The 57,671-nt window shown below is 46.6% G+C and carries 54 protein-coding genes, 2 pseudogenes and 1 CRISPR repeat array (2 of these 57 cut by a window edge); of the genes and pseudogenes, 38 read left to right on the top strand and 18 right to left on the bottom strand.

Annotated features, from left to right (window positions below):
• Positions 1 to 1,812, top strand: partial view of an NAD-dependent DNA ligase LigA gene (gene ligA / locus skT53_RS10840; RefSeq protein ID WP_200756811.1) — the 3' portion only. The gene continues 210 nt to the left of window position 1, outside the view; the window shows 1,812 of its 2,022 coding nt (coding positions 211-2,022); its start codon lies off the left edge, out of view; the stop codon is at positions 1,810 to 1,812.
• Between the two features lie 69 nt (positions 1,813 to 1,881).
• Here the strand turns inward: ligA and skT53_RS10835 are convergent, their stop codons facing one another.
• Entirely contained in the window at positions 1,882 to 2,355 is a 474-nt protein-coding gene (locus tag skT53_RS10835; protein ID WP_200756809.1) for a hypothetical protein, read from the bottom strand.
• A gap of 501 nt (positions 2,356 to 2,856) precedes the next feature.
• Here skT53_RS10835 and skT53_RS10830 point away from each other — a divergent pair.
• Positions 2,857 to 3,891 carry a M42 family metallopeptidase gene (locus tag skT53_RS10830; RefSeq protein ID WP_200756806.1) on the top strand — a complete coding sequence of 345 codons (1,035 nt, stop codon included), beginning with the start codon at positions 2,857 to 2,859 and terminating at the stop codon, positions 3,889 to 3,891.
• Here the strand turns inward: skT53_RS10830 and skT53_RS10825 are convergent.
• Positions 3,867 to 4,532 (bottom strand): HAD hydrolase-like protein, encoded by a 666-nt coding sequence (locus skT53_RS10825; protein WP_200756804.1) that lies wholly within the window; start codon positions 4,530 to 4,532, stop codon positions 3,867 to 3,869. The genes skT53_RS10830 and skT53_RS10825 overlap by 25 nt on opposite strands.
• Before the next feature lie 15 nt (positions 4,533 to 4,547).
• Positions 4,548 to 6,401, bottom strand: a complete 1,854-nt coding sequence (locus tag skT53_RS10820) for a sigma-54-dependent Fis family transcriptional regulator (RefSeq protein ID WP_200756802.1) — start codon at positions 6,399 to 6,401, stop codon at positions 4,548 to 4,550.
• A gap of 192 nt (positions 6,402 to 6,593) precedes the next feature.
• On the opposite strand from skT53_RS10820, the gene skT53_RS10815 reads away from it, so the two are divergent.
• Entirely contained in the window at positions 6,594 to 8,099 is a 1,506-nt protein-coding gene (locus skT53_RS10815) for an aldehyde dehydrogenase family protein (protein ID WP_200756800.1), read from the top strand.
• A gap of 81 nt (positions 8,100 to 8,180) precedes the next feature.
• Here skT53_RS10815 and skT53_RS10810 read toward each other — a convergent pair whose 3' ends face one another.
• The 6 genes from skT53_RS10810 to skT53_RS10785 all read right to left on the bottom strand — a co-directional run bounded on the left by skT53_RS10810 (position 8,181) and on the right by skT53_RS10785 (position 13,324).
• Entirely contained in the window at positions 8,181 to 8,693 is a 513-nt protein-coding gene (locus tag skT53_RS10810; RefSeq protein ID WP_200756798.1) for a hypothetical protein, read from the bottom strand.
• 14 nt (positions 8,694 to 8,707) lie between these two features.
• A complete protein-coding gene (locus skT53_RS10805) occupies positions 8,708 to 9,466 on the bottom strand; it encodes an ABC transporter ATP-binding protein (RefSeq protein ID WP_200756796.1) in 759 nt (252 codons plus the stop codon).
• Complete coding sequence (locus skT53_RS10800; RefSeq protein ID WP_200756794.1) at positions 9,444 to 10,169, bottom strand: ABC transporter permease; 726 nt, start codon at positions 10,167 to 10,169, stop codon at positions 9,444 to 9,446. Before skT53_RS10800 ends, skT53_RS10805 begins: the two co-directional genes overlap by 23 nt.
• A gap of 18 nt (positions 10,170 to 10,187) precedes the next feature.
• Positions 10,188 to 11,093: an ABC transporter substrate-binding protein gene (locus skT53_RS10795; RefSeq protein ID WP_226375188.1), complete on the bottom strand. Its 906-nt coding sequence runs from the start codon at positions 11,091 to 11,093 to the stop codon at positions 10,188 to 10,190.
• Complete coding sequence (locus tag skT53_RS10790) at positions 11,090 to 12,061, bottom strand: helix-turn-helix transcriptional regulator (protein ID WP_200756792.1); 972 nt, start codon at positions 12,059 to 12,061, stop codon at positions 11,090 to 11,092. Before skT53_RS10790 ends, skT53_RS10795 begins: the two co-directional genes overlap by 4 nt.
• Before the next feature lie 129 nt (positions 12,062 to 12,190).
• Positions 12,191 to 13,324 (bottom strand): mannosyltransferase family protein, encoded by a 1,134-nt coding sequence (locus skT53_RS10785; RefSeq protein WP_200756790.1) that lies wholly within the window; start codon positions 13,322 to 13,324, stop codon positions 12,191 to 12,193.
• Between the two features lie 90 nt (positions 13,325 to 13,414).
• Here skT53_RS10785 and skT53_RS10780 point away from each other — a divergent pair, with 90 nt between their 5' ends.
• Complete coding sequence (locus skT53_RS10780; RefSeq protein WP_200756788.1) at positions 13,415 to 14,521, top strand: glycosyltransferase; 1,107 nt, start codon at positions 13,415 to 13,417, stop codon at positions 14,519 to 14,521.
• A gap of 2 nt (positions 14,522 to 14,523) precedes the next feature.
• The gene (locus tag skT53_RS10775) at positions 14,524 to 15,603 is read left to right on the top strand and encodes a mannose-1-phosphate guanylyltransferase (RefSeq protein WP_200756786.1); all 1,080 of its coding nucleotides are present in this window, start codon (positions 14,524 to 14,526) and stop codon (positions 15,601 to 15,603) included.
• 53 nt (positions 15,604 to 15,656) lie between these two features.
• On the opposite strand, the gene skT53_RS10770 is transcribed toward skT53_RS10775, so the two are convergent.
• Positions 15,657 to 15,794 carry a hypothetical protein gene (locus tag skT53_RS10770; RefSeq protein WP_200756784.1) on the bottom strand — a complete coding sequence of 46 codons (138 nt, stop codon included), beginning with the start codon at positions 15,792 to 15,794 and terminating at the stop codon, positions 15,657 to 15,659.
• Positions 15,795 to 15,990: 196 nt separating this feature from the next.
• Here skT53_RS10770 and skT53_RS10765 point away from each other — a divergent pair, with 196 nt between their 5' ends.
• Complete coding sequence (locus skT53_RS10765; protein WP_200756782.1) at positions 15,991 to 16,941, top strand: MraY family glycosyltransferase; 951 nt, start codon at positions 15,991 to 15,993, stop codon at positions 16,939 to 16,941.
• A gap of 162 nt (positions 16,942 to 17,103) precedes the next feature.
• On the opposite strand, the gene skT53_RS10760 is transcribed toward skT53_RS10765, so the two are convergent.
• The gene (locus skT53_RS10760; protein WP_200756780.1) at positions 17,104 to 17,601 is read right to left on the bottom strand and encodes a PCYCGC motif-containing (lipo)protein; all 498 of its coding nucleotides are present in this window, start codon (positions 17,599 to 17,601) and stop codon (positions 17,104 to 17,106) included.
• A 309-nt stretch (positions 17,602 to 17,910) separates the two neighbouring features.
• On the opposite strand from skT53_RS10760, the gene skT53_RS10755 reads away from it, so the two are divergent.
• Positions 17,911 to 18,156: a rhodanese-like domain-containing protein gene (locus skT53_RS10755; protein WP_226375187.1), complete on the top strand. Its 246-nt coding sequence runs from the start codon at positions 17,911 to 17,913 to the stop codon at positions 18,154 to 18,156.
• A 63-nt stretch (positions 18,157 to 18,219) separates the two neighbouring features.
• Here the strand turns inward: skT53_RS10755 and skT53_RS10750 are convergent, their stop codons facing one another.
• The gene (locus skT53_RS10750) at positions 18,220 to 19,092 is read right to left on the bottom strand and encodes an SDR family oxidoreductase (RefSeq protein ID WP_200756778.1); all 873 of its coding nucleotides are present in this window, start codon (positions 19,090 to 19,092) and stop codon (positions 18,220 to 18,222) included.
• Between the two features lie 277 nt (positions 19,093 to 19,369).
• Between skT53_RS10750 and skT53_RS10745 the strand changes: the two genes are divergently transcribed.
• The 10 genes from skT53_RS10745 to skT53_RS10700 all read left to right on the top strand — a co-directional run bounded on the left by skT53_RS10745 (position 19,370) and on the right by skT53_RS10700 (position 27,864).
• Positions 19,370 to 20,290, top strand: a complete 921-nt coding sequence (locus tag skT53_RS10745; protein ID WP_200756776.1) for a ketopantoate reductase family protein — start codon at positions 19,370 to 19,372, stop codon at positions 20,288 to 20,290.
• Positions 20,291 to 20,596: 306 nt separating this feature from the next.
• Positions 20,597 to 20,887 carry an Asp-tRNA(Asn)/Glu-tRNA(Gln) amidotransferase subunit GatC gene (gene gatC, locus skT53_RS10740; protein ID WP_318978445.1) on the top strand — a complete coding sequence of 97 codons (291 nt, stop codon included), beginning with the start codon at positions 20,597 to 20,599 and terminating at the stop codon, positions 20,885 to 20,887.
• Between the two features lies 1 nt (position 20,888).
• A complete protein-coding gene (gatA, locus tag skT53_RS10735) occupies positions 20,889 to 22,352 on the top strand; it encodes an Asp-tRNA(Asn)/Glu-tRNA(Gln) amidotransferase subunit GatA (RefSeq protein ID WP_200756774.1) in 1,464 nt (487 codons plus the stop codon).
• Entirely contained in the window at positions 22,349 to 23,794 is a 1,446-nt protein-coding gene (gene gatB / locus skT53_RS10730) for an Asp-tRNA(Asn)/Glu-tRNA(Gln) amidotransferase subunit GatB (RefSeq protein WP_200756773.1), read from the top strand. The genes gatA and gatB overlap by 4 nt, the downstream gene beginning before the upstream one ends.
• Before the next feature lie 105 nt (positions 23,795 to 23,899).
• A complete protein-coding gene (locus skT53_RS10725; protein ID WP_200756771.1) occupies positions 23,900 to 24,784 on the top strand; it encodes a diacylglycerol kinase in 885 nt (294 codons plus the stop codon).
• 42 nt (positions 24,785 to 24,826) lie between these two features.
• Positions 24,827 to 25,297 (top strand): LytS/YhcK type 5TM receptor domain-containing protein, encoded by a 471-nt coding sequence (locus skT53_RS19200; RefSeq protein WP_200756769.1) that lies wholly within the window; start codon positions 24,827 to 24,829, stop codon positions 25,295 to 25,297.
• Positions 25,180 to 25,488 (top strand): ATP-binding protein, encoded by a 309-nt coding sequence (locus tag skT53_RS19195; RefSeq protein WP_404828964.1) that lies wholly within the window; start codon positions 25,180 to 25,182, stop codon positions 25,486 to 25,488. Before skT53_RS19200 ends, skT53_RS19195 begins: the two co-directional genes overlap by 118 nt.
• A 62-nt stretch (positions 25,489 to 25,550) precedes the next feature.
• Positions 25,551 to 26,978 carry a PIG-L deacetylase family protein gene (locus skT53_RS10710; RefSeq protein WP_226375185.1) on the top strand — a complete coding sequence of 476 codons (1,428 nt, stop codon included), beginning with the start codon at positions 25,551 to 25,553 and terminating at the stop codon, positions 26,976 to 26,978.
• A gap of 125 nt (positions 26,979 to 27,103) precedes the next feature.
• Positions 27,104 to 27,568: a hypothetical protein gene (locus tag skT53_RS10705; protein WP_200756765.1), complete on the top strand. Its 465-nt coding sequence runs from the start codon at positions 27,104 to 27,106 to the stop codon at positions 27,566 to 27,568.
• A complete protein-coding gene (locus tag skT53_RS10700) occupies positions 27,565 to 27,864 on the top strand; it encodes a DUF2653 family protein (RefSeq protein WP_200756763.1) in 300 nt (99 codons plus the stop codon). The genes skT53_RS10705 and skT53_RS10700 overlap by 4 nt, the downstream gene beginning before the upstream one ends.
• Before the next feature lie 182 nt (positions 27,865 to 28,046).
• On the opposite strand, the gene skT53_RS19190 is transcribed toward skT53_RS10700, so the two are convergent.
• Complete coding sequence (locus tag skT53_RS19190) at positions 28,047 to 28,361, bottom strand: copper amine oxidase N-terminal domain-containing protein (protein WP_226375441.1); 315 nt, start codon at positions 28,359 to 28,361, stop codon at positions 28,047 to 28,049.
• Positions 28,362 to 28,563: 202 nt separating this feature from the next.
• Between skT53_RS19190 and skT53_RS10690 the strand changes: the two genes are divergently transcribed.
• The 11 genes from skT53_RS10690 (at position 28,564) to skT53_RS10640 (ending at position 45,271) form a co-directional block, all read left to right on the top strand.
• Complete coding sequence (locus skT53_RS10690; protein WP_200756759.1) at positions 28,564 to 29,325, top strand: hypothetical protein; 762 nt, start codon at positions 28,564 to 28,566, stop codon at positions 29,323 to 29,325.
• Complete coding sequence (gene rlmD, locus skT53_RS10685; RefSeq protein WP_200756757.1) at positions 29,326 to 30,750, top strand: 23S rRNA (uracil(1939)-C(5))-methyltransferase RlmD; 1,425 nt, start codon at positions 29,326 to 29,328, stop codon at positions 30,748 to 30,750.
• A gap of 1,182 nt (positions 30,751 to 31,932) precedes the next feature.
• Positions 31,933 to 34,362, top strand: a complete 2,430-nt coding sequence (gene cas3 / locus skT53_RS10680) for a CRISPR-associated helicase Cas3' (RefSeq protein ID WP_200756755.1) — start codon at positions 31,933 to 31,935, stop codon at positions 34,360 to 34,362.
• A 209-nt stretch (positions 34,363 to 34,571) separates the two neighbouring features.
• Positions 34,572 to 35,291, top strand: a complete 720-nt coding sequence (gene cas5c / locus skT53_RS10675) for a type I-C CRISPR-associated protein Cas5c (protein ID WP_200756752.1) — start codon at positions 34,572 to 34,574, stop codon at positions 35,289 to 35,291.
• Positions 35,288 to 37,177, top strand: a complete 1,890-nt coding sequence (gene cas8c / locus skT53_RS10670) for a type I-C CRISPR-associated protein Cas8c/Csd1 (protein ID WP_200756750.1) — start codon at positions 35,288 to 35,290, stop codon at positions 37,175 to 37,177. The genes cas5c and cas8c overlap by 4 nt, the downstream gene beginning before the upstream one ends.
• 16 nt (positions 37,178 to 37,193) lie before the next feature.
• Positions 37,194 to 38,054, top strand: coding sequence for a type I-C CRISPR-associated protein Cas7/Csd2 (cas7c, locus tag skT53_RS10665; RefSeq protein ID WP_200756748.1), 861 nt, complete (start codon positions 37,194 to 37,196; stop codon positions 38,052 to 38,054).
• Positions 38,044 to 38,703 (top strand): CRISPR-associated protein Cas4, encoded by a 660-nt coding sequence (gene cas4 / locus skT53_RS10660; RefSeq protein ID WP_200756746.1) that lies wholly within the window; start codon positions 38,044 to 38,046, stop codon positions 38,701 to 38,703. The genes cas7c and cas4 overlap by 11 nt, the downstream gene beginning before the upstream one ends.
• Positions 38,700 to 39,731, top strand: coding sequence for a type I-C CRISPR-associated endonuclease Cas1c (gene cas1c, locus skT53_RS10655; RefSeq protein WP_200756744.1), 1,032 nt, complete (start codon positions 38,700 to 38,702; stop codon positions 39,729 to 39,731). Before cas4 ends, cas1c begins: the two co-directional genes overlap by 4 nt.
• A 9-nt stretch (positions 39,732 to 39,740) precedes the next feature.
• Complete coding sequence (gene cas2 / locus skT53_RS10650) at positions 39,741 to 40,031, top strand: CRISPR-associated endonuclease Cas2 (protein WP_200760949.1); 291 nt, start codon at positions 39,741 to 39,743, stop codon at positions 40,029 to 40,031.
• A 177-nt stretch (positions 40,032 to 40,208) separates the two neighbouring features.
• Positions 40,209 to 42,699: a CRISPR direct-repeat array (repeat unit 32 nt; unit sequence GTCGCATCCCTCGCGGATGCGTGGATTGAAAT).
• A 382-nt stretch (positions 42,700 to 43,081) separates the two neighbouring features.
• Entirely contained in the window at positions 43,082 to 43,354 is a 273-nt protein-coding gene (locus tag skT53_RS10645) for a hypothetical protein (RefSeq protein WP_226375184.1), read from the top strand.
• A 708-nt stretch (positions 43,355 to 44,062) separates the two neighbouring features.
• The gene (locus skT53_RS10640; RefSeq protein WP_200756740.1) at positions 44,063 to 45,271 is read left to right on the top strand and encodes an SEC-C metal-binding domain-containing protein; all 1,209 of its coding nucleotides are present in this window, start codon (positions 44,063 to 44,065) and stop codon (positions 45,269 to 45,271) included.
• A 361-nt stretch (positions 45,272 to 45,632) separates the two neighbouring features.
• On the opposite strand, the gene skT53_RS10635 is transcribed toward skT53_RS10640, so the two are convergent.
• Positions 45,633 to 46,076, bottom strand: a complete 444-nt coding sequence (locus skT53_RS10635) for an Hsp20/alpha crystallin family protein (RefSeq protein WP_200756738.1) — start codon at positions 46,074 to 46,076, stop codon at positions 45,633 to 45,635.
• 325 nt (positions 46,077 to 46,401) lie between these two features.
• Between skT53_RS10635 and skT53_RS10630 the strand changes: the two genes are divergently transcribed.
• The 3 genes from skT53_RS10630 to skT53_RS10620 all read left to right on the top strand — a co-directional run bounded on the left by skT53_RS10630 (position 46,402) and on the right by skT53_RS10620 (position 48,959).
• Positions 46,402 to 46,719 carry a hypothetical protein gene (locus skT53_RS10630; protein ID WP_200756737.1) on the top strand — a complete coding sequence of 106 codons (318 nt, stop codon included), beginning with the start codon at positions 46,402 to 46,404 and terminating at the stop codon, positions 46,717 to 46,719.
• A complete protein-coding gene (locus skT53_RS10625; protein WP_200756735.1) occupies positions 46,643 to 47,698 on the top strand; it encodes an MFS transporter in 1,056 nt (351 codons plus the stop codon). The genes skT53_RS10630 and skT53_RS10625 overlap by 77 nt, the downstream gene beginning before the upstream one ends.
• Positions 47,699 to 47,825: 127 nt before the next feature.
• Positions 47,826 to 48,959 carry a VIT1/CCC1 transporter family protein gene (locus tag skT53_RS10620; RefSeq protein WP_226375183.1) on the top strand — a complete coding sequence of 378 codons (1,134 nt, stop codon included), beginning with the start codon at positions 47,826 to 47,828 and terminating at the stop codon, positions 48,957 to 48,959.
• A 65-nt stretch (positions 48,960 to 49,024) separates the two neighbouring features.
• On the opposite strand, the gene skT53_RS10615 is transcribed toward skT53_RS10620, so the two are convergent.
• Positions 49,025 to 49,780 carry a maleate cis-trans isomerase family protein gene (locus skT53_RS10615; RefSeq protein ID WP_200756733.1) on the bottom strand — a complete coding sequence of 252 codons (756 nt, stop codon included), beginning with the start codon at positions 49,778 to 49,780 and terminating at the stop codon, positions 49,025 to 49,027.
• 137 nt (positions 49,781 to 49,917) lie between these two features.
• On the opposite strand from skT53_RS10615, the gene skT53_RS10610 reads away from it, so the two are divergent.
• Complete coding sequence (locus skT53_RS10610) at positions 49,918 to 50,553, top strand: GntR family transcriptional regulator (protein WP_200756731.1); 636 nt, start codon at positions 49,918 to 49,920, stop codon at positions 50,551 to 50,553.
• Between the two features lie 146 nt (positions 50,554 to 50,699).
• On the opposite strand, the pseudogene skT53_RS10605 reads toward skT53_RS10610, so the two are convergent.
• Positions 50,700 to 51,753: pseudogene (locus tag skT53_RS10605) on the bottom strand (RNA-guided endonuclease InsQ/TnpB family protein).
• Between the two features lie 4 nt (positions 51,754 to 51,757).
• Positions 51,758 to 52,104, bottom strand: a pseudogene (locus skT53_RS10600) (transposase).
• Between the two features lie 343 nt (positions 52,105 to 52,447).
• Here skT53_RS10600 and skT53_RS10595 point away from each other — a divergent pair.
• The 6 genes from skT53_RS10595 (at position 52,448) to skT53_RS10570 (ending at position 57,467) form a co-directional block, all read left to right on the top strand.
• Positions 52,448 to 53,101: a M14 family metallopeptidase gene (locus skT53_RS10595; RefSeq protein WP_226375439.1), complete on the top strand. Its 654-nt coding sequence runs from the start codon at positions 52,448 to 52,450 to the stop codon at positions 53,099 to 53,101.
• A gap of 115 nt (positions 53,102 to 53,216) precedes the next feature.
• Positions 53,217 to 53,432, top strand: a complete 216-nt coding sequence (locus skT53_RS10590; RefSeq protein ID WP_200756727.1) for a response regulator — start codon at positions 53,217 to 53,219, stop codon at positions 53,430 to 53,432.
• A 99-nt stretch (positions 53,433 to 53,531) separates the two neighbouring features.
• The gene (locus skT53_RS10585; RefSeq protein WP_200756725.1) at positions 53,532 to 53,810 is read left to right on the top strand and encodes a hypothetical protein; all 279 of its coding nucleotides are present in this window, start codon (positions 53,532 to 53,534) and stop codon (positions 53,808 to 53,810) included.
• Between the two features lie 109 nt (positions 53,811 to 53,919).
• Positions 53,920 to 54,210 carry a sensor histidine kinase gene (locus tag skT53_RS10580; RefSeq protein ID WP_200756723.1) on the top strand — a complete coding sequence of 97 codons (291 nt, stop codon included), beginning with the start codon at positions 53,920 to 53,922 and terminating at the stop codon, positions 54,208 to 54,210.
• A gap of 256 nt (positions 54,211 to 54,466) precedes the next feature.
• Positions 54,467 to 55,429, top strand: coding sequence for a tyrosine-type recombinase/integrase (locus skT53_RS10575; RefSeq protein ID WP_200756721.1), 963 nt, complete (start codon positions 54,467 to 54,469; stop codon positions 55,427 to 55,429).
• A 349-nt stretch (positions 55,430 to 55,778) separates the two neighbouring features.
• Positions 55,779 to 57,467, top strand: a complete 1,689-nt coding sequence (locus skT53_RS10570) for a methyl-accepting chemotaxis protein (protein ID WP_200756719.1) — start codon at positions 55,779 to 55,781, stop codon at positions 57,465 to 57,467.
• Positions 57,468 to 57,585: 118 nt separating this feature from the next.
• On the opposite strand, the gene skT53_RS10565 is transcribed toward skT53_RS10570, so the two are convergent.
• Positions 57,586 to 57,671, bottom strand: the 3' end of a protein-coding gene (locus skT53_RS10565) for an MFS transporter (RefSeq protein WP_200756717.1). It continues 1,147 nt past the right edge of the window; 86 of the gene's 1,233 nt are visible here — the last part of the coding sequence; its start codon lies beyond the right edge, outside the window; it ends in the stop codon at positions 57,586 to 57,588.

Below are 57,671 nucleotides of genomic sequence, written 5' to 3'. Positions count from 1 at the left end.
GGTTTTGAAAAAGTGGCGCATCGTGTTCCGATGTTGTCGCTTGCAAACGCGTTTCAGGCGGAAGACCTAAGGGATTTTGACCGGCGGATAAAATCGATTGTACCGAACGAGTCGGTCGATTATGTGGCGGAGTTGAAAATAGACGGATTGGCGGTCTCGCTGGTTTACGAAAACGGCGTCTTTGTTCGCGGGGCCACGCGAGGCGACGGCGAAATCGGAGAAGATATCACAAGCAACCTGAAAACTATAAAATCGTTGCCGCTTACATTGCCGCAGCCGATTTCCATCGAAGTACGGGGCGAAGCCTATCTTCCGAAAAAAGAGTTTGAGCGAATTAATCGGGAGCGGGAGGCGGCAGCGGAACCGTTGTTTGCCAATCCGAGAAACGCGGCAGCCGGCTCGCTGCGGCAGCTGGATCCGAAAATTGTGGCGAGGCGCAACCTGTCCATTTTCACATATGCGATCGGCTGGGTGGAAGGTGTTGACATACCTACACATGCGGCCGGACTGGAGCTGCTGTCTGAATTCGGTTTTAAAGTTAACAACGAAACGCGGGTTCTGCCCGATATCGAATCGGTCATTGAATTTGTGAACTCCTGGACGGGTGAAAGACGTGCGGCCCTTCCTTATGAAATCGACGGGATTGTGATCAAAGTCAACCAATCCAATCTGTACCCGCGCCTGGGAACGACGGCAAAGAGCCCCCGTTGGGCAATTGCCTACAAATTTGCGGCTGAACAGGCAGAGACTACATTGCGTGATATTATTGTCAGCGTGGGACGCACCGGAGCGGTTACGCCAACAGCGATTCTCGATCCGGTACGACTGGCGGGCACTACGGTATCCCGCGCCACCTTGCATAATGAAGATCGAATTCGCGAACTGGATGTGCAAATTGGAGATACGGTCGTCGTGCAAAAAGCGGGTGACATCATCCCCGAAATTGTCCGTGTGGTGACAGAAAAACGGGATGGTTCCGAACGGCCTTTTCAAATGCCGACTCACTGTCCGGAGTGCGATGCCGAACTGGTTCGTCTGCAAGGGGAAGTGGCGCTGCGCTGTATCAACCCACAGTGTCCGGCGCATAACCGGGAAAGCATCATTCATTTTGTTTCGCGCGATGCGATGAATATTGACGGCTTGGGTGAACAGATTGTGACGCAACTGTTTGAACAGGGATTGGTGCAGGATCCGTCCGACCTTTATTATTTGACGATGGATCAACTGCTACCCTTGGAACGGATGGGTCAAAAATCAGCCGAAAATCTTCTGGCGTCCATTGCACGTTCGAAAGAAAATTCGGTGGAACGGCTGATCTTTGGTTTGGGTATTCGGTTTGTCGGAGAAAAAGCGGCCAAGCTGCTGGCGGGCCATTTTGGTACGCTAGATCGTCTGATGCAGGCGGATATTGAGGAACTGGTGACCGTTCCCGAAATTGGAATAAAGATGGCGGACTCGATCAAACAGTTTTTCAATCAGGAGGATACCCTCGAAGTGATTGAAAAGTTGCGTCGTGCAGGGGTCAATTTTAACTACCACAGACCTGTCATAACCGCTTCCGATAATTCGCCGTTTGCCGGGAAGACGTTTGTATTAACCGGAACGCTGGAGGCGATGGACCGGAAAGAAGCGGGCCGTTTGATCGAACAGTTTGGCGGCAAGGTGACCGGCTCCGTTTCCAAAAATACGGATTTTGTGGTCGCTGGTGAAAAGGCCGGTTCCAAGTTGGATAAAGCCCGCGAGTTGGGGGTTCAGATTGCTGATGAGCAAACGCTGTTAGGATGGCTGCGAGAATCGGGGTATAACGGGTAACAAAAAGAAAAAACCACCCGATTTGAACTGAGGTAAGGTGGCAGTTCAGATGGTGGCGAAAATCCAGATTTATTTTTTCTTTGCGGCGACTGCTTTCTTGGCGGTTGTCTTTTTTGCGGCTGTTTTTCCAGCAGTTGATTTTTTGGCTGCTGGTTTGCTGGCCGGTTTAATCGCAGTTGTTTTCTTGGCGGTGCTGGTTTTTTTAGCAGTGGTTGTTTTCTTGGCGGGTGCAGTTTTCTTTGCGGTAGTGGATGTAGTGGTGGATTTCTTAGCGGGAGCTGCTTTCTTTACTGCTGTAGATTTTGCGGTTGCAGTTTTCTTGGCTGCGGTTTTGACTGTAGTTGCTTTCTTGGCTGTTGTTGTTTTTTTCGCTGTGGTAGATTTTACGGCAGTTGTTTTCTTTGCTGCAGTTTTCGTCGCTGTCGTTTTCTTGGCCGCCGTCTTCTTGCTCGTTGCCGGTTTTAATTTCACGACTGTCGTCGTTGATGTATTTTTCTTGGCAGTAACGGCTTTTTTGGCGGTTGATTTTTTTGCAATTGCCATGCAGGCAACACCTCCTACCACGAATATTCGTCGGTTGGAAGGTGATCACCTTTTTTTGGAATTAATTTAATCAAATTTGATAAAAAAAGTATTGCATCACTTTTTAAGTAACTATATTTTGCAACATTGTAGATATGTAAAAAGGCGCCTGTTTGGCGCTGATTGTCGTTTTGTCCGTGTGGTGTGGCGTGAACATAGAACAGTTTGAGCCGATTCCGGAACCAAAATCTAATACCGTTTTGTTGCCAAAATTAAGGTGAGGCTGGACTATGTTATGAATATAGATTCTTGTGAATAATTTTGGTCGGACAAACAAGCGATAGGTGCGGGGGGATAATTCCATTTGAGATTTGGTCTCACCCTTTCTTTTTGATCGGACACGTTTAAAGTATCCGAATTGGAGAGCTCTATTCATTCAGATTCGTATTACAAGTGATGCGTTTTTTAACTTCCTTTCATACGAATACAGTAAAAATGAATTCACTGATTGGGAGGCCGCCCGTGGAGGATTTGCTTCGGGATCTTGTTAACTTGTCGGGACCATCTGGATTTGAAAATACAATTGCGGAGTTTGTAAGTCGAAAAATCAAACCTCTTGTTGATGAAGTCAAACGGGATTCGTTAGGCAATTTGATAGCTGTAAAACGAGGAAAGCTTTCGAAACGCTCGTTGTTGCTCAATGCGCACCTGGATGAAATAGGTTTTATCGTGCAAAAAATTGAGGCTAACGGGTTCCTGCGATTTGAGAAATTGGGAGGAATAGACGACGAAATTTTACCTGCCCGACTGATTCGAATTACTGCCGAGAGAGGATTCCAGTTTGGGGTCATCGGTACTGTACCCGTCCATTTGGTTAGGCTGTTGAAAAAACGTCCCTCAATCGATTGTGCGGATCTGTATATCGATGTGGGAGCAAGTTCCGCAGAGGAAGTCAGGAATTTGGGGATCGACATAGGAAGTCACGGCGTGTTTCTGGGCGAATTACATTCGATGGGATTCCGGCGCGTCGTGGGAAAAAGCCTGGATAACCGCATGGGATGCGCGGTTTTGCTGGCTCTTCTTGAGCGGCTGCAAGGTGTATCTTTACATGGAGATCTGTATATCGCGTTCACGGTACAGGAGGAGGTTGGTTTGCGGGGGGCCACTGTAGCAGCGTATGATCTTCCGCCCGACGCAGTCGCCGTGTCGATTGACACTACTGTTGCTACGGATACTCCAGAAGACATGATGGACAACAGAATCCGGCTTGGGGCTGGACCGGTGATCCAGATTATGGATGCCGGGATACTGTCAGACTCCATGATTCGTACAACCATGATGGAAGTGGCCCAAAACCGGAGAATCCCTTTTCAGGTGGGCGTTACTCGAGCGGGACGAACCGATGCCGCAGCCATTCAAAGAACGAAACGGGGAATCCGCACTGGAGTGGTTTCCGTCCCCTGTCGATACACACATTCGCCTGTAGAAACGATTGATTTGGGTGATCTGGAGTACGCGCAAGAGCTTCTCTATCAGTTCATTTTAATATGGTTGTAGTCCTGTAAATTCAACAATAAAAGATCCGGTTTTTCAGAGGCCAACTGTTCATAAGAAGTGGGCCCGGTTGCAACTGCAATTACCGATGCGTTGATTTTTCGTGCTGCGCGAATGTCTTCCACCGTGTCGCCGATTACGGTTACTTGGCCAGTCGTGAAATTCGTTTGATAATAGTTTTCTGCGTTTCGAATCCCATCCAGCAGCACTTCATAGCGTTCTCCTGCGGATCGGCAAAAACCGCCGACAGGGAAATACCGATTCAGATTGAATACTTCTAATTTCATACGTGCGGACCTCTCCATATTTCCGGTCGCAATCGAATTAAAGCAAAAATCAGTTTGTTCAATTTTATCCAACAGTTCGATTACGCCCGGCATCAGCGTAACCGTCATGTTGTTTAACTCCTGCTGCAAATTTCCATAATACGCTTCGAAAAAAGGGGCTATCTGGTCGAGCGGAATCTGATGGTTGGCAAAAGCCGCCTGGACAAAATTCATATCCAAACCGCCCGTCATCTGGATGTTGTCAAATGCGTCGGGTATATGAAACAACTCCCAAAAAGAACGATTCATGGCCCGTTTGCCGCTGCCCTTTGCAAGCAGAATCGTGCCGTCTATGTCCCATAAAAACAATCTGTGCATGGTATCCAGCTTATTTCACTCCTTCGGTTGTTTGGAACGGAGCCGACGGTAAAGAGTATTGCGTCCGATCCCTAACAATTTTGCCGCCTGAGAAATATTTCCGTTTGTTTTTTCCAACGCATTAACGATTGCGCTGTACTCGATCTTATCTAACGATAGTGTATCATCACCCATAGAGAAAGAGGAGGGAACAGTTGGCTTGTCAGATTGAATGTAGGCAGGGAAATGTTCGGGTAAAATGGTTTCCCCTGCAGCGAGAAAACTGGCATGTCGAAGAGCCGCCGCCAATTCCCGTGTATTTCCGGGCCATGTGTATTGTGTAATAATTTTTTGCGACTCGGGATGCAATAACAAGGGAGAGCTGTACAATTCGCACTCGATTTGTTTGAGCAAATAAAGTGCAAACGGCAGCCGATCCGTTCTTTCACGCAACGGGGGTATCTCAAGATGAATCCCTTGTAAACGGTAAAACAGATCGGCACGAAAACGGCCTTCCTGTACCTCGTTCCACAAGTTTTTGTGAGTGGCCGCGATGATTCGAACATCGATCGGTATCAAACGGGTACCGCCGATTCGCATGACTGTCCGTTCCTGCAGTACCCGCAGCAGAACGACCTGCATTTCAAGCGGCATTTCAGCTACTTCATCCAAAAACAGAGTACCGCCCTCCGCCAATTCGAATTTTCCGATCTGGCCCGATTGTTTTGCGCCAGTAAAAGCTCCGGATTCATACCCGAAAAGTTCGCTTTCTAACAGATGCTTTGGTACTGCACCGCAATTAATCGCGACAAACGGTTTGTCGGAACGAGGGCTGACATTGTGAATGGCTTGGCTGATCATTTCCTTGCCCGTTCCACTTTCCCCATGAATTAGGATCGTATAATCGGTAAGTGCCGCACGCTTTGCAAGTTCCAGCATACGACTGAACGAGACATCCTCACAAAAAATGTCGGAGAATGAGTAAACGGTAGAATGGGCCGATAAGTCAGAACGGACACGTTTGGTTTGGGAATGGACAGGATGGTTAAAGGACCATTTGTTTGTTCGACTGTCGACCAAAACAGCAGCAGTCAAACGGTCACGTGTGTCAGTCAGACGGACCGGATGCTTCCGATTTTGTTTTAAATTCATCAGAAGCGATTGGTAGTCAGATAAATACTTGGAGATGTGAGGTGGGTCTTTCGGCAATTGTTCGATACGGAACAGAAAGCGTGCTTCCCGATTCAAACCTGTAATGCATCCGTCTTCATTCATTGCAACCAGCGGGCAGTTCGTTTGTCCATGTTGATTGACCAGGGAGACAATCAGCTGGTGATCAGAGTTTTGCAATAAAAGGCGATCCTCAATTTGACGGGTCAAGGTATCAACCATCATCAATGAGAATGGCTGATATTCATCCCGGTGACCGCTTATATCAAGAACGGCAAGCAATCTTCCCTGCGGGTCAAAAATCGGGGATGCGGCACACCACAGCACATGATTGTCCGATAAATAATGTTCATCCCCGATCACGGAAACGGCTTTTAATTCTGCGATGGCCGTACCGATTGCATTGGTGCCCCGTACCTCCTCACTCCAACAAGCTGCTTTTTTCAAATGAATTTTTTCTGCATCTTTCAGGAAACCGGGATCACCTTGGCTGTCTAAAATATGACCGGTCCTGTCCGCCGCGATCACGATCGACCGGGAGCAGCGAATCCACCTGGCAAGCCGTTCAAAAACGGGATAGATCTCCTGCAGAACCGGTTTGTTGCATTCCAGTTGCCGTTTGAATTCAGACGCTTCCAAAATTGCCAAACTTGCACGATGGGAATCAACACCAAACTGGATACTCCGCTGACGCGACTGAAAAAGAGCCAAATCAGGCATTTTGCAGCACTCCCCCCAAATAAAAATTCGCACAGTGTCATAGAACGACACAAAGTTGCGCCAAATTGGAACATGATGTTTTGCGGCAACTGAACAAATCTGCCGCATATCCGTTACAGATCGGTTGGCACAAAGTTTGCAATTAAAAAACGGCGTGAATCACCATATTCGTAAACCAAGGAGGAGTCAATCGTGTCAACCAGATCTGCGACAGTCAAACTGGATCCGCGAGTCGAAAGTTTTTTAAGTGAAGGGCCGAAAAAGTTATTCATCAACGGCAAGTTTGTTGAATCTCAATCCGGTAAAACGTTTTCCACTGTCAACCCGGCTACGGGCGAAGTGATTACACAGGTGTATGAAGCAGACAAAGCAGATGTCGATCGGGCCGTAGAAGCCGCAGAACGGGCGTTGGAAGGCCCTTGGTCAAGAATGTCTCCAAGTGAACGCGGCCGTCTGATCTGGAAACTTGCCGATTTGATGGAACAGCACGCAGAAGCTCTCGCACAGCTGGAAACGCTGGATAACGGTAAACCGATACGGGAAACCCGGCATGCTGACATTCCCCTGGCCATTGACCATTTTCGTTATTATGCCGGATGGGCAACCAAAATCCACGGGGAGGTCATTGACAATTCGGTTAGTCCCAATATGTTGACCTATACCAGACGCGAACCTGTAGGTGTAGTGGGTCAGATTATCCCGTGGAATTTCCCGCTGCTGATGGCTGTATGGAAGCTGGGGGCCGCATTGGCAACAGGCAACGCGGTTGTCTTAAAATCAGCCGAACAAACTCCGCTCACTGCACTTTACTTAGCCGCATTGATTCAAGAGGTCGGTTTTCCGGACGGCGCAGTAAATATTTTATCCGGTTTTGGTTCAACCGCCGGTGCTGCAATTGCCCAGCATCCGCATGTCCGGAAGGTGGCTTTTACCGGTTCAACAGAAGTAGGTAAACTGATCATGCAGCAGGCCTCCGGAAATTTAAAACGCGTTTCGCTTGAACTTGGTGGGAAATCGCCGAATATTATCTTCCCGGATGCTGATTTCTCGAAAGCGATTCCCGGTGCACTGTTAGGAATTTTCTTCAATCAGGGGCAGGTTTGCTGTGCCGGTTCCCGGTTGTTTGTACACAAAAAGGCATATGACAATGTGTTGTCGGAAATGTCCAGTTACGCATCCAAAATTCAACAGGGCCCTGGTTTGGACGAAAACACCCAAATTGGACCTCTCGTATCGGATGAACAGTTTGCCCGCGTATCCAATTATCTTGAGTTGGGCCGTCAGGAAGGCGCCACTCCGGTGATCGGAGGCAAACCGTTGGAAGGTCCCGGCTACTTTGTGCCGCCAACCATCTTTGCGGATGTAAATGATGAAATGACGATTGCCAAAGAAGAGATTTTTGGACCGGTGGTAGCCGCATTGCCATTTGATGATGAAGAGCAAATTTTGGATGTGATTGGCCGTGCGAACGACAGCGAGTACGGCTTGGCGGCTGGTGTCTGGACGACTGATGTAAGAAAAGCGCACCGGGTGGCGCATGCGCTGCAAGCGGGGACCGTATGGGTCAATTGCTACAACGCGTTTGACGCATCCGTTCCGTTTGGCGGTTACAAACAATCCGGTTTCGGACGAGAAATGGGCGGTTATGCACTGGAACTGTATACGCAGGTGAAAGCTGTCTGGATGAATCTGGAATAATCGAAATGCCAAAACTCCTTCCATAAAGGGAGGAGTTTTTCAGTTGGTTCCGCAGATGCTGAAAGAATGTGAACCTTCATTCTAATGATATTCGCTGTTAGGTGCGTGATGCTGCAGGACAAGCTGAGAGATCTGTTGATAATATTGCTTGTAAAGGTTATCGCCGACCATCACCACGAATGAATTTTGTTCTTGTTCAAGCATCCCCGCAAACACTGTTCCGACATTCCACCCCAACTCGTTGTGAAGAGGTTCGTTAACCGCTTCTGCATAAAGGGCCAGCCGGCTTTTGACTCCTTCCAGCAGCACAGTATGTACCGGGCTGTCATTTGCGGCCGATTTCAGTTGTTCGTAAAATGAATCCAGTATGTTATTGCGGAGTTGGCTTTCTCCGAATAGAAGTGTTGTCGTGTAATCAACCATGAATGTACGAAGATAGAGGAGTTCAAAACACATACGGTCAAATTGGACATGTTCGATAATTGATTGCAGCAAGGAATACAAAGATTGCTGGCGCTCTTGGTCTGGATAAAGCACAAAGTTAAGAAATGAGCGGCTAATTTGAGACGTTACATTCTCATCATGGTTTGTCATCAAAAAACGCTCCTCTACGGTTGCAAATATACAAACGGATTGTCAACGGTCTCTGGAAAATTTCGCCAATGGCGCAGGAAATCTGCAACCTGCTCGTTTGGCGGATGGTTCAGCAAAGCAAGTGGTGCGCCATCTGCAATCAGACGGCCGTTCTGCATTACGAGCGCCCGGTTCGCCAATCTCAGAATATCGCGATAATCATGACTGACCAAGACAGTTGTCGTACCGGTCGTTTGCAAAATGGATTGGAGGTCGGTCACGAGCGATTCTTTGGCCGGGGCATCCAATGCGGAAAACGGTTCATCAAGAAACAGCACATCAGGATCCAGAACAAACGCCCGGGCGAGACTCACCCGCTGCGCTTCACCGCCCGACAGGGAACGGGCATGCTGCTCGATTACATGCCCGACGCCAAATCGGTTCAGCCAGGTTTCACAAAGCAATCGTATTTCATCTTTCGGTGTCCGGCGCATTTTTAAACCGGATGCGACATTTTCAAAAACAGTGGTGTTAAACAATAGCGGTTCTTGAAAAACGACTGCAATTTTTCTGCGGATGTCAATCGAAACCCGATTTCCAACCGGCATTCCCTGAAACTGGATCGTTCCTGAGGTGGGGCGCTGCAGAAACGAAAGGATTTTTAACAGACTGCTTTTGCCGGAACCATTCGGTCCGACTAAACCGGCCAATTCGCCTTTTTGCAGGGAAAAGTCGATGTTCTGCAAGATGATTTTCTTGCGTACCCGCCAGTTAATATTTTGTGCCGTAATCATAAGATCCCCCTCCCCGATTCCGTTGCTGCACAAAGGTGAACCAGAGTGTCACAATATAGGACAGGATCGCAAGAATGATGCTTAATGCGATGGCCACGTCAAAATTTCCTTTCGATACTTCCAACATGGTGGCGGTGGTTAACACGCGGGTGTCCCCTTTAATGTTTCCGCCCACCATCATGGAAGCCCCGACTTCTGCCACGACCCGGCCAAACCCGGCGATCACAGCCCCCAGCAGGGAATAGCGGGTCTCTTTTAAAAGAAACCATAGATACTGGAAACGGGTGGCACCAAGCGCCCGAATCTGCAAATGCATTTTGGGGTCTGTCTGTTGAATGGCTGCAGACGTCAATCCGATAATGATAGGCGTAGCGATTACAAATTGTGCGATAATGATAGCTGTTGGCGTATATAGCAGACCCAAATAGCCCAATGGACCCGAGCGCCAAAGAAAAATGGTAATCCATACGCCTGCCACAACGGGCGGCAGTCCCATACTGGTATTAATGACGCTAAACAGAAAGCGGCGTCCGGGAAACTGAAATAATGCCAAAAAAGTTCCTAAAGGAACCCCGATTAGAATACTGAGCAAGGTGACGATACCTGATATTTTTAACGTTAATAGCGTGATCTGCATAACTTCCGGATCACCGGTGACCAGTATATGAAAGGCTTTCAGCAACCCTTGCCAGATTAAATCCATTTTTCCACTTCCTTGTCTTTACTTTCCAAGGTCCTCCATTTTCTTGCCGGCATCCGGAAAAAACAAGGCCTGACCGAATTTATCTTTACCGAAATCTCCGATCATTTTCTGTGTATCTGGAGCGACCATAAAGTCGTCGAACGCTTTGGCCCCCTCTTTATTGACTTTCGGGAATTTATCCGGATTTACCTGCATGACGTGATAGATATTCAGCAAGGATTTTTCGCCTTCTACCAGAATGTCCAGATTCAGGTTTTTCTTTTGCGCCAGATAGGTGGCACGGTCTGTTAACGTATAGCCGCCTTTATCGGAGGTAACGTTGAGCGTTTGGCCCATTCCTTGCCCACTTTCCTGGTACCAGGAGGCACCTTTTGGCTGGATGTTGGCCGTTTTCCACAAGGATTTTTCCATTTTGTCGGTACCGGAATTGTCACCTCTGGATATAAATGTCGACTTGCTGTTTGCTATCGCCTTAAACGCTTCTACTGCCGTTTTCATCCCTTTGATTTTGGCAGGATCGGATGGTGGTCCGACAAGGATAAAATCGTTATGGGCAACCAATTGATAGTTGATGACCGTTTGATTGTCGACCAATTTTTTTTCGGAGGAGGGGGCGTGTGTCAAAAGAACATCCGCTTCGCCTTTCTCTCCCATCGCCAATGCTTGGCCGGTTCCCACGGCAACTGTTTTAACGTGATAACCGGTTTTCTTCTCAAATTCGGGAATCAGAACATCAAGCAAACCGCTGTCCTGCGTGCTGGTGGTTGTCGCAAGAATAATGTTCGGATTCGATGGTGTCGGAGGTTGCGCGGCGGGAGTGGACTGCTGGGGAGCAGGAGCCGCTGAATTACCGCAGCCGACCAGAGCAAACATGGTGGCCGTCGTAACCAATAGGGAACGAAAACGTTTCAATGATTGTTTCATACTTTTTCTCCTCTCTGTATGTACGTACCGGTTAAAGTGGGGTCATAACCTGCCTGGCTGCGAATCGCATTTTGAAAAGCGGGTGAGCGGAGAACGGCCAGAAGCTGCTTCCAGTGCGTCGTTTGGACGGTTTTCTCCAAACAAACCAGGTCATAACGCTCATGGTACAGTGGAACAAAATCAAGTCCGAGCCGACTGGCGGAGGTTTGTACGCCAATTCCTGCATTTGCTTCTCCGTTTGCGATCCGGTAGGCGACGCCAAAATGGGTCGTCTCCTCGAATTCATAGCCGGTGATGGAAGCAGACGGAATGCCCGATTTTCGCAGGAACGAATCGATTCGCAATCGAGTGCCGGAACCTTTTTGCCGGTTGATAAAGCGCACGCCCGGTTTGGCGATATCCTGCATCGTCCTCATCTGCAGCGGGTTGCCGGGCGGAACAATCCACCCCTGCACACGCTGAGCCAGATTGACGACCGTTACAGATTCGCCGGGAAGCAGATACTCGATGAAGGAAAGATTGTATTCACCCGTTTTTTCATCCCACAGATGAATACCTGTCAATTCTGCCTCACCTTGATACAGGGAGTGCAGACCTTCCATGCTGCCGGTAAAGGCACAGTCCAGTACAACCGAAGGAGAGGCGTATTTTAAAAATTCCGCCAACATCTCCACTACAGGATCATGGCTGCCGACAAATCTCAAATCTGCCGCGTATTGGCGAATAGACGTGTTCCTATCATCTGGCAGCAGGTTGATTTCTGAGCTTTCCTGTTGTGAATCGGCTGTTCCTGTTGCCACAACCGAACCGCGTAAGATCTGGTTCAGCTCGTCCCGGTGGAACCGCAGTTGGCGGCCTACCCGTTGGGCAGGGAGTTCCGCCCGTTTTACCAATTCATACAGCGTATATTTCGAAATTTTGAGCAGATCGGCAGCTTCCTCTGCCGTCAAAAACGGATTGCTACTCATCCCCGCCGCACCTCTTTGTCCGGTGAAATCAAAACCAGTGTATTTGATTTCAAGAGTTTCGTCAATTCATCAATTTGGTTTAATTTGTTTTAGTTTGGTTCTGTTTGGTTCTGTTTGGTTTTCTTTTCTTTAAAATACAAAAAAGTCGCGGGTGAATTTGTCCATTAGGTACCATTGACCTGCCACGCTGAGAAGAGCCGCGATTCCGATCGATCTTTTGTTTTTAAAAATCAGGGCCCAGATGGCAAACAAGGGGAACAGTACTATAATAAAGCGTGGAATGCTGTAAAAATACGAGTTGCCAATACTGGGTGAGCAGAGGGGAACGATAACGGCCGGGACCAAATACAACAGGTACTCGTTTGGCAGCCGCCACTTCTGTTTCCAGAGGGATAAACCGATCAGCAGAAGCTCCAAATAGGCGGCGATTGCTTCATACGCATGATCCCACAGCGGCCAGCCCCGGCGCGGTTTTGTCAGAATGTCCCAAGTTCCGTACCACAAAGTGGCCCATGGCCATAAAGAAGTACGGTTCCAAAATTTCTGGGCGCGGACGAAACCGAGCGGGTCCCCGATTTTGAAAAATAAAAGTGTCATGTAGACAATCAATCCGGTCGGAATCAAGGCTATCGCCACAATATCCGGACGTATCTGCCGCCACTGAAAGTTGCGCGCTGACAGGTAGGCATACAAAAATGGAAAGACAAGCAGAAATCCTGTGTTTCGGGTAAGCGCCGCAAAAAATCCGAATATGCCTGCGAGCAGCCATTTTTCTTGGCGGATCGAAAGCAGGCAGCCGACTGTCAGGAACAGGAACAAAGATTCTGTGTACAGCGCAGAAAAATAAAACGATGTGGGAAACACTACAAGCAGCAGACCTGTGTAAACGGCATGCGAACGGCTGAAATCCCTTGCAAGCAGACGCAGCAGCAGATAGAGGGCCAACAAAAGCGTCACGTTTGCGATCAAAAGACCGCCAATGCGGTACGGCATATCGAATGCAAAGTGCAGTCCGCGAATCAGATAGGGATACAGCGGAAAAAATGCGGCCCGTTTTAATTCGGCGTATCCATCTGTTGCAATCCGGAGATACCAGAGTGAATCCCATCGTACAAAATTTTGAATTAGGGCATACTGCAAGTACTCCTTTATCGAATGAAAGGGCATCGATCGACTGACAAAGAAAAGACTGGCTCCAAACACGGAGACTTTATGTACAAGAAACAGGATAAACGAATAGATCCAAGCATCCCGGCGGCTCATGTGTTCACCTCGTTTTTCAGTCAACATACTAAACGATACGGAAATTCCTGTCAAAAACTGCACATCGCGGTGGTTGAGAAGGAGGCATCTATGATCAGCGTCATCATACCTACGTACAACGAAAAAGGGAACATCCCGCTGCTGGCGGACCGGATTCGGGGGGCTTTGCACGGCGAAGAGTATGAAGTTATTTTTGTTGACGACAGTACAGATGATACACCGGATATCTTGCAGGAGGTGGCGAACCGTTACCCGCAATTCCGCTATATTCATCGGGCGTCTGAACGGGGATTGGCGACTGCCGTTATACGGGGATTTGAAGCGGCCAAAGGGGACGTGCTGGCGGTTATGGATGCGGATTTGCAGCATCCGCCGGAACTGCTGGCCGAAATGTTGGTGAAAATTCAGCAGGGAGTCGATCTGGTGCTTCCCAGTCGATTTTTACAGGGGGGAGAAGACCGGGGACTGGCCCTACACCGCAAAATCATTTCGAAAAGCGCCCGCCTCATTGGACAGGCCGCTTTGCGCCGGGTCCGGAAAGTGACCGATCCGATGAGTGGTTTTTTTATGCTGAGGAAACAGGTTATTGAAGGCATCAAATGGAATCCGATTGGCTGGAAAATCCTGCTTGAAATTCTGGTGAAAGGGAATTATAAGAATGCGTTGGAAATCCCATATGCATTCCAGGAGCGGCATCGGGATGAATCCAAAATGAGTCTTCGGGAACAATTGAATTACATTCGTCATGTGGGAAGGTTGGTGGCCGCCAGTCCGGAAGACAGAAGGCTTCTTTTGTTTCTGCTTGTCGGACTGTCCGGGGTCGCGGTAAATATGGGAGCCTTTACGGTGTTTTACGAACTGTTGCGGTGGTCTGTCGTTTGGTCCGGTTTCTTTTCCGCTCTTGTGGCGATGACATCCAATTTTATTCTCAACGATACGTTTACCTGGCCGGGGGACAAGCAGGATCTCTTGTTGGTTCGCTACTTGAAATATCTGATCGTATCGGTGTTTGGGATTGCCATCAATTTGACCGTACTGTATGTGCTTCATGACCGTTTCCTCCTGCCCGCCCTGTTAGCCAACGCAATTGGAATCGTGCTTATGACCGGCTGGAATTTTGCGATTAACAGCTTGTGGACCTGGAAACAGCGGGCGGGGGTAGCGGCTCATTCAATGAACGACTACGGGGGGCCGTAAGCATGAATCAACTCAACGTAATTGTAATGGCGGGGGGCAAAGGAGAACGTTTTTGGCCGTTAAGCCGGATGCAGTGGCCAAAACAGTTTTTGACCATTGCGGGGAATCGCTCGATGCTGCAAATGACGGTGGACCGGTTGCGTAAATTTGTCCCGCTCTCCCATATTCATATTGTGAGCCATGTAAATTACCGGGATATTGTTCGGCTTCAATTGCCCGAATTGCCGGTGGGAAATCTGATATTGGAGCCGGTCGGAAGAGATACATCCGCTTGTATCGGGCTGGCAGCCGCTAAAATTTCAAACCGGCAACCGAATAGTGAATTACTGGTGGTACCGGCCGATCATTATGTGGAAGACGAAGAAATTTTTATTGAGAGCATCCAGAAAGGCCGTCAAGTACTGAAGCGATCTCGCGGTGTGGTAACGCTTGGCATCAAACCCAGCTATCCGGAAACCGGTTATGGATATATGCAGGTGTCCGAGGCAGAGTATGACCGGATTTTGCACGGGTATAAGGTGGAACGGTTTCATGAGAAACCAAACCGGGAGACAGCCGAAACGTTTATTACGAAGCCCAATTTGTATTGGAATACAGGTATGTTCCTATGGCATACCAATACTATCCGGAGAATGATTGAGCAGTATCTCCCGGATCTTCATCACGGTCTGGAAATCATTCGACCGGTGCTGGACAGCAGCATGGAGCAGGCGGTGCTGGAACAGGTATATCCTCGTTTGCCAGCCATTTCGATCGATTATGGAGTGATGGAAAAAGCGGACAACATCTACATGGTTCCCTGCGATTTCGGCTGGAACGATGTGGGCAGTTGGGGAGCGCTTGACAAAATTTCGGAACGGGACCCGTTTGATAATGTGATTCAGGGCAATGTCATCAACCTGGACACGCATGACTGCATTATTCACAATGCGGGAGACAAGCTGATTGCAACGCTGGGCATCCAGGATATCATTGTGGTGGATACGGAAGATATTACGCTGGTCTGTTCGAAATATCGTTCGCAGCACATTAAGGAACTCATCCAGGAATTGAAACGGCAAAAACTGGAGGCCTATTTGTAGGGAGTTTGACAAAAAAAGTCGTACCTTGCGGTGCGACTATTTCTGCATGAGGGTTATTTGCCTCTGATAAATTCTTTGACGTTTTGTCGATAACGGGGACGCACCCGCACAAACCGGTAACGGGAAGAATATCTGCCCAGCACGAATACGACGGGTAAGGCAATCACGGCAAGAATAGCGTTCAGACTCAAAAATCTCACCTCCTGAATCAAACAAAACATCCGTCATTAGAACGTATGATTTTGAACTGTTAAATATGTATTCCTTTCGTTTACCGTTGTCTGATATAATGAGGGGGACTTGCGGATAAAGATTTTCCCATGGAAGAAATCACGCAAACGGAACATCCTAATAGGTAAGACTCGCAGGTGGGAGGCTTTTCTTACGATGCAACAGTTATTTACATTTACTCTTGCCTTTTTGGTTGTCTACGCTTTAGTTCCCGTCATGAGGAAGATTGCGTTAAAAACCGGTTTTGTAGACATTCCGAACCAGCGGAAAATCCACACCGATCCGATTCCGTTGTTAGGCGGAGCCGCCATGTTCGTCGGTTTCTTCGTTACCACGCTGATTATGGGCGAACGATCATCGGAATATGTGGGGCTTATGTTGGGGGCCCTGGTTATTTTTCTGGTCGGTTTGATCGATGATTACATGAAGACGAGGGGCAAGGATTTTCCTGCTCTTCCAAAATTTATCGCACAAATTGCAGCCGCCTCCATTTTGATATACTTTGATGTGCGCATTGAAGGAATTACGATTCCATTCGGTGGGTTGGGCTATTATCAGTTTACTTATTGGGTATCTGTATTGGCTACTGTGTTGTGGGTGGTCGGTATTACGAACATGTTTAATTTTCTTGACGGGGTGGACGGTTTGGCTGGCGGAATCGCTGCCATTTCGGCGACCACACTCCTGTTCATTTCTCTGTTGAAAGGGCAGCCAACCAGTGCCATGTACGCCGTAACGCTGATCGCCATTTCGCTTGCGTTTCTGCGTCACAATTTCCATCCGGCGAAAATTTTTATGGGGGATTCGGGGGCGACATTTCTCGGTTTTACCTTGTCGGCCATTGCAGTGGAAGGGGCGTTTAAGGCGGCCACGCTTGTATCTTTGGTGGTACCTGTGTTGGCTCTGGGCGTTCCGATTTTCGATTTCTTTTATGTTACGATTCGGCGGCTGAAGGAAAATCGCCCGATTTACAAGGCGGACAAAGGGCATACATTCCATCAGTTGATGCAGTCGGGATTGACCCAGATTCAAACGGTCGCATTCCTTTACTTGTTAGGCATCTGTTTCTCTCTCGTATCGATCATCGTTGTATTGGTAAATAAATAGCGGTTAACCATTGAAAGAAGCGTCTGGCAGGCATTACGGGTTCACTTTTGAGATGCAAAAATAATATTGTCATTTCAAAGAAATTTAACGATACTATTGCACCCTTAAAAGTGAACCCGTTATGGCAAGCAGGCGTTTCTCTTATTTGATAGAATTTGTGAATTAGTTAATCATCGGTGTGGGTGTCGGTTTTTGGCCTGTTTTACTGTAGGTGGAATCAATGTAAGCCCGGATTTCTATTTCGGACTTTCCTTCCGATTGCATTTTGGCGGCGTCCAGGGCAATGTTCATGCAGGTGTTGCAGGTTGTGGCATGTGAATTCCAGACGATACCGTCAGAAGTGGTTTGCTGCACGAAACAATCTGCGTTGCTTTTGTGGCCAATTTCCCCGCATCCGCAATAGCAGGGCATTTTTTGCAGCAGGCTGATGTTTTTGCCTGCCGTCTTATAAGCGTCCTGGATCGCTTGCGGTTTGTTCGTGACGAAAGATGGCAGATGATCGGCGGATGAAGTTTTCTGAAAGATGTCTCCTTTGCTTTCATCCATGTTTGAGTTTTGCAGAGCGTCCGATGAAGTTGTATGTTGATGGGCCGGTTCGGAAGCGGTTGAGCATCCGGCGGCCAGCAAGGATAAGAATGTAACCAAGAGAATTTTTCTCATTTGCAAACTCCTTATTTTGATTGGATTTTAATAGATATGATTGACCTTATTATGCCATATATCGAACGAATTGGGGTAAATCATCTGTAACTGTCCTTCAGAATTTGCAAGAAATCGGCAGGATCGTTATGATGAAAAAAGCATAGACACACCAGGTCTCGCTATGCACCCAAAGGGCACAAGTCGCGTCACGGCAGTAAACTGCCGGATCGCGCTATGGAGGGGTTTCAATGGAGGATTTAACCGTGTACAAACATGTAAATGGACCAGAAGAACTGAACTTGTTGAAAAAAAAACAAGCAGCTGGAATTGATTGACGTTCGTCAGCCGGAAGAATATGCGGGCGGGCATATTTCGGGAGCGAAGCTGATTCCGCTTGGCGAATTGGAGTCGCGGATCGGCGAATTGAATCCGGATCACGAATATTTGTTAATTTGTCGAAGTGGCAGGCGCAGTATAATGGCTTATAATCTTTTAAAACAGCATGGTTTTGAAAAGCTGTATAACTTACAAGGCGGCATGCTGGCCTGGACGGGTGAAGTCACTACTGATTAAAGAAATCAAAGAAAGACGGATGCATGTGAGCATGCACCCGCCTTTTTTCCTATATGATTAGATTTAACCGTTTACAATTTGTCCGCCGTTAACGTGCAAAATCTGTCCAGACATATAGGAAGAATCATCAGAAGCGAGATACACATAGGCGGGAGCCAATTCAACTGGCTGACCGGGTCTGTCCATCGGCGTATCACTGCCAAATTCCGCAACTTGCTGCAAGGTAAAGGAAGCAGGAATCAATGGGGTCCAAATCGGGCCTGGCGCAACACCGTTGACCCGAATTCCCTGTTCGATCAGATTAAGAGACAAGGAGCGTGTAAAGCTCACAACAGCTCCCTTTGTTGCCGAATAATCAATCATCGTTTTGAATCCCTGGTAGGCGACAATCGAGGCAGTGTTAATGATGGAACTGCCCTTTTTCATATAAGGGACGGCCGCTTTGGTTAAGTAAAACATGGAGAAAATGTTGGTTCGAAATGTGCGCTCCCACTGTTCAGATGGAAGCTCCAAAATACTTTCCCGCACGTGTTGCTCGCCGGCATTGTTGACAAGTACGTCGATTCTGCCGAACTGCTCCACTGTGGTTTTGACAACATGCTGACATACGTTCTCATAACCGACATCCCCGGGCAAAAGAATACATTTTCGTCCCAACCGTTCGATGTAATGCCAGGTTTCCTGTGCGTCTGTGTGTTCATCCAGGTACGAAATGGCAATATGGGCACCCTCTTTTGCAAATGCGACTGCCACTGCCCGGCCAATGCCGCTGTCGCCGCCTGTGATAAGTGCCACCTTGTTGTGTAATTTGCCACTCGGCTGATAACCTGGGTCGTCAAAAATCGGCCTTGGCACCATGATGGATTCGATGCCAGGTTGTCTGTGTTGCTGTTGTGGCGGTACTCGTTTCGGATAATATTCACTTTCGGAGCTCATTTGATCCGCCCTTTCCTCTTAAGCAAAATAGGCTGATTCATCATATGACAGACCGGCCGGGTTGGTACCCGGAAGTGCTTGCATAATTCGGTATACTATTGCATTCTCTGACAACAGATGCCTTTCTGATAAGGTTTAGGCATATTATGAGCTTTTGGCGCTTTCCCCTTGTCGATAATTCCCGGGAAATGTCATGTTTTGAAAATTCTTTTCTTTTTCGCCGGATTTCGGGATAATTAAAAAAATTACTCTAAATTAGACAGGAAGGTGACTACCAATGAAAATCACAGTAGTCGGAGCAGGAGCGGTTGGCGGGTATTTCGGCGGCCGGTTGCAGCAGGCAGGAGCAGATGTTACGTATCTGGTCAGGGAAAAAAGAGCGGAACAATTGAAGCAAACAGGACTCGTAATTCAAAGCCCGCGAGGAGACGATCAGCTTGTACCGAAGATCGCAACCCGTACAGATCAGATTGAAGGTTGTGATTTGATTATTCTCGGGGTCAAGAATTATCACATTCCCGGTTCCATTGATCAAATGCGTCCCTTGGTGGAAAAGGGAGCTTATGTGTTGCCGTTGTTAAACGGCGTAGAACACTATGATCTTTTGGAAAAGGAATTCGGCAAAGGTAAGATTCTTGGCGGACTCTGCTATATTATATCGACGTTAGATGCGGAGGGGCGTATTTTACATACAAATCTGGCACATGAAGTTCGGTTTGGTCCTCTGGTGCCCGAGCAACAGGCTTTCTGCGAAGAATTGACGGTCGCTGCGAAGGGTGCCAACATGAAGCTGGTGCTAAGCGAAGACATTCAAGCGGACATTTGGAACAAGTATGGCTATATTACCGCTTATTCAGGTGTCACAACCGCCAGCCGTCTGTCGATTGATAAGGTGTTGAAATGCGAACCGACGAAAGAGGTGTTCCGTCAATCGTTAGTTGAGATGTGGCAATTGGCGAGGCACAAAGGTGTCAATCTTGCAGAGTCATTTATTGATATAAGTGTGGACCAGTGTTCTAAACTGCCGGAAGGATCTACTTCCTCGATGCATCAAGATTTTCGGAAAGGACTCCCGTTGGAAGTGGAAAGTCTGCAGGGAGCAGCGGTCCGACTTGCGAAGCAGGCCGGGATTGAAATTCCTACAATCAAGACGTTGTATGGATTAATCAAACCTTATGAAAACGGAAGTAGCAATTAAGGCAAATCGATGAACATAAAGCCCTCGTAGCTCTACAGTTGCTGCGAGGGCTATTCCAACAGCTTAGAAAGTATAAAAATGTGATATTCCATCATCATTTTCTTCCCCTTTATGTTCAATCATCCAAATTCCCCTTCCCTCGCTATTCATTAGCATGAAATATAGATTTAAACGGATTCGAAGCACAGCGAGCGCTGATTGGTCAAATTCGGCCATTTTTGGCCGCGAGTTTCGCAACTGGTAAGCATTTATCGGTTGTGCTATAATCAGGAAATGATTTCGGACGTGATTGCGGAGGTGGAATACGTGTCTATAACGAGTAAAGATGTCGCTCATGTGGCCAATCTGGCGCGGTTGAAGCTGACCGATCAAGAGATGGAGCAATACACGGAACAGTTGAACAAAATTCTGCAGCATGCGGAAGAATTGCAAAAGCTCGATCTCGAAAATGTGGAACCGACCAGCCACGTGCTGCCGATACAGAACGTAATGCGGGATGACCGGACCCGCCAATGGTTGACAAACGAACAGGCACTATCGAATGCACCCGACGAGGACGAAGGACAGTTCCGGGTACCTGCCGTAATGGAGGGATAAGATGAGCATCTTGGATGAATCGATCCAAAGTTTACATAAAAAAATCAAAAGCAAAGAAATTCGGCCATCTGAACTTACGCAAGCAGCTCTGCAGAAAATTGAACAGACGGACAGCCAAGTCAAGTCATTTCTGACGGTTACAGCGGAACAGGCAATTGATCAGGCGCAAAAATTGGACCGTTTGCCAGACGGAAATCTTCCGCTACTATACGGAATTCCGGGTGCCATTAAAGACAACATGTGTACCGAAGGAATCAAAACAACCTGTGCGAGTCAGATTCTGGCCAATTATATACCGCCTTATTCCGCAACAGCAGTAACAAAACTGCAGGAGCAGAATTTTGTGATGGTCGGGAAAACGAATATGGACGAGTTTGCCATGGGCTCTTCCAACGAAAATTCGGCTTTTTATCCCACACGCAACCCTTGGAATCTGGAGCGTGTGCCAGGCGGTTCGTCGGGAGGCTCGGCTGCTGCTGTAGCGGCTGGTCAAGTTCCGTTCTCGCTTGGCTCTGATACCGGAGGTTCGATTCGGCAGCCGGCGTCTTATTGCGGTGTGGTCGGTCTAAAGCCGACGTACGGTCTTGTATCCCGTTTCGGTCTGGTTGCGTATGCTTCCTCGCTCGATCAGATTGGACCTTTTGCGCGAAATGTGGAAGACACGGCAGCCGTTCTGCAGGCGATTGCCGGTTATGACGAGTTGGATTCGACATCCGCCAATCTGGAAATTCCCGATTATTCGGCTGCATTGAACAGGGATATTAAGGGACTGCGGATTGCCATGCCGAAAGAGTATTTTGCGGAAGGGTTGGACCCGGCTGTCCGGGACCGGGTGCTGGATGCGATTCGGCTGCTTGAATCGCAGGGAGCGGTTGTTGAAGAAGTCACCCTGCCGCATACAAAATATGCGGTGGCCTGTTATTATCTGCTTGCGCCGGCCGAAGCATCTTCCAATTTGGCCCGCTATGACGGAGTTCGTTATGGAGTCCGCGTCGAAGCAGACGATTTGATCGATATGTACAAGCAGACACGGGCGAAAGGTTTCGGCGCGGAAGTCAAACGCCGTATTATGTTGGGAACCTACGCGCTTTCTTCCGGCTATTATGACGCGTACTACTTGCGGGCACAAAAAGTAAGAACGCTGATCAAACAGGATTTTGACCGGGTATTTGAAAAATTCGATGTAATCGTATCCCCAACCGCTCCCACCGTTGCGTTTAAGGCTGGGGAGCAGACGGAGGATCCGATGACGATGTACCTAAACGATATATACACCATACCGGTTAATCTGGCAGGCCTGCCGGGTATTTCCGTGCCATGCGGGTTGGCGGACGGAATGCCGGTTGGACTTCAAATTATCGGCAAAGCGTTTGCAGAAAGCACCATTCTGCAAACCGCTCATGCGTATGAACAAACGGCCAATCTGAATTTGCGTCCGTCTGTTGCAGGGGGTGTACAGGCATGACAGAAGCGGTGGCCACACAATTTGAAACGGTCATTGGACTGGAAGTGCATGTAGAGTTAAAAACGCAATCCAAAATTTTTTGCGGCTGCCCGACTCATTTCGGTGCGCCGCCGAATACAAATGTGTGTCCGATCTGTCTGGGACATCCCGGCGTTTTGCCTGTATTGAACCGGCAGGCCCTGGAATTTGCCATCAAGGCATCGGCTGCGTTGAACTGTAAGATAGCGGAGGAAAGCAAGTTTGACCGCAAAAACTATTTTTACCCTGATCTGCCAAAAGCCTATCAGGTTTCCCAGTATGACAAGCCGGTTGGCGAACATGGCTGGATTGAGATTGAGGTAAACGGGGAAACGAAACGGATTGGGATCACGCGCGTTCATCTGGAAGAGGATGCCGGAAAATTGACTCATTCGTCTGGCGGTTACTCACTTGTTGACTATAACCGGGTGGGCGTACCGTTGATCGAAATCGTTTCCGAGCCGGATATCCGGACGCCTGAAGAGGCGCGCGCCTATCTGGAGAAGCTGAAAGCGATCATGCAGTATTGTGAAGTGTCCGACGTCAAAATGGAAGAAGGATCGCTCCGCTGTGACGCGAACATTTCATTGCGGCCGGTTGGTCAGAAACAGTTTGGAACCAAAACGGAATTGAAAAATATGAACTCGTTCCGCAATGTTCAGCGGGCGCTTGAATACGAACAGGGACGACAGGCGGATGTGCTCCGCTCGGGCGGTACGATTGTGCAGCAGACCTTGCGATGGGATGATGCGAGAAATGAAACGATCGTCATGCGCTCGAAGGAAGAGGCGCATGACTATCGATATTTTCCGGAACCCGATTTGGTAAAAATGGTCATTAGTCAGGAATGGGTCAGTGAAATCAAAGCTGCCATTCCGGAGCTGCCCGATCAGCGAAAAACCCGGTACATGGAAAAGTTGGGATTGCCGTCCTATGATGCGGAAGTGTTGACATCATCAAAAGCTGTATCCGATTTCTTTGAACAGACGCTGCAGCATACGGACAACGCAAAAGCGGCTTCCAACTGGATCATGGGTGAACTGATGGGGCATCTGAATGAAGCCGGGTTGGAAATTGGCGAAACGAAAGTGACTCCTGCCGGTCTTGGCAAATTAATCAGCCTGATCGACAAAGGAACGATTTCCAGCAAGATCGCCAAAACGGTCTTCGAGGAGATGTTTGCGACAGGCGGCGACCCGGAAACGATCATCCAGGACAAAGGTCTGGTGCAAATTTCCGACGAAGGCGAACTTGTCAAGATTGTGGAAGAAATTATTGCCAACAATCCGCAATCGGTTGCGGATTACAAAGCGGGGAAAGAAAAAGCGTTAGGAGCTCTCGTCGGACAGGCGATGAAAGCAACGAAAGGGAAAGGAAATCCGCAACTGCTGAACAAGCTGATTCTGGAACGTATTCAGTCATAAAAACAATGCTTCTGCGGCAGTGATTTACCCCAAGTTCGCTTGGGGTATTCCACATTTTATGGCGAAGGACAAGTTTTACTAACGGAATAAAGAAGGGGCGTACTCATGGTCAAACAAAGGGCCAGACTGATCTACAATCCATCGTCCGGCAAAGAAATGATGCGGCAGCAATTGCCTGAAATTCTCGATATTTTCGATTCGGCAGGATTGGAGACAACCTGCCATATGACAAAAAATTCGGATGATACAGTAGAGGCGGCCAAAAGGGCGGCAGAGGAAGCGTATGATCTTGTGATAGCTGCCGGGGGAGATGGAACGGTAAACGAAGTAGTGAATGGACTGTCCCCGTTTGAGGTCCGGCCTTTACTTGGGATTCTTCCTGCAGGCACCAGCAACGATCTGTCCAGAGCACTAGGGCTGCCTCGCGATCTGAAGGAAGCTGCCAGGCGAATTACGGATTTGCAATACAAACCGTTAGATGTTGGGCAGGTAAATGACCGATTTTTCATTAATATTGCCGGATGTGGCCGAATAACGGAAATTACCTACGAGGTTCCCAGTCGGATGAAGACGGCTCTCGGACAGTTGGCTTATTACATGAAGGGATTGGAGAAAATCCCTCAATTGGGAGCCATTCATCTGGAGATTGAAGCGGCCAGTTTCGGATTTTCCGGAAAAGCGATGTTGTGTCTGATATGCAATTCAAACCGGGTTGGCGGATTTGAAAATATCGCTCCCGACGCCAATTTGGCGGACGGATTGTTCGATGTGATGGTAGTCAAGCAGGCTTCGATTCCTGATATGATCCGGTTGGCTACACAAGCTCTCCGGGGAGAACATGTTCATAACGAGAGAGTTCTTTATTTTCAAACCGAATGGTTGAAAGTAACGTCAAAGGAAAAGGTGGAACTCAATTTGGATGGTGAATACGGAGGAACGCTTCCAAAGGAATTTCGCGTTTTGAAGCACCATTTACAGGTTGTGGTGTAGGAACTGCAGCAAGCCGCGGGAAAAGCATGGACGATTGGAAAGATGTATTTCTTTTTGGGACATAAGGAAACGGAAGAACAGAAAAAAGCGCTCCCTTATCTGACCGTTCTTCTGTTTGGAGTTTCTATCGTTTTGTGCATGGTTTTCCCGTTAAAATTGGATAATGGTTTTAATTTTGATTTGCGGACCGTCTGCTTAATTATCGTTTTCTTATATTGCGGATGGAAGGAAAGGCTGGCCGTATTTGCCAAATTAATTGGCTTCCGCTGGTATTTGGGCGGAATCGGGATTCCGACAGCGCTTATTGTAACCTCGCTAGTAGCTCTCGGTGCGATTTTACTTGCGCCCGTATTCAGAAAGACAAGATCCTCGAACTGGACCGTGCGCAATCGATTATTAGCGGCTATTTATCGTTTGCGAAACCGCAGGCAGAACATGTCGAGGAAGTGGACTTCACGCAGCAGGTGGAGGAAATTGCAACCGTTGAGATCAAAGACCAGGGAATTGGCATGACGCCACAGGAGATTGAACGTTTGGGAACTCCGTGTTATTCGATGAAACGAAGCGGAACCGGTTTGGGGTTGATGGTTTCCTACCGAATTATCGAATCTTTTCATGGCAAGATCAAGGTGGTTAGCAAGAAGGGAAAGGGAACGCAATTTTTTATCCGTCTGCCGGTTGAGAAAGGGCCAGTACTGGCATAATTTATCTTCAATGGCGCAACCTAGGGCAAAGACTGATATTCTTCTACGCGGGGGGATTTCCTTTGTTCCAGATCCGCAAAAAAACGGTTTGGGTTGCCCTGTTGGCAGTCGTACTGATTCTGGGTCTGGTTTTATACCGGCCTTTCCTAGCTGATTTTTTGGTTGCGAACCGGGCAATGAACAATCAGTTGGTGCAATTTGGAAATCGCATTCTGTTTGTGGCCCCGCACCCCGATGATGAGACACTGGGCGGCGCAGCACTGATTCAAAAAGCATTGGCCCAAAAGAAACAGGTCAAAGTCGTGATTATGACATGCGGCGACGGATATGAACGAGCGGTCATCGAAAATTTTGGGGTCGTATCACCCAAACCTGCTGACTATCAACGATTAGGGAAAGCGCGGCGAGCGGAGTCGATTGCGGCTTTAAACCGATTGGGGGTCAAGCAATCAGATATTCTGTTTTTGGGTTATCCGGACGGTGGAACGAATGGGCTATGGGAAGAGAATTGGGACCGCGATCATCTCCATCGGGGGCGAAATGGCAGCGATCGGTCTCCCTACGATTTCAGTTATGAAAAAGGGGCGCCGTACGCAGGGGAAAATGTGGTTAAAAATCTGTCCTCCATTATTGACCAGTTTCACCCGACCGATATTGTATATCCGGATCCGCACGACCAGCACCACGACCATTGGGCGACACAAGCGTTCGTAAGCTACACGTTGGCGCAAAGGAAAGAACCGATAAACGAATGGTTTTATCTGGTGCATCATGGCGGTTTCCCGGCGCCTTGGCTGTATGAACCGAACCGAACGCTAGATCCTCCCTATGCGTTTCAACATTTGGATACGAGTTGGCATACTCTTCCGATGAACCAACAGGAGGAAACAACCAAACATGACGCCGTCAATCGGTATGCCACTCAAATGAAAGTAATGGAACCTTTCCTGCTTGCTTTCATCCGCAAAAATGACCTGCTTGCGACCTACCAGCCGCCTGTTCTGGGGAAGGTACAGGGAACAGGCAATGTGCAGGAGTCGGTGGAAAAGTCAAACCCCTTGTTTCCGGATGCGGTGGACGACACCCTAAGCAGAGAATTTTTGCCGACTGCCGACCTGACCGCGGTGAGCGGCATCGCATCGGATGATGCATTCTGGGTGGGGGTCAAGTCGAGATCCGGCAGCGAGGGTCGAATTACCTATCATGTTCGGATTCGATTTTTCCGGCCGGAAGGTGTGAATCGTCTCGACCTGACGGTTCAGGATTCACGCTTGTCCGCAGAGAAGTTGGCGAAGAACAGTATGGATCTGCCTGCCGGTGCCCGATTGCAAAAAGGGTCTGACGGGTTCTGGGTGGTTCTGCCCAAATCAGTTCTGCAAGGAGCCACACGTATGATGATGTCGGCCGATTCTTACCTGGGCGATCAGATGATCGATAAAACTGCTTGGCGGCTTGTGCAAGCAAATCAAAGCGCGAACGAGCAAAGCTAAGAGACAGTGATATGTTTTGATCGGTAATAATAATTTGATTAAAATTTGATCGGGGCCCGACAGGCTTCGATTTTTCTTTTTTCTGTATATTATCTAATATGTAAGCATGAAAGGAGGAATCAACCATGAAAAAATGGTTGACTGCAATTTTTACCCTGTTGTTTGCCGCAGGGGTAATGGGTAGCGGAGTGGCAGATGCTGCCACGAAAGCTGGCAGTGTGAGAGGATCCTACAGTGGAGGTTCGAATATACATGCGGGGGTAAGCAATCCGGTTTCGGGTTCAACGGGAACCAAGTCATACAGTTCCGGTGTAAAAAGCCCGTCTGTGAACGCGACTAAACCGCAGACAAACACGCCGCCTGTAAATCAGGCTTCACAACCAAGAACTTCTTTCTTCGGAGGGATGGGTTCGTTCCTGGGCGGTATGGCAACAGGCGCTCTGATGGGACATCTGTTTTCCGGAATGTTCCACCCGTTTGGCGGATATGGATTTGGCGGATTTTCGATAATCGGAATTCTGGTGGATTTGCTGGTCATTTATCTGGTGTATAGGCTGATCCGTTACTTTATGGGGAGAAGGAAACTATGAAGATTTTGTTCGACGAGCAAGACTTGATCGATTCGGTCTGCGTATTGACCGCGATGCGTCATAACCGGCCTGTGGAAAGCCTGCAAGCTGAGCTGTTCTATGAAGAACAAAAGGGCTTCTCGGCTTTGGTGACAGCGCAAAACGGGTTGTACCGATACGATTTGACAGAACAGGATCTGATCGATTCGGTGGCTGTGTATCTGTCCGAATACCACCAGTTCGATCCGCAGAAATTAACGGTGGAATTGCTGTTTGAAGAAAATAATGGATTTTCCGCTTATGTAAATCGGATGTAACGGTATCAGAAATGAGCAGGGATGGGGAAGAGCCCCATCCCTTTTTATTTATTTCCAGGCGAACAGGTTACTGTGGCGTCGCGTCGACCGCTGTATCCAGTACATCCTGCGGAATTTGGCTGGGAGCGGCACTCTCCCTGTCTGCCATCGTTCCATTTACCGTATATTCGACGGGGCCGATGTTAGGCAGATTTACGAAGTCTATTCCAATTTGTTGCCAAATCCCTCCGCAATGAAACGAAGCGGCACCATCGAGCGGCTGTTGGCGATTGCGGGGCGGGGCTGATGGTCATTGCATGGTCGTTTTTTGTGACCGATCCAGTTTGAAAGTTGATTTGTAAGGTTGTATTGTTTTTATAGACAGTTGCGGTACTTGTCACCACGTCATAGGAAACATTGGCACCCATTGATTCGGCCAATGCCCGGAGTGGGACCATCACCCGGTCATTTAAGATAAAAGGTTGTGTATCAGGTGAGACCGGTTTGTCTTCAACTATGATTGAAATGTCTTCCGCCGTTTGCGCCGTATTTGCAAAATAACCGGTTGATCCGGCTGCGATTGCAAAAGATAAGAGCGCAGAGGCCGACTTTTTCTCATTTCTTTTCCTCCGATTGCGAAAAATGGAATTTTGGAAAGACTGACAAAAACAGCCGCCAAGCAGACAGACAGGGATTGGTGTATAGTGAAGTGAGGATAGGATGGAAAGGAAAAGAAAAGAAAGGGGACTTACACCTTTGGCGTATGCGAATGAACCACTGACCGATTTCTGCAGAGAGGTCGGCAAACCGGATCTGCCCAGTCCATGCGGTGGCGCAGTTATCGCGGTGATTGGCGCGATGCTGTCCAGTCTAGCAGAACTGGCGGCGCGCGTATCGGAACGTCACTCGAGAAGCAGAGATGGGGTGGCTGTCTGCGGTGAGCGAGTTGGCGGGACTAGCGGAGATAGAGCCGCCGAGGCTTGGGAAGAGGGAGCAGACGAGGCTTGTGGAGAGGGAACGGATGGGGCTTGTGAAGGAGGAGGGGGAGCCGGGGGTTGCGAAGTGACAGGGCTAGCCGATGCCGACTGGTCAATGGTGGTCCGCGAAGCGGTATCCCTCTCTGAAAATATGTTGCGGTTCGCAGACGAGGATGTACAGATGGTAGCTCACCTGTATAGCGGCAGTCAGGATATCTGCATACGGAAACAGATTGCACCGCTTGCCAAGGTGGCGTCCGGATTGGTTAAACTGCTTACGCTCGTAGAAGAAAGAGCAGATCGGTTTCATCCTTCCGTCTTGCCGGATGTCCGGGTTATTGCGCATCTGGCGCGGGGGGCTGCGGATGGGATTTTGGAATTGGAACGGTCGGATCTTGTTAGGTCAGGCAATCGGGATGCCGTTTTAATGAGAAGGATTGAGGAGTGGCGTGATCGGGCGCATGCGGCAGCCGACCGAATTTTACATAAGGTAAGGGAAAGATAAATGGCGAAAGCGACGACGAATGTTCCGGTAGAGAAAAATCAATATATCGAGCTCGACATTACCGGCCAAGGGCACGAAGGGGAAGGCATCGGGCGATATGAAGGATTTGCCGTCTTTGTTCCCGGTGCGATACGAGGGGAACGGGTAAAAGCAAAGATTGTCAAAGTACAGAAAAGCTTTGCTTATGGGAGACTGCTTGAAGTTCTGGAAGCGTCCCACCACCGGACGGAACCGCTTTGTCCTGTGTATCACCGCTGTGGCGGCTGCCATCTGCAGCATATGTCTTATGAAGGGCAGTTAGAGCACAAACAGCAGATGGTGGCCGATGCCCTGCAGCGGATAGGGAAGTTTGCGGTAAGGCTGGAATCGGCGCCGGGTGGGGAAGAAGGGGATGCGATTCCCGTTTACCCTACGCTTGGCATGCAGGATCCTTGGAGATATCGCAACAAATCGCAAGTCCCGGTTGGATGGGTGGACGGCAGGATTGTGGCCGGATTCTATGCGCCGCGGACGCATGAGATTATCGATATGGAAGGCTGCCCGATCCAGCACCCGTACAGTGATGAGATTGTCAGTCGGGTGAAACGGATTCTGGGCGACTTGAGGATTTCACCGTATGATGAGGCAACGCGAAAAGGACTGGTGCGTCATATTGTGGCGCGCGTCGGTTTCCACACGGATGAGACGATGGTCGTGCTGGTGACAAACGGACGAAAAATCCCGCATATCGATGAGTTGGTTTCGCGGTTACGAGATGAGATTCCCCACCTGGTGTCGATCATTCAGAATGTAAACGCGGCGGTTACCAATGTGATTTTTGGGCCCGATACGATCACTTTGTGGGGAAAAGACACGATTGAGGACCGGATTGGGGATATCCGATTTTCGATTTCGGCCCGGTCGTTTTTTCAGGTGAATCCGATCCAGACTGGAGTCCTGTACCAGAAGGCGCTGGAGTATGCGGGGTTGACGGGTGATGAAACAGTGATCGACGCATACTGCGGGATTGGTACGATCTCGTTGTTCCTGGCACAGAAGGCGAAGCGGGTCGTGGGCGTGGAAGTGGTGGCCGATGCAATTGAAGACGCGAAGAAAAATGCGGCTTTGAATGGCATCGAGAATGTGGAGTTTCTGGTAGGGCAGGCGGAAAAGGTGATCCCGGAGCTTTACGCGAAGCGGGGACTGCGGGCAGATGTGGTTGTCGTGGACCCGCCGCGCAAAGGGTGTGACGAGGCGCTGCTGCAGACGATTGTCGATATGCAGCCGAAACGAGTCGTCTACGTAAGCTGCAATCCGAGTACGTTGGCGCGGGATCTTCGGTATTTGGAGGATCGGGGGTATCAGACGCAGCAGGTGCAACCGGTCGATATGTTTCCGCATACGTTTCATGTGGAGTGTGTGGTATCGATGTCGTTGAAATTGTAGATAAATAATAAACCCTTGCCAACCATAATAAACTGTTGCCAAAATCAAAATAAATTTTGATAAAGAGCGGGAATAAGGAGAGAGGAAAAAGGGGAAACCCCATCCGATCAAGCCTTAAGCCCGTTTTTTTATCACGACTTTATTTTTACAAGAATAAAGTTCTGATAGAACAAGTGGAATCAAAAATCGAGAAAATGCGGGAGTTGTGCAAGACTTTATTTTAATTGGGGAAAAGCGGGGACGGAAGAATGCGGGTTCGCGGGGGGGTGTTTTAGCAAGGGTTTATTTTTACGGAATACCAGATTTTACCGCTAGGCTGATTACCCAAATCAAAATCGTATTGAAGTGCGATTTGAAGATAAGAATCCGAACCTTGAAAAATGGGCAAGCCAAGCTGATAGTCGTTGAGTTTTCTGGGTTCAATTAGTGAACATACGTGGTAGATGAAGCAGTCTTCAGGGGCCGATTGGCTTTCGGAACAAACGTTCCCTGACAGCTTGTTGTCCGTAGGATGGTGTATATTTAGTATAGCTGAATCAATTTCATAACTTTCGAAGCCTTGCTGTAACTGAATTTCCCGAGCATCGAAAAAGGAGTGCCTCCCCAAATCTCGAAGTGTTTAGTACCGCTACCATACACACGAGATGAAAGGATGAACTCCCGATGTATAGGATTCGCCAAGACAGTTTGTTTTCCTTGGAAGAATTGTTGGAAATGTCCCCCAAGGAGACGTATTCTCTTCTGTTCGAAACGTTAGATATTATCCCGTTCTTAAGGGTGGTATCCAAAAAGACTATATACGGCGCCACCGACTCAGTTAAACTATATGCCACAATGCTTATTTCCCTGTTCGTTCCGGGTGGAACGAATTCCGACTATTAAGGACTGGCGAAAACGAGTGAAACAGAGCGTCGAATTCAGCATAGACTGTGGTTTCACGGGGTCTGATTGAATTCCGAGTGAAGCCTTCTACAGTCGGTTGGTCCAGAAACTGCAGAATTCGGCAGTCTTTCAAGAAACGCAGGATAAACTAACCCGCAAAGCTTTTCAAGAAGGGTTCATTGATGCTGCCGTCGCTATCGAGGCTAGAGACCGCAAGCCGGAGAAGAAAATCGCAGATGCGGATGAATTAGCCTTCAATTGATGCAGCTAAGAAAAAGTTAAAGAATCAGGAGGGATATAATGAAGTACATCGCCCATATCCGTGAAAGTGACAAACAGATTCAGAGCGTCGAGGAGCATTTGCTTGGAGTAAAGGATTTGGCGGAATCATTCGGGGAGAAGGTTGGAGTCAGGCATATAGCAGGTCTTGCAGGGATGCTTCATGATATGGGTAAGTACACCCATGAATTTAGAGAATACATCATAGAAGCTGTAAAAAATCCGGATTCTCCGCCGAAGAGAGGAAGTGTTGACCATTCAACGGCGGGGGGGAAGTTATTATATCAACTGTTTCATACAGGGGCTCCTTCCAGACTTAATTGGATTCTGGCCGAAGTCGTTGGAAACGCTATTATATCGCACCATTCCTATCTTCACGATTTTTTAAATCCGGATCTGGAGTCACCCTACTTGAGACGCGTTCAAAAAAACGAATTCGAATTAAAAGAGTTTGACAGGTCGAAGCAGTGCTTTTTTGACCATGTGATGAGTGAGGCGGAATTTCAGCAATATGTTTCTAAAGCAGTAGATGAATTGGAAGCTTATCTGATGAAACCCTATTCGGGGAATAGTGAAAGTAAGCTGATGTTCTTAACCAAATTTATTTTTAGCGCTTTGATAGATGCCGATCGAACGAACACCAGATTATTTGAAGAAAATAAGACCGTGGAACCGGAACCGAGCCGCAAGGAGCTGTTTGATGCATATTATGAAAAACTGATGGAAAAGATTGACTCCTACCAAGTTCAAGACGCTGCAAAAACACAAATAAATGCGCTTAGGAGAGAAATGTCGGATCAGTGCGGCCGGTTTGCGGAGAAGCCATCGGGGATCTATACGTTATCGATTCCAACTGGCGGCGGTAAGACATTAGCAAGTTTAAGATATGCGCTTAAGCATGCCGGCCTGTATAACAAAAAGCACATCGTGTATGTAGTCCCGTACACAACGATAATAGAACAAAACGCAGAAGAAGTACGCAAAATTTTAATGGATGACGGACATATTCTCGAGCACCATTCAAACGTCATCGATGATTTGGATGATGACGACGAGAACGAAGATGGCATAATCAATACGCAACAAAAGTTAAAGTTGGCCAAGGATAACTGGGATTCACCGATTATTTTTACGACGATGGTGCAGTTTTTGAACGTGTTCTATGCCAAAGGCAGCAGGAATATACGGAGGCTTCATAATTTAAGCGAGTCGGTCATTATTTTTGACGAGGTGCAGAAGGTTCCAACCAAATGCATATCGCTATTTAATCAGACGCTGAATTTTTTGAAAACTTATGGCCATTCCAGCCTCATTCTTTGCACCGCAACTCAGCCCGCTCTGGATTTTGTCGAGCATAAGCTGGAAATAAACGCGGACGCTGAAATCATTCAGAACCTTGATCGCGTAATTGAAGCATTTAAACGGGTGGAAATAGTCGATAAAGCAACGGAAGAGACGTTTAACAATGACAAGCTTGCCGATTTTATAGTGGAGAAAATAGGCGAGGTTCAGAGTGTGCTTGTTATTTTGAATACGAAAACGGTTGTGAAGAGGTTATACCGTCAAATGGAAGGGAGTGATGTGCCCGTTTATCACTTAAGCACATCGATGTGCGCCGCGCATCGGAATCACATTTTGGGACAAGTGAGAGAACATCTTGTGAATAATGAAAAAGTCATATGCATCAGCACCCAATTGATCGAAGCCGGAGTAGATGTAAGCTTTGATTGTGTGATTCGCTCTTTGGCGGGACTGGATTCCATTGCCCAAGCTGCCGGCAGATGCAACCGTCATGGGGAGCAGGAGATTCAGGAGGTTTATGTTATTGATCATGTAGAGGAGAATCTGGATCATTTGCAGGAAATAAAAGTTGGGAAAAAACTGTCCAAGCGGATTCTCGTCGATCTCAAGCGCGATCAGAACCATCATGGCGGCAATATTTTATCTGCTCAGGCAATGGAAAGGTATTTTAAGGAGTTTTATACAGAGTTCAGTTCGAGTTTGAATTATTATATACGGAAATTAAAGAAGGAAATGATAGAGTTATTGGCGTCTGATAGGAAACACAACTCGTATAATATAGCCTATTCACAGGATAAGAAGGAAAGCCTGCCATTATTTATCGTGAATAGTTATCGAACCGCAGCAGAAAACTTTCATGTTATTGATGACCATACGACATCTGTTATTGTCCCTTATGGCGATGAAGGCAAAGACATTATTGCGCAGCTGAACGGCAATGAAACGATTGAGGATCTATCACGCTTGCTGCGCAAGGCCCAACAATATTCTATCAATCTGTTTACCTGGGAACGGGAGCAACTGGAGAAGAATAATGGGTTGGTAAGTCTGCTTGATGGGAAAATATTAGCGCTGAAGGAAAGTGCTTATAGTGGGGAGTACGGCCTTGATCTCGAAAATAACAGCGGGTTTGATTTGAGCATGTTTTGAGGATGACGAGAAACCTATCTTTATCTAAGGATAGGTTTCTGCTTCACACACTATATTTTTCAATCCACGCTATGCACATAGCGACGATTCATTATATCATGCACACTATTCAAAGGTAAATTCATATAATGTGTAAAGCATTTGACTGTGAATTGGAATTGGCGTAATATGGAATTGTCAGAAAAGTTGGATGGGAAGGAGGTGAGATGATGAGGAATTCGATAGAATTTGTTGTTTATGGAGAGTATGCGTTATTTACCGACCCGTTGACTAAGCTTGGCGGGGAAAAGCTTTCCTACCAAGTGCCTACTTATCAAGCGCTTAAGGGAATACTAGAGTCCATATATTGGAAGCCGACATTGATCATGGTCGTCGATGAAGTCCGTATCATGAACCCGATCCGTATGGAATCCAAGGGTATTCGTCCAATTGAGTACGGTGGAGGAAATACGCTTGCCAACTATACGTATTTGAGAGATGTTCGCTACCAGGTACGTGCCCATTTTGAGTTCAACATGAATCGTCCGGAAATGGCCTACGACCGCAACGAACATAAGCACCACAATATCCTGAAACGTTCGCTCCAGGCTGGTGGTCGCAGAGACATTTTTCTTGGAGCCAGGGAATGTCAGGCTTATGTTGAACCTTGCGTATTTGGAGAAGGGAAAGGGTTTTATGACGGCTATGGCGAGCTTCATCTGGGGAGCATGGTTCATGGCTTGAATTATCCGGATGAAACAGGCAGGAACCATTTGGAAGTGCGTCTATGGAATCCGGTCATGAAGGATGGAGTGATCCAATTTATTAGACCCGAACAGTGCACGCAGGTTCGCATGATTAAGGATATGGAGCCGAAGCATTTCGATGAAACAAATGTTGTATCGGCGGATGAGCTGCTCACACAATTGGAGGAGGGGAGGAATCCATGAGTTGGCTATTAAATTTGTATGAAACATTTGAATCGAATTTGGACCTTGTTGGCAAGATTGAAAAAAAACATAACGATCAAGAATACACGCTGCTTCCTGTTTCCCACACAACGCAAAATGCGCACATCGAAGTAGAGATAACAGAAGATGGCGAATTTCATTCAGCGAGTGTGATTGACAAGAGTGATGCGAGCACTTTGATTCCGTGTACTGAAGAATCTGCAAGCCGCGCAGGTGCCGTCATTGCGCCCTATCCTCTGCATGATAAATTAAGTTATGTAGCGGGAGATTATGCGGCATACGGCGGGGAAATTAAAAAAGAAGAGCCCTATACATATTACATCAAACAGCTGGAAGATTGGGCGAATTCTCCATATGCTGTCGCCAAGGTAAAGAGCATTTATCACTATTTGAGCAAAGGACAGCTCATTCGGGACTTAGTTGAACACAAGATTTTATATTTGGACGCCGCGGGTCGACTCATCGACAAGTGGGACAAAAATGCCGAGGCTATGTATGGTGCGAAACCGCCTATATTCTCTGTTATTAGTGGAGAGCAAACCAGTGCGTTCGTTCGTTTTAACGTCTATTCTCCTACAAAGATATTGACAAAGGTATGGAAGGATCAGGAGATATGCGATTCTTTCATCCGATTTTACAGCAGTCGGTTAGGCGTTGAGGATCTCTGTTATGTCACGGGAAGATTGCTACCAAGTACGGACAAGCATGCGAATAAAATTAGAAATGCGGCAGATAAAGCCAAATTAATCTCGGCGAATGACAAAAGCGGCTTTACCTTTCGAGGGAGGTTTAATCTTAGCCATGAAGCGGCAAGCATCAGTTATGAAGTTTCACAAAAAGCCCATAATGCCTTGAAATGGCTCATTAATCGCCAGGGGAAAATTATTGATCAGCGTGTGTTTCTAGTATGGGCCAATGATGAACTTGAGGTTCCGGGACTTACCGAGGATTATTTTTCCATAGACCCAACACCTGTTACAACCAAGGAGAGAATATCGTTTACCAATCAAGAGTTCGCCGATGAAGTGGCAAAAGCGTTAGACGGATATAGAAATCGGTTGTCGTCAAAGGCGAATGTGAACATTTTGGTACTGGATTCGGCTACAACAGGGCGTATGGCGGTGCTGTACTATCGGAATATGGACAAGGAGCTCTACCTCGACCGGCTTGCCAAATGGCATTCAACCTGTGCGTGGTTACATCGGTATCGTAAGAATGACAATGGTGAATTTGTGCAATTTTTCGGGGCGCCGGCTACGAAGGATATCGCTTTTGCTGCTTACGGGCCAAGAGCAAGCGACAAAACTGTCAAAGGACTAATGGAGCGAATACTGCCATGTATTATCGATGATCGGAAGATTCCGTTAGACATTGTAACCAGTGCTTATCACCGTGCGTCCAACCCCGTATCGATGGAGAAATGGGAATGGGAGAAGACGCTCAGCATTACATGCGCGTTAATCAACAGACAGGAGGGATTCAATGTGGCATTAGATACGGACAATAATAACCGTGACTACTTATTCGGCCGTTTATTGGCTGTCGCCGATGTTTTGGAAAGACGTGTGTTAGACAGCGTCGATGAGAACCGATCCACCAATGCTATTCGTTATATGAACGCTTTTTCCAATCGCCCGGCAAGAACCTGGAAAACCATCCAGGACTGCTTGCAGCCTTACCAAGCCCGACTTGGAAAGAAGGGAACCTATTACTCTAAAATTATTGATGAAGTAGCTTCACGAATTCCGGTAGATCAGTTTAATAATAAGCCATTATCGGGTTTGTACTTGCTTGGATTTTATAGTCAGCGGCACGAACTTTATCAGAAGAAAGAAAATCATGATGTAGTGGAAGCATCGAATTAAAAAAGGAGAGATCGATATGGCGACTTTAGATCGTAAAATTGATTTTGCAGTTGTGTTATCCGTAACCAAGGCTAATCCGAATGGTGATCCATTGAATGGCAATCGGCCGCGGCAAAACTACGATGGCTATGGTGAGATATCCGATGTTGCGCTGAAACGGAAAATTAGAAACCGTCTGCAGGATATGGGCGAAGCTATCTTTGTCCAATCCAACGATCGCAAGTCCGATTCATACAATAGTTTAAGAGAGCGTGCAGAGGCGAATCCCGAACTGGAGAAAATTTTGAAGTCTAAAACAGGTTCTGGCGATGAGTTTGCCAACATCGCTTGCCGGACATGGTTAGATGTCCGATGCTTTGGCCAGGTATTTGCGTTCAAAGCTGATAAGGGATCAGGTGTCTCTGTTGGAATACGGGGTCCGGTTTCCATTCATACTGCAACCAGTATCGATCCGATTGACATTACCAGCCTGCAAATTACGAAAAGCGTCAATTCCGAGCCGGGTGCGGCAAAAGGTTCGGATACGATGGGTATGAAGCATCGTGTAGATTCGGGTGTCTACGTCTTTTATGGCAGTATAAATCCACAGCTGGCTGAGAAAACCGGATTTACGAATGAAGATGCTGAGAAATTTAAGAATGCGCTAGTTTCCTTATTCGAAAACGACGCGTCGTCAGCCAGACCGGAAGGAAGCATGGAAGTCCACACCGTGTATTGGTGGGAACACAATTCCAAGCTCGGGCAGTATTCTTCGGCCAAAGTACATCGGTCTTTAACGGTTGAAAGACTCGTAGAGGAACCAAAGTCCTTCAAAGATTACAAGTTTGCTGTTCAGCCTTTGGAAGGTTTGAAGGTAGAGATCATAGATGGACAATAAGGAAGACGATGATTATTTAATGTTGTCCGGTATACAACATTTTCAATTTTGTAAACGGCAGTGGGCATTAATCCATATTGAACAGCAATGGGAAGAAAACGTCAGAACCATCGTGGGAAAGTACCTTCATCGAAATGCCGATCAGCCGTTCACAAGAGAGAAACGGGGTGATAAGCTTATCGTTCGCGCAATGCCTGTGAGGTCAGAGAACCTTAAAATATCAGGTATATGCGATGTGGTGGAGTTTATAAGAAACGACAGCGGTGTTGAAATTAGTGGATCCGAAGGGAAATACATCGCATATCCGGTTGAATATAAACGCGGAAAGCCGAAATTGAACGATGAGGATATTTTACAACTAGCTGCACAAGCCATCTGTCTGGAGGAAATGCTGCTGTGCGACATAGGTACAGGCTATATGTTTTATAACGAGATCAAACATAGAGTTGAGGTTTCGCTAACTGCAGATATTAAAAACAAGGTAAAGTTGATTGTTGCTGAAATGCAAGACTATTATAAGCGCAGGCATACGCCTAAAGTGAAAACCGGGCCTTTCTGCCGAAGCTGTTCCCTTCAAAATATTTGCTTGCCGGAGCTAATGAATAAACGGACCGTTAGAAGTTACGTTGAAGGGAAAATCAAGGAATGAAAAAGCTGCTAAATACTCTGTTTATTACACAGCCCGATGTTTATTTGTCGCTGGACGGCGATAATATTGTTCTGCTTAAGGAACAGGAGAAGCTGGGCAGGTTGCCTCTGCACAACCTGGAATCGATTATCGCATTTGGTTACACCGGTGCAAGTCCGGCATTAATGGGATATTGTGCAGAGCGCAATATCTCGTTAGTCTTTTTTACCATGAACGGCAGATTTCTGGCCCGAGTCATTGGAGAAAGCAAGGGTAATGTTGTCCTGAGGAAGAGACAATATCATATATCGGAAGATGAGGTCCTGTCGGCGAAGATTGCGCGTAATTTTATAATTGGTAAGATCTACAATCACAAATGGATCATCGAGAGAATGACCAGAGATTATCCTTTACGTATTGATGTTGCCCGCTTCAAAGCTGTTTCGCAGCAGCTATCCGCTATCATTTTAGACGTAAGAGCTTGTGAAGATCTAGAAAGATTAAGAGGACTGGAAGGACAAGCGGCTATTAGCTACAACAAACTATTCGACACTATGATCCTGCAGCAAAAAGAGGATTTTTACTTTCACTCGCGTTCCCGTAGGCCGCCGCTGGATAACGTGAATGCGATGCTTTCGTTCGCTTATTCGCTGTTAGCGAATGATGTGGCATCCGCGCTGGAAGGCGTCGGACTGGATGCCTATGTTGGATTTTTGCATCGCGACCGGCCGGGACGCGTTTCTTTGGCGCTGGATATGATGGAGGAACTGCGAGGTGTTTATGCAGATAAGTTTGTGTTGTCATTAATTAATAAGAAGATTGTCAGCAAAGAAGATTTTTTAAAAAAAGAGAACGGTGCAGTTATTTTGAGGGATGAGGCGAGAAAGAAGTTTCTATCCGCATGGCAAAATAAGAAGCAAGAGAAAATCACGCATCCCTATCTTGGCGAGAAGATTTCCTGGGGGTTAGTCCCACATGCACAAGCCCTACTATTAGCCCGTTATTTGCGTAATGATTTAGATGAGTATCCACCTTTTTTGTGGAAGTAGGTGAAAAAGCTGCTGGTATTGATTACGTATGATGTAAGCACAGTTAGTAGTGAAGGTCAAAAGAGACTGCGTCTGGTTTCTAAAGCATGCCAGAATTATGGCCAGCGTGTCCAAAACTCAGTGTTTGAATGCGTTGTAGACGCCACTCAATTTACTGTTTTGAAGTTAAAGCTCCTTGATCTTATAGATCAAGAGCAGGACAGCCTTAGGTTCTATCAATTGGGGAATAATTACAAGAATAAGGTAGAACATTTTGGTGTGAAAGAGTCAATTGATATAGAAGGCCCTTTGATATTGTAGTACAAGTGGTGCGAATACGTAGTGCACATGGTTTTTCTGGGACATTCGCACCGAGAAAATGGTAGTACCAACCAATTCAAATACATTTTTTTCCACATTATTTAGGTATTTTATTGATTTACGCGTATTTTTGATAACAAATATGGGATTTCAGGTATATTTGAATCAAAAATCGCTGTCGCATCCCTCGCGGATGCGTGGATTGAAATACCGGAAATATTTTTATTCCCGCTAGAATCGCACCGTCGCATCCCTCGCGGATGCGTGGATTGAAATAGCAACTGCCCGCTGTGTTTGCTGAGCCTGCTGTAGTCGCATCCCTCGCGGATGCGTGGATTGAAATAAATCCGGTTATATTGAAAAACTCAAAAAGGCGGGAGTCGCATCCCTCGCGGATGCGTGGATTGAAATATTAAACGATTTTTCAAACCGCCGCTCATCAAACGTCGCATCCCTCGCGGATGCGTGGATTGAAATAAATCCGGTTATATTGAAAAACTCAAAAAGGCGGGAGTCGCATCCCTCGCGGATGCGTGGATTGAAATCAATATTTGTTGAGTTCCATATTGGTCGCCTCCGATGTCGCATCCCTCGCGGATGCGTGGATTGAAATGAGGAATTCTGGAAGCACTATCCTAGGCGAATCGAGGTCGCATCCCTCGCGGATGCGTGGATTGAAATTTTCGTGGAACGAGAATGGAGAGAGAAATACGCAGTCGCATCCCTCGCGGATGCGTGGATTGAAATAGCTTTAGCCTGTCACCGGCTGTCAGAAGTCTAACCGTCGCATCCCTCGCGGATGCGTGGATTGAAATTGGAACAGTGGCTGAGTGAGCAGCCGAAATCCTGTCGCATCCCTCGCGGATGCGTGGATTGAAATATCCCACACAAATATCAAGAGTACGCAGTACAACGTCGCATCCCTCGCGGATGCGTGGATTGAAATTTGTCGGGATTCTCGTTATAAACGTTCTTTTGTTGTCGCATCCCTCGCGGATGCGTGGATTGAAATCTTGTCGGTCTGCAATCCAGTAGTACGAGAAGTGTCGCATCCCTCGCGGATGCGTGGATTGAAATTCCAAAATCTTGATTCGGCCGACAATCGTGTTGTAGTCGCATCCCTCGCGGATGCGTGGATTGAAATACCTACTGCAAGAAAGGAGACTCAGTATATGGGGTCGCATCCCTCGCGGATGCGTGGATTGAAATACCGACATCTCTTCTGCTGTCCAACTGGCCACCGGGTCGCATCCCTCGCGGATGCGTGGATTGAAATTCGAAGATACCGCTCTGGTATTGGGTCGTCGTGACTGTCGCATCCCTCGCGGATGCGTGGATTGAAATCAGACGAAGAATTGATCGGTCTATCTGACGACGAGTCGCATCCCTCGCGGATGCGTGGATTGAAATGTAACGTTGTGTTAGTTTTTCTTTACGTTGATCGTTGCATCCCTCGCGGATGCGTGGATTGAAATCGTCCGGCGGTTGGCCGAAATGACCGGTTTTGGGAGTCGCATCCCTCGCGGATGCGTGGATTGAAATGGTTTGACACCATCCTCAAGAGCAAAACTTGCCAGTCGCATCCCTCGCGGATGCGTGGATTGAAATGTCCAAACCACCAAACAAATCCACCTACAACAACGTCGCATCCCTCGCGGATGCGTGGATTGAAATTTTATCGAGTGTTACTTGCACCGATTTCACACGAGTCGCATCCCTCGCGGATGCGTGGATTGAAATTTGGCTGTACGAGTGGTTTGGTATTAACCATTCGGCAGTCGCATCCCTCGCGGATGCGTGGATTGAAATCAAATTGGCTACCGTTATCCATGACAGTAATCACGTCGCATCCCTCGCGGATGCGTGGATTGAAATTCCTTGACACTCGCGCGGATGTCCTTCAAAAAGTGTCGCATCCCTCGCGGATGCGTGGATTGAAATAAAGAAAACGGGGGAACTATTAGGAAAATGTAGAGTCGCATCCCTCGCGGATGCGTGGATTGAAATTATTATTTTTTAGAGACACAATACCCGTTGTTCGTCGCATCCCTCGCGGATGCGTGGATTGAAATATTTGCCGCCAATCACTTGGAGTACTCAGAAAAAGTCGCATCCCTCGCGGATGCGTGGATTGAAATGGATGTTCCCGGATCGTATCTTTGTGGCCGAGTTGTCGCATCCCTCGCGGATGCGTGGATTGAAATTAGCAGAAGGCAGCCGAGTAGGTATTGCTCCGACGTCGCATCCCTCGCGGATGCGTGGATTGAAATGGATTGGAAGCGTCACAAGCCGGACACGTGGCTGGTCGCATCCCTCGCGGATGCGTGGATTGAAATTAAGGTGGAGTCAGGGGAAAAGATGCCAAGCGAGTCGCATCCCTCGCGGATGCGTGGATTGAAATACATGCAGCATGGTCTGACCGTCGTTTGCAAAACGTCGCATCCCTCGCGGATGCGTGGATTGAAATTCTCCCAAAGTCCGTAAAGCCATCCTAGAACGAGAGTCGCATCCCTCGCGGATGCGTGGATTGAAATACCGCTTGGTCGAACAATTCCTGAACAACCAGTGTAAGTCGCATCCCTCGCGGATGCGTGGATTGAAATACGCTCGATGGATCACATACAGTTGATATTTTCGTCGCATCCCTCGCGGATGCGTGGATTGAAATACCAAAGAGCAAGCAAGTAAAGCGATCACCATACGTTGAAATTGTAGATAAATAATAAACCCTTGCCAACCATAATAAACTGATGAATCGGTTCAATTGAAACCGGACATGTATGACCCTAATGAGATGGAACGTCTGCGGGCAGAAAACAATCGGTTTAAGGGTCGGAGTATTCAGTTATTTCATGAAATTTAATGTTTGAAACAATTAATCCATTCTGAAACGCATTTGGAGCGTTGTTCTGAGAATAAGACTTCACTAGAGTTTATAAACGGGGAATTACAGTATTCAGAAAATCCGGCCACTTCGAGTAGGGTAACAAAACAATCTCCCATTGAAGAAAAAATCGCATTGTTTCGCGGCTACTTTAAAAGCCGGGAAGATGGTGGATGCAAGAACTCAGGCTAAAGCAAGGCCGTTTCAACATATCGTTATTCCAAGGTATACGGATTTCAAAGTGCCGGAATCGGGACCGAATGTTCCGATTCACGACATTTACGAGAAATTGATCGCCGATGAATCGCGCAACGAACTTATTTTCGATGATTTGCTGAGAGAGCTGGATCGGGGAAGATCGGAACGCTGTAGCAATATGCTGGCAGACTTCAGCCTCAATCCTAAGTTGATCAGCATCATTACAGGTCAGGATCCGTAAAATGTCATGGAAAAGCCGATCTTAACCATATTGCCTGGTGAATATGCCAGAAAGGCAGCAGGCAAGAAAAGCAAAATCCACCCTCTTGTACAAGCTGAATAAACATTATCTCAATTTGCGGCCATTGTGACCGAAAGGGGAAGTATGATTTGGGACTCGTCCTTTTAAATCCAGAACATTTGTTCGATTTCAACAAAAAGTGTGGGCGATCAAGAAAAAGTACTGAAATAAATTTTATGAACTATATCAGGCAGCGGGTTATTTTCGCTGCAAGCACTGAATTGGTGGGGGTCGTTGGGAGGAATCAACTCCTTTCCTTGGACTGGGGGTAAGGAGTACTATTTCAGGAATTATTGATTACTTATGCTAAGCTGCCGACACCGTGTGACGAGTTCACTGCCTTAGAAAAATGAGGCTAAAAGTAACTGTTTACGGATTTATAACAGAATCTGCACAAAGATGATTTCTCTGTATTTTGATATAATAAACAAGAGAAACGGGGAGATCAGTATGGACATTAATCTTTTTACTGTGGTTCGACTTGCGGACGGTAGACAAGGAACTGTAATAGAATAAAAAGCCCGTCGACCTCAATAAAATAGGGGCTAATGAAGCATGATGCGACTTGGTTCTCTAAACCGGATTTTGTTATGCTGTACATTCAATGTGTAGACGAAGATAATTTGTCTGTTTGGAAAGGGTGAGAAAATGGACAAGCGCCTCAGCAAAAAAGAGCAGAAAATGCTGTTGAATGCCTTGGAATATGCAAAAGAGATGAGACGGAAAATGGAGGCGAAAGAGGAGGAGAAGCGTTGGTCTGAGTTTGAACTGCCTCTTACCCTCGCCGGTAGTCTTGCCAGGCTGACGAAAAATGAATTGTCGGCAATCCGATTAAATTTGCATATCAAAGGGGCAAGTGCACTAAAAAAACAAGAGTTAACCGACATATTAGAGCAGCGAATTCCCGCTGCGCTTCCTAAACTTCTGAATAAATTAGACGAAACCCGATATAGAATTATTAAGCAAATTGCCGGTCGTGGCGGTGACGCCTTTTTGTCGTTGGAATCCCATCAACTTGATTATTTTAAGAATAGGGGACTGATCTTCACTGGGACGTACAAAGGTAAAAAGACCTTGGCAATGCCACAAGAAGTTTTAGAAGGTTTCAAAAAAATGGACAGTACGTCCTATCAGGAAACGATTCGAAGAAACACGGAGTGGATTAAGCTTACGCAAGGCATGCTTTATTACTATGGTACCTTGGATCTAAACGCATTGGAAGACCTTTTTAAGCATTATTCTGCAACAAATCTGCGGTTGGTGGATTATCTGCCTGTCTTGGAAGAAGCCGGATTTTTCTATCGGGAAATCCGATTCGATACCAATGGATTCTCAAACTACAGGGTTTGGGACGCTGAAAGAGTGAAAAAAGAACATCAATCCAGACCTGACCTGTCGTTCTATCCGTTCACCAAGGCTCAACTGTTGCGTGCAGGCGAACCGGGCTTCGTGGATCGGAATCCGAGTTATGAAGCTTTTGTCGACTTTATCAGGAGGAACTACACTATTTCTCAGGACGAGGCAGACAGTCTCGTCGAAGAGTGTGTTTATGCCATTCGGATCGGTGAAGCGCCGAGTAATCTGCTTGAGTTTCTGCAGTCTCAACTGGAGATCGACGAATTGGAATTGATGAAAGGTTTTATAGATCATATCATGATGCTTAATAATAACACCAGACAATGGTTTATCAAGGGCTATGCTCCAAATGAGCTATCTCCGGCAAAAAGTAGGACGGGTGATTCACCGTTTGCTGTCAAGGCGGAGGTCGTTAATTTTGTAACAAGAAAAAAGGTCGGGCGAAACGACCCTTGCCCTTGCGGCAGCGGCAAAAAGTTCAAAAAATGCTGCGGGGGATGATTTGAGGGAATATTACTTTCGGGGTGGAAGACGGGGGTGCCAAAAATCTTGGTACTGAGTCGCAACATTTGAAAGTGTTTCAGAAACCTATACAATCGCATCCCGCTATATTTATTTTGAAGGAACCAAGGAAGGTCCAAAGGAAACAGTACTTTACAAATATGAGCTGTCAGGTAACCAGAATCAAAGAGCTATCGCTTATGCAAAAAAAACCAAAACGCTGCATTTGACGGTCTAAACGTTCGTAGTAAGGGACGGAAGTGGAAATGAAGTTAGGTTGGCACTTTTGCAATCGGCGTCTCGGAATCCATGAAAAAGACCAATCCACAACGGATTGGTCGTATCTGTAAAAACGATGCATTTAATGGAACTCCACATCAATTCTATTCTTGGTATCAGCTTGCAACTTAGGCATATGAATTTCCAGAACTCCATTTTTGTAGGTTGCTTTAACACCTTCCGAAGCAACACGAGATGGCAAGGTAACAGAGCGTTGAAAACGGCCAACAAAACGTTCTTGCCTATGCATATGTTCTTCCTTTACTTCGCTCATCCTGTTAATAGTACCACTAACAGTAAGTATGTTATTGTCAATGTCAATATTCACATCTTCCTTCTTCTCCAACCCCGGAATATCACATGTGGCCACTACTTCATGTTCCGTTTCATGAATATCAATACTGGGTGTGCCGAAAGTTTGACCAAAACCAGTTCTTACTGTAGGAAAATCTGTTGTGAAGAAACGGTCCAACTCACGTCTCATGTTTTCAAGATGGTGGAAGGGTTCATAAGGAATTAATGGCATATAAAAGTACCTCCTGAATGGTGTTTTTACAGGAGTATGTTTACCGAATAATTGTGTTTTATTCAGATATTGGAATCGAAACGGAGGATTATCAGTTCAGACCGACAAATAAAAATGACCGGTAGAAACACTTCTACGGCCATTTTTTTAGCAAATTATATACGAAAAAACATGAAAATTCAAGTCTGTACATTTGTATACAGAATACGGTATTCTTATTTTATAAAAAATCAGATAGTTGTAAATGAAAGCGTTAACAACTCGTGGGGTGTGTTATGCACTTGAATGGGACAAGTGTTGACGAGAGAGAACAGGAGGATCACTTATGGAAACAAACGCAGTTGTGAATACACCCGTAACAAAAAAAGGAAACGCCTATCTGACCTTGATTGGTACATGGGCAGGATGGTTGTTTGATGCGCTGGACGCGGGGATTTTCAGTTTCGTCATCATGGCAATTGCCAAAACTTTCAAAGTAGGTTTGAACGATGTCGTTTCCACAGTTGCCTGGTTTTTGTTAGCAACGGGCATAGGTGGTTACTTGCTAGGGAATATTTCAGACCGCATTGGTCGCAAAAAAAACGCTTCTCTTATCTGTATTGGGTTACGGATTAGGTACTTTGGCGTGTGGATATGCACATAGTGTGACGGAATTAAACATCTACCGCTTTATTGTGGGGATCGCTGTCGGTGGGCTTTGGTCAGCTGGTGCCGCATTGATTTCAGAAATATGGCGCCCCGAAGGGAGAGCTAAAGCACTGGCGTTCATGCAAACCGGATGGTCGGGCGGCAATCTCTTGGCTGCGATTTTTGCCTGGACCATTTTGAACCCGAGTGATCCCGAGTCGTGGAGAACGTTGTTTATATACGCGAGTATCCCAGCGTTTGCAACTTTGTTATTTATCTTATTCTTTGTGAAGGAATCGCCTGTTTGGCTTGCCAATCGTGGATACGTAAAGCAGACCAAAAACGCAGGGCTGTTTGAAATCTTTAAACCGGAACATTTAAAAGTTACGATATTGGCTCTGCTGATTTCCATCTTAGCGATGCTTGGTTATTGGATCGTTATGACGTTTGCTCCGTCCTTCTTGCAAAATGTGCTTGGCATCCGTATTGACCAGGCGCCAGTGTTCCTTGTTTGGACAGGAATTGGCGGTATTATTGGATACATTGTATATGGGTATATGGCAGAATCATGGGGCCGAGTGAAAGCTTTTGCGTTTTTCTTTTTTGGCATGACGATAATGGTTCCCGTCTTTACCTACACCGCGAGCCACATGCCATTGACTAACGGGAAATTGATACTCACGGGAGGCAATGTCATATACTTGGGCATTATCTCTGCATTGCTCGGATTTTTCACGGGCTACTTCAGCGGATTTGGAGCTTGGTATTCCGAGTTGTTTCCAACCAGCATTCGTTCAACGGCCGCCGGCTTCTGCTTTAACTTTGGACGTGTTGGATCGATTGCGGGCATTAAACTCGTTCCGATCTTGCTGACAACCTTTTCGCTTCCGTTCTCGGTAGCAATTTCAATTGCAGCCATTGCTTACTTTATTGCAGGTTTTATGGTCTTTACGATTCGCGAAACGAAGGGAACTGAACTTACAAGCGGGAATTAACTCACGATAGATCAAAGTATCAAGGCCTTACAAAAAAAAATCCAAAAATAAAAGGTAAGCACATATTAGGTAACGTATAATATGTAGGCTTACCTTTTTTCTACCGTTACAGGAGGTGATTGTTTTCATGGATTCAAATCTTGATCTCAAAAAGAAACTTTTGATTGAAAACTGGCGGCGCGAAATGGAAGCTGTACAACTGTATGAACTGGCAGCGAGGCAAGAGCCAAACCCGAAAAAACATAATATTTTGCTTCGTCTTGCGGAAATTGAGAAGGAACATGCGATATTATGGGAAAAGCAATTAACCGAACTCGGATACGATTTGTCTCAACTGCCTGTTATCAAAGTGCCTAATGATCTAAAGACAACCAATTTGATGAAAAAATTGTTCGATATTGAACAGAGTAATGCAACGTGGTACCAATCGCAAAGAAACCTGTTGGCTGATGAAAACTTACTGCAAATTCTAGATAAAATTGAAGAAGATGAAGCGGAACATGAAACTACAGTAAATTCGTTAACTCGATCCACTCCAAGTATTTCGAACGTGTTAAACAACATTTGGAGGAAAGAACGTTGGCATAAACAGAAAACGGGAGATTGGGTGGGAGATGCCATCTATGGTGTAAATGATGGACTCGGGGCTATTTTTGGCATTATCGCAGGGGTCGCGGGTTATACGAACGATAGCCATACTATACTCGTATCCGGATTTTTCGGCGCTCTTGCCAGTACGTTATCGATGGGCGCGGGAGCATGGCTTGCAACAAAATCGGAAAACGAGCTTATGGAGAGTGAACTTATACACGAACGACGTGAGGTACAAGAAGATCCGGAACACGAAAAGGAAGAGCTGGCCCTGTTATATGAATTAAAGGGGTTTTCACAAGAAGAATCGAAACAGATCGCAAACCGGATTGCCAGCGACCCTGAACAATTCGTTAAGGCCATGGCACAAGAGGAATTGGGAATTCATGAATCGACTGCTGCTAACCCATGGACTTCTGCTCTTTACGGTTGCATTTCCACTTTCATAGGAGGAATTATTCCGCTGATCCCGTTCTTCTTCTTATCGGGGTTACCTGCTATGGTGACGGCAGCCGTAGTAAGCATATTGGCCCATTTTGCAGTAGGGGCTGCGAAAAGTCTTATCACGGTAAGAAGTTGGTGGGCGAGTGGATTAGAGATGACTGCCGCCGGTATTATCGTCGGGGTTGTATCGTACGGGCTGGGTTTACTCGGGACTCTCCTATTGTAAAAGGCAGTTTCGCAAAAAAGAGGACCGCTTCAGCTATCGAAACGGTCCTTGTTGGTATATGGTTCTTAGTATTTTCCGGAGAGCAAATGTCCAGCATTCGGCACAACAGCCTTCAGATTAAGCGTTTTGAGGATTTTATAGACGGTAGAAGTAGCAGCGGACAAGACAGGCTTGCCGATTTGATCCTCTACTTTTTGGATAGCGGCCAAAGAAGGCATCTGGACACAGGCGGACAACACGACCGCATCTGCTTGACTGTGATCCAGTCTTTTTACGATTTCAAGCAGATTCATCGGATCTTGACGGCCAACTTCCAGGTTATCCGGAATTTCAAGGCTGATCGAGTCCGTGACCTCGATATCGCTGGAGGTAATGTACTCAATGACTGTGTTTGTCAGCGGCTTCATATAGGGTGCAATTAAAGCGATCTTCTTTGCGCCGATCGTATGGATGCCGTCGACAAGAGCGCCTGCACTGCTGATTACAGGAGCGGCTCCGCCGTTTTCAACCGTTCGTTTCGATAGACGTTCTTCAGAAGTTTTGTGATAGCCAGGTCCTTGACACATGATCGCGACCAAACATGCATACGCAAGAACATCACAGCGTGCATCGGACAGTTCAACTGCGCAACGATCGCTCTCAACGTCCATGGCTTTCAACTCTTCAGGATTAACGTGCATCATGCGCATCCGGCTCGAGTGGAAAGTGAAAGTTTCCTCCTGAATCTGCTTCATGCGCCATTGCAGCATCATCGGAATTTCTGTTTCCATGGTAGTATTTGAACTCGGAACAATTAGACCAATACGGTAATGTTTAGACATCGAATTGACCACCTTTCTAATTGGGTACTAACATAAGAATATCGTATTCTGTATACAAAGTACATAGTGTTTTTTCTGTCGGAAAAAAAGTATAATGTGAATAGGTTTATCTGTATTTTGGAGGCTCGGAGATCGCTATGAAAATGCAAATTCGAAAGTATGAACCAATGCATCAGCAAGCCTACGAAATTCTCCGCAATATGATTATAGAAGGTATACTTACGCCAGGGACGAAACTTGTTGAGGAGAAACTGGCTGCCCAAATGGGAGTCAGCAGAACCCCGATTCGTGAGTCGATTAAGCGTTTGGAGCAAGATGGTCTTGTCCAGGAAAATATGGTGATCGAGCCTTCCGAAGATGATTTGCGGGATAGCTATGAGATTCGAATGTTGCTGGAGGGGTATTCCGCGCGCTGTGCAGCAGTTTCTTTTACGGAAGCGGAGAAAAAGGAACTCCAAAAAACAGTGCAGCAAGCGAAAGAGGGTTCGTTTGAAGAGGCATTAAAAGCGAACACCGTTTTTCATGATCTTATTGTTAAGGCAAGCGGGAATAAACGGATGATCGATGTGCTTGAAAAGATGAGATCACTGATCCTCCTATGTCGTCACCAAATCGTAAAAAGCCACCCATGCTTGCATGACGAGCATGACAAAATTTGTGAGGCGATTTCTTCCGGTGATGCAGATGCTGCGGAGAAATTGATGAAGGAGCATCTTCATCACAACATGGAAGAATATATGCGGGGACTCAAAGCAAGATCTAATGAGCATTGAGACTCCCACCCCTAAAGGGGCAAGCTGCCACCTTCGGTATCAGTGGGATTCTTGGGTGGTAGACGGAAGTGCATTTCTGCTATCCGTAGTTCCCAAAAGTTCAGGGCTGTCTCATCAGTCCGTCCTGGCGCAGATCGTATAGATCGCTAGGCTGGCAGACTGTTATCATCTGCCACAGGTTGGTTCAAGATATTGATTGCACCAACCCGATCACGATGAGTATTGAATCCGCATGAACATCTGTACCTTCGGTCTTTTGCTTTCTTCTTCTTCCCACATACCGGGCATGTTTGGGATGTGTACGTTGGATTTACTCCCTCTACACGAATACCGACAAGGTTTGCCTTGTAGGAGATGAACTGCTGAAGTTGATAGAAAGCCCAACTATACAGATTCTTGCGTTTTTACGGCTTGTTCTTGCCGTTTTGCGAATATTCTCCAGTCGCTCAAGCTTTATCATGGATACACCTTCTTGAATCGCCATGTTGACAATTTGACGACTCATCTTGTGGTTCTGATCTTTCATCGAGCGTTGTTCCTTGTTTCCTAACTTTCGGATGGCTGACAACTTTTTGAGTTTCCCTAATTTACGTCTACGTTGTTGGTGCTTTCTTCGTATGTACTTGTTCTGTTTGCCGTTCCCGAAGAAGCGAGTTTTTCCTGTCGAAGTTGCAGCAACAGCAGGAACTTTCAATCCAAGATCAATGCCCATGATATTTTCACTGTTTGATTTGCTTGTTGGTACTTCTAACGAAATTGAGCGTACCATTTGCCCGACTTTTCAACCACTCGCATCAATCCAAACTTGGCATTTTCTAACAACTCCCTGTCCCGACGAGTCGTTGTAGCCCGAAACGCCGTTTCCTTTGTCTTTCCATCTACAACGATAGGAAAAGCAATTGTATTTTCGGATATAGAGTAGTTTTGGTTGTTTACGAAGTATACGGGCTTTTTTAGAATCGGTCGAACACCCGGTTTCTTGATTTTACGAAAAACGCTTTTGGCATCACGAATGGCTTGATTACAAACGGCAGCTGGAAGTATTGTTTCTACATCTTTTGTAGTCACCTGCGGAAATGCACCAAGTTGATCACCCTGCTCGGTTAGCTGTTTGACTACCCGAATATACTCTTTTCCCGGTTGATGAAGCACGTCTGGTTGTTCAGGAAAGATGCGAATCTTAACGGTTAAGGGTTGCATGTGTTCACCCCCTTTTCTTTTGTTCTTCCACATAACGCTTTACTGTTTCGTTTGATACGTTTCCTGCTGTACTTACGAAAAAAAAGCGTGTCCACAGACTGGGCAAATGAGCAAGATGCTTAAACTCTTGCCTTACTATTCGAGAGGTCACTCCGTTCACTTTTGCCATTACGTCTGATGGAGAATCAGTAGGAATAAACCAGTCATTCTTTTGGCATATTCAGCCCACAGTTCCTTGAATCGAGTTTCCACCTGTTCGACTAATACTTTTCTTCGATAACGAGGGCAGAAAACGAAATGGGAGTGAATGAGAGATACGGTGGTAGCTGTACGTCGATACTCTTGTCCCATACAACCATGGTATCAGTTTAATAATAAACTGCAACAAACAAACAAAAAGAAAAGCTGTCTTTCATCCCGCGATTAAAACCGTGGGCTTTCAGTCGGCAATTACTGTAAGCAACGATCCACCGATGGAGTTTGACCAAAAGAACGGGTTGAAGCAATGTTAGAAAGACTCGCTGGTTACAGGCGGGTCTTTTTTGTGATTTAAAAATGAAAAAAATGATGAGAAATGTCTTGGTAGAAATTATCCCATTTGTCCCTTCCCATTACGAATCCTCTAACATTTATTAGTAGAAGATTCAAAAAAGAAATCAGCGATCAGATGGAAGGGTGTGATTTCGTGCGCATAATGAAACACCGGTTAGCTATAGGTACTCCGTTTGAAACGGATTATTATGTTCTACGCGGAAGTATGAAAGGACCGGTTTGTATGATAACGGCAGGCATTCATGGCACTGAAATCGCCGGAGTGCTGGCTGCTCAAAAACTACAAACGATTCCCGTTAAAAAGGGAGTATTGATTCTCGTGCCAATGGTCAACGTACTGGCTTATAGACGACGTACCCGAGGCTATGCAGGATGTCCCGATTTGAATCGCACATTTCCTTACAAGGACGTTCGCAAGTCAAGTCATCCGCTGGCGGCGAATTTATTTCAATTAACGATGCGTTTCCGACCGGAATTTTGCATAGATCTCCATGAGGCAAACGGATTTTCCCGATTGGATAATAAAAAACTGGGGCAGTCGTTGATCTGCTATCCTGGGTCAGTGAACCTTGCAACACGGGTAACTCAACGTATCAACCGGTCGATTGTCCGTTCTGCGAGACGTTTTACGGTTCGTCAAGGCATTTTGCGGGGCTCCTTTCGTACGGCTGTCGGGCAGTTATTAGGTTGCCGGGCAATCACCGTCGAAACATCGATAAATTTGCCTCTTTCAGTTCGAATCAGATACCAAATGGATATTGTACGCAATTTATTGCGGGAGGCAGGTTTATTATAGTATGTACGGTTACAGTTCGTTTTTCATAAAATAAATAAACACATGGGTAAAGCGATTCGAACAGGAGATGGGAGCCATGCAAGGCGAAATCTAGCTTATTGAGGATGAAGCCAAAATGGCTCGGGTTCTGCAGTTAGAACTTCTGCATGAAGGATACAAGGTTCGTCTTGCGGAAGACGGACGGAAAGGGTTGGATCTCGCTCTTTCGGAATCCTGGGACAGACAAGTCGGGGAATTGGATATTTTATTGGAGAGCCAAGAACATGAGCTTAAAAACGAGATCGATCCTGTTGACCACGACTTGGCTGTTCCTAATTCTTGTCCTGTTTAATTTGAGTTAACCGATACACTTTTACAGAAGGATGAGATCCGCCATCCGGAACATTGGCAAGACTCCAACTTGTTGGAACGGTACCTCGGGTCCGACGAAATGACACGCATTATCGGGAAAGATTCAAGTCTCGTCAGAGAAATTTATTCTGACCAGGCTTTATTGAAAAAACTGTTCGTCTATCAAACGACTGCCCACTCGGAAATTGTAAAGATAGATCGGGAAATAGTAGGATATATGCAAGTTCCAATCATTCAAAATAACCAGCAAGTAGGTGTGCTGGAAGCCGGAAAATACTGGAATCCCTCGATAGTTACTTCGGTATGCTGCTCCCTGTTTAACTGTGCACTTCTGCGGGAATTATTGCCTTATCAGTGATTTGGAGTTTTTTTTATACAAAATCCTCTTGCGGCCGATTCATCATCTGGCAGGTACAATGAGAGACATACAAATAAAAGGTACCTTTCGCAAACTGGACGTTGTTTAAGTGTTGTCTACCCCGGAGAAAATCAAACAATTGCTGATCATCCTTTTGGACAATGCGATTAAATACAGTGACAAGGAGATTTGGCTGAGTATCGAAGCGGAGCAGCAAGTGGTAACGATCCATATTATCGACCAGGGAATCGGCATTGAAGAAGAAATTCCTCATGTGTTTGAACGTTTCTATCGCGTGGATCAAGCGAGAAATCGGAAAACGGGCGGCGTTGGCCTAGGGTTGGCGATAGCCAAAAAATCGTCGAGTTACACGCAGGATCAATCGAAAAATTTCCAGTAAAGAGGGAATCGGGACGAAACTGACTGTACGATTCCCAATCGAAAACCGTTCCAATCCCTAAGGAGCGGTCGGAATGGGTGAACTGCTGGAAGACTGCTTGTTAAGCGAATTGTGATGGACAGCTTTTATCTTTATGACGTCTTTGGGGCTGATACCAACTTTAATATGCTATATGGATCTTGTAGCGCTTCCGCAAGAACCTGAGTCGTACAAGACGAGTTGTTGTTCGACAAACAAGTCAGGAGGAGGAAAAGTAATGATACAGCAGGGGATCCTATCAATTGAGTCCTCCAATCAAATGGAGTACACCAAAGAGTATTCGGATGAACAAATTATCGGTATGTTTTTGGCCACACGGCAGCGATCTAAATATACCCTTCGCAACTATATGCGTGCCATCGTTCAATTTCGTCAATTTATCGCTTTCAAACCATTACGTGAAGTCACTTGGAAAGAAATTGAAATGTTTAAGATCTCCTTGGAGCAAGGATTTTGCAATAAGAAATATAGACCTCTGGCACCTGCTACAGTTGCCAGTATGATCGACCCGCTTCGCTCCTTATACAAATGGGGGAGCGACCCAAATATTGGAGTTTTCCCCCATAATCCTACAACATCCGTACACACACCTAAAGTACCGGTAACCAGCAAGAGCCACTATCTGACCAAGCGGGAGGTTGCCCATCTTATCAACCAACTGAAAAAACAGGGATACCGTGATTATCTGATAGGTTTGACTCTTGTTTTATTAGGCCTAAGGGTCTCAGAATTGGTTTCTATTCGGTGGGGGCATTTTCATACCGATCCTTCGGAAACTACGGTTTGGTTAACGGTAGTGGAGGGGAAGGGCGGGAAGCAGCGTGAAGTCAAAGTGCCGCGAACACTATGGAATCTGTTTCGCCAACTTCCTTTTTATTCGCAGCAACAAGAAAAAGATCGAGATGCAAATCAACTGTTGTTTCCTTTAACAATCAGACAAGTGGAGCGGATTATTCAAAGAGCCCGTGAACAAGGCAAGTTGGGCAAAAAAGTGACTCCGCACTGGCTGCGGCATACCAACGCTACACTAGCTTTACTTCGTGGGGCTTCATTGCAGCAGGTTCAGGAAACTCTTGGACATTCTCAAATCACTACTACCCAACGGTATTTACATACGGTGGAACAAATGAAAAAATCGGCTCCCGATTTTGTGGAAGATTATCTTAAAGATATATTTTAACAAATGAATTGCAATAATTTCGTAAAGTCAATTGTAAAGTTTTTCCTTTGGAATTATAATGTGAATTGTTAGGCTTGTCGAATTTAGTAAAAAAAACGTCGAACAACAACTCGTCTTGTACGACTCATTGTACAAACCTTTTTGTAAGCATTAAAGATGAAAATTCCTTACTGGAAGCTGTGAATCGATTATCGGCATGAATCAGAGATGAAAGTAACCTTGTGTAGCGAGCGGAATCTCAGCATAACTTACGGTCTCATTTGGGATACGTGTTGAATTTTGTATTGGATGTAATGCTGGAACGAGTTGCTCCTTGATACAAAAAATATAACGAATGAGGTGTCCTGTTATGAAGATGACGATCGGAAAAAAGCTGATTGGCGGATTCTTGGCCGTTGCACTCTTGCTAGGGATTGTAAGTGGAATATCCTACTACTCCATAAAAAAGATTGACAATTCCTATTCGGACCTCGTTGACAGGCGGGCAGCCGTCCAGGTAAATGCAAAAGACATTCAGGTGAATGCGATCCAACTAAACAGCAGTTTGCGTGGTTATTTGATGACACAAGATCAAACCACTTTGAAAAATCTGCAAACAGCCACTACAACCTTGGATGATTTGATCAATAAAACAATGAGTATGGTCACAACTTCGGATCAAAAAGACCTGCTTAAAAAACTGGGTCAATTAAACTCGCAGTTCAAAAACCAATCGGATCAAATCATAAAATTGATGCAAACAAATCCGGATGAGGCTATCCGAATAGCCAATAGTGAAGTAATTCCATTGGGAAGAGAAATGGGAACTCAAGCAAATGCAATGGCTGATCGGCAAGCGAAATTGATGGACGAAGGCAGTAAAGCCAACACGGCGATAGTCGATTCTACAACTGTAACCGTTCTTGTTATAAGCGTGATTGCATTTCTGCTGGCGATTGCGATCGGATTCGTCATTTCCCGTATGATCTCCAAACCGATGAGCAAGATGGCGGAAGCAGCCGAACGAATCGCTTCCGGAGACCTGACCGCGGACAGAATTAGAGTGAAGAACCGGGATGAGATCGGGGATCTGGCTAATTCCTTCAATCAAATGGTGGAAAATCTCCGCAGTTTAATCACGCAGGTTCGTTCCAGTTCCGAACAGGTAGCTGCCGCTTCCGAGGAATTAACGGCAAGTGCCGATCAGACTACGCAGGCGACGGAACAAATCGCTTCCGCAACGCAACAACTTGCAGCAGGTGCGGAAAGTCAGCTTCAAAGCGTTACAGAAGCAGCAACCGCTGTAAACCAAATGTCAGCGAGTATTCAGCAGATCGCCGCTAACAGTGAAGAAGTTTCAAAGCTGGCAGACAATGCGTCGAATTCCTCGGCAGATGGCGTAAAAGCAGTCAATGCGGTGCTCAGTCAAATGAATGAAATCAATGTATCAGTGCAAGAGACAGCGGCCATTATTAAAAACCTTGGCGCCCGTTCGCAAGAGATTGGCAATATTGTGGGGATGATCACCGATATTGCAAACCAAACCAATTTGCTGGCGCTTAATGCAGCGATTGAAGCGGCACGCGCTGGTGAGATGGGACGAGGATTTGCGGTTGTTGCAGACGAGGTACGCAAGCTCGCGGAACAATCCGGAAATTCGGCGCAGCAGATTGCGGAGTTGATCGGAGTGATCCAGAAAGAAACTGACAATGCAGTCGTTTCCATGCAACAAGGGGCTGAAAAAGTAACGGACGGGTTGGCAAAAACTCAGCAGGTGAATGATGCATTTTACACGATCAATGGAGCTGTGTCGGATGTAACCAGTAAAGTACAGGGAGTGTCATCTGCCATTGACCAGATGGCTGCAGGCAGTCAGCAGATTGTCAGAGTGATCGAGATTGTGACCAAATCTGCAGAAGACGGTGCCAGTGCGAGTCAACAGACGTCCGCATCCAGCCAGGAGCAATTGGCCACGATGGAGGAAGTCGCATCTTCGGCGCAATCCTTGTCCCGACTGGCAGAGGATATGCAAATGATATTGTCAAAGTTCAAGCTATAAGAGGGCGCGAAGATAAACCAGGGCCTTGCATTCCAGGTGCAAGGCCTTTTTGCTTTGATTATCGGAAATTCTGACTTCGAAGCGTGCGATACTCTAAGTGTAACTTTGGCTTCTTCTATTAATGCGCAACTTGTGTTTTTGTCTGCTCGCGTATCGGCGGTTCATGAAGCGCTGCAGTAAGCAGAGTCCCCATGATTAAAACGA

This window comes from Effusibacillus dendaii, from assembly GCF_015097055.1.
In the GTDB taxonomy this organism is placed as follows: domain Bacteria; phylum Bacillota; class Bacilli; order Tumebacillales; family Effusibacillaceae; genus Effusibacillus; species Effusibacillus dendaii.
This window is presented reverse-complemented; position numbering and strand designations above follow the sequence as displayed.

Bases quoted from the DNA above. Each gene is read 5' to 3' on its own strand.
- skT53_RS10775 (WP_200756786.1), top strand. From the start codon at position 14,524: ATGAATCAACTCAACGTAATTGTAATGGCGGGGGGCAAAGGAGAACGT.
- skT53_RS10590 (WP_200756727.1), top strand. From the start codon at position 53,217: ATGGCTCGGGTTCTGCAGTTAGAACTTCTGCATGAAGGATACAAGGTT.
- skT53_RS10635 (WP_200756738.1), bottom strand. From the start codon at position 46,076: ATGCCATTAATTCCTTATGAACCCTTCCACCATCTTGAAAACATGAGA.
- skT53_RS10835 (WP_200756809.1), bottom strand. From the start codon at position 2,355: ATGGCAATTGCAAAAAAATCAACCGCCAAAAAAGCCGTTACTGCCAAG.
- skT53_RS10700 (WP_200756763.1), top strand. From the start codon at position 27,565: ATGAAGATTTTGTTCGACGAGCAAGACTTGATCGATTCGGTCTGCGTA.
- cas8c (WP_200756750.1), top strand. From the start codon at position 35,288: ATGAGTTGGCTATTAAATTTGTATGAAACATTTGAATCGAATTTGGAC.
- skT53_RS10620 (WP_226375183.1), top strand. From the start codon at position 47,826: ATGGATTCAAATCTTGATCTCAAAAAGAAACTTTTGATTGAAAACTGG.
- skT53_RS10745 (WP_200756776.1), top strand. From the start codon at position 19,370: ATGAAAATCACAGTAGTCGGAGCAGGAGCGGTTGGCGGGTATTTCGGC.
- skT53_RS10795 (WP_226375188.1), bottom strand. From the start codon at position 11,093: ATGAAACAATCATTGAAACGTTTTCGTTCCCTATTGGTTACGACGGCC.
- cas4 (WP_200756746.1), top strand. From the start codon at position 38,044: ATGGACAATAAGGAAGACGATGATTATTTAATGTTGTCCGGTATACAA.
- skT53_RS10785 (WP_200756790.1), bottom strand. From the start codon at position 13,324: ATGAGCCGCCGGGATGCTTGGATCTATTCGTTTATCCTGTTTCTTGTA.
- skT53_RS10725 (WP_200756771.1), top strand. From the start codon at position 23,900: ATGGTCAAACAAAGGGCCAGACTGATCTACAATCCATCGTCCGGCAAA.
- skT53_RS10595 (WP_226375439.1), top strand. From the start codon at position 52,448: ATGAAACACCGGTTAGCTATAGGTACTCCGTTTGAAACGGATTATTAT.
- skT53_RS10575 (WP_200756721.1), top strand. From the start codon at position 54,467: ATGATACAGCAGGGGATCCTATCAATTGAGTCCTCCAATCAAATGGAG.
- skT53_RS10750 (WP_200756778.1), bottom strand. From the start codon at position 19,092: ATGAGCTCCGAAAGTGAATATTATCCGAAACGAGTACCGCCACAACAG.
- gatB (WP_200756773.1), top strand. From the start codon at position 22,349: ATGACAGAAGCGGTGGCCACACAATTTGAAACGGTCATTGGACTGGAA.
- skT53_RS10790 (WP_200756792.1), bottom strand. From the start codon at position 12,061: ATGAGTAGCAATCCGTTTTTGACGGCAGAGGAAGCTGCCGATCTGCTC.
- skT53_RS10765 (WP_200756782.1), top strand. From the start codon at position 15,991: ATGCAACAGTTATTTACATTTACTCTTGCCTTTTTGGTTGTCTACGCT.
- skT53_RS10705 (WP_200756765.1), top strand. From the start codon at position 27,104: ATGAAAAAATGGTTGACTGCAATTTTTACCCTGTTGTTTGCCGCAGGG.
- skT53_RS10570 (WP_200756719.1), top strand. From the start codon at position 55,779: ATGAAGATGACGATCGGAAAAAAGCTGATTGGCGGATTCTTGGCCGTT.
- cas7c (WP_200756748.1), top strand. From the start codon at position 37,194: ATGGCGACTTTAGATCGTAAAATTGATTTTGCAGTTGTGTTATCCGTA.
- rlmD (WP_200756757.1), top strand. From the start codon at position 29,326: ATGGCGAAAGCGACGACGAATGTTCCGGTAGAGAAAAATCAATATATC.
- skT53_RS19200 (WP_200756769.1), top strand. From the start codon at position 24,827: ATGTATTTCTTTTTGGGACATAAGGAAACGGAAGAACAGAAAAAAGCG.
- gatA (WP_200756774.1), top strand. From the start codon at position 20,889: ATGAGCATCTTGGATGAATCGATCCAAAGTTTACATAAAAAAATCAAA.
- skT53_RS10630 (WP_200756737.1), top strand. From the start codon at position 46,402: ATGGAAACAAACGCAGTTGTGAATACACCCGTAACAAAAAAAGGAAAC.
- skT53_RS10800 (WP_200756794.1), bottom strand. From the start codon at position 10,169: ATGGATTTAATCTGGCAAGGGTTGCTGAAAGCCTTTCATATACTGGTC.
- skT53_RS10810 (WP_200756798.1), bottom strand. From the start codon at position 8,693: ATGACAAACCATGATGAGAATGTAACGTCTCAAATTAGCCGCTCATTT.
- skT53_RS10805 (WP_200756796.1), bottom strand. From the start codon at position 9,466: ATGATTACGGCACAAAATATTAACTGGCGGGTACGCAAGAAAATCATC.
- skT53_RS10640 (WP_200756740.1), top strand. From the start codon at position 44,063: ATGGACAAGCGCCTCAGCAAAAAAGAGCAGAAAATGCTGTTGAATGCC.
- skT53_RS10820 (WP_200756802.1), bottom strand. From the start codon at position 6,401: ATGCCTGATTTGGCTCTTTTTCAGTCGCGTCAGCGGAGTATCCAGTTT.
- skT53_RS10585 (WP_200756725.1), top strand. From the start codon at position 53,532: ATGACACGCATTATCGGGAAAGATTCAAGTCTCGTCAGAGAAATTTAT.
- skT53_RS10690 (WP_200756759.1), top strand. From the start codon at position 28,564: ATGGAAAGGAAAAGAAAAGAAAGGGGACTTACACCTTTGGCGTATGCG.
- skT53_RS10610 (WP_200756731.1), top strand. From the start codon at position 49,918: ATGAAAATGCAAATTCGAAAGTATGAACCAATGCATCAGCAAGCCTAC.
- skT53_RS10780 (WP_200756788.1), top strand. From the start codon at position 13,415: ATGATCAGCGTCATCATACCTACGTACAACGAAAAAGGGAACATCCCG.
- skT53_RS10645 (WP_226375184.1), top strand. From the start codon at position 43,082: ATGGTGGATGCAAGAACTCAGGCTAAAGCAAGGCCGTTTCAACATATC.
- skT53_RS10615 (WP_200756733.1), bottom strand. From the start codon at position 49,780: ATGTCTAAACATTACCGTATTGGTCTAATTGTTCCGAGTTCAAATACT.
- cas1c (WP_200756744.1), top strand. From the start codon at position 38,700: ATGAAAAAGCTGCTAAATACTCTGTTTATTACACAGCCCGATGTTTAT.
- cas5c (WP_200756752.1), top strand. From the start codon at position 34,572: ATGAGGAATTCGATAGAATTTGTTGTTTATGGAGAGTATGCGTTATTT.
- cas3 (WP_200756755.1), top strand. From the start codon at position 31,933: ATGAAGTACATCGCCCATATCCGTGAAAGTGACAAACAGATTCAGAGC.
- skT53_RS10760 (WP_200756780.1), bottom strand. From the start codon at position 17,601: ATGAGAAAAATTCTCTTGGTTACATTCTTATCCTTGCTGGCCGCCGGA.
- skT53_RS10825 (WP_200756804.1), bottom strand. From the start codon at position 4,532: ATGCACAGATTGTTTTTATGGGACATAGACGGCACGATTCTGCTTGCA.